Here is a 57,360-nt window from a genome sequence, read left to right as displayed (position 1 = left end):
TTTATGGCCGATCATGTTGCCCGCTTGCTCCAAACGGCCGCCCGGCAGTTACCATCCAGCAGTGACAGCGTTTCCAAATTTTGGAAAAAGCTGGAAACCCCCATGCCGTCTTCGCGGATTTCGCCCGATCAAACGTCATCGGGTCTTGAGTTTTTCAACGGACTGGGCGGGTTCGACAAGGATGGCACGGAATATGTCACAATCCTTGAAGCCGGGGCCATGACACCGGCCCCATGGATCAATGTCATTGCCAATGCCGGTTTCGGGTTTCAGGTGGCGGTAGAAGGCAGCGGTTATAGCTGGTCTGAAAGCAGTCGTGAAAACCAGTTGACCCCGTGGTCAAACGATCCGGTTGCCGATCCGTCCGGCGAGGCGTTTTATCTGCGCGATGAAACCAGTGGCGATCTTTGGAGCCCGACCGCACAGCCAATCCGGGGGGACGGAACCTATGTGGCGCGGCATGGCCGTGGTTACAGCCGGTTTGAATATCAGGCGCATGGTATCGCCAGTGAATTGTTGCAATATGTCCCGGTTTCCGATCCGGTGAAAATTTCACGTCTGACCTTGCGCAACCTGTCCGGGCGGCCGCGCCGCATTTCGGTAACATCCTATGCGGAATGGGTATTGGGGCGTTTGCGCAGTGCGTCCGGGCCTTTCATCATCACGGAAAAAGACGATGTTACCGGGGCCATTCTGGCGCGCAATCCCTGGAGTACGGTTTTCGCGGATCGTGTGGCATTTTCGGATATGGCCGGGCAGCAAACGGGCTGGACGGCAAACCGCACTGAATTTCTTGGACGCAATGGCAGTGTGGGGGCCCCGGCGGCGTTAACCGGTGGGGCGGTTCTGTCGGGGATACATGGCGCGGGGATGGATCCGTGTGCCGCATTGCAAACAGTTGTTGAACTGGCGGCGGGTGAGACAATTGAAATTGTCAGTTTTCTGGGGCAATGCGAATCCGCCGCGGCGGCGCAGGCTTTAATTGTCCGCTATCGCGCAATTGATCTGGATGAAGTTCTGAAAGCGGTGACGGATCAATGGGATGATATTCTGGGCGCGGTTCAGGTCAAAACGCCGGACCGGGCGATGGACATCATGCTCAATGGCTGGTTTTTGTATCAGACAATTTCCTGCCGAATTCGCGCTCGGTCCGCCTTTTATCAGGCCAGTGGAGCCTATGGTTTTCGGGATCAGCTTCAGGATGGTATGGCGTTGACCTTTACCAGGCCCGAAGATACCCGCCACCACCTGTTGCGGGCGGCAGGGCGCCAGTTTGTTGACGGCGATGTGCAACATTGGTGGTTGCCGCATTCGGGGCAGGGGGTGCGGACCCGCATTTCCGATGACCGGGTGTGGCTGGCCTTTGCGACGGCGACCTATATTGCCTGTCTGGACGATATCGCCATTCTTGATGAAATCGTTCCGTTCCTGGAAGGGCAGGCCTTGCAGCCTGATGAACATGATGCTTTTTTCCAGCCCGATGTTGCCGATGAAACTGCAACCCTGTTTGAACATTGCGCCCGTGCTCTGGACCAGTGCATCGTCCTGACGGGTGAACATGGTCTGCCTTTGATGGGGTCGGGCGACTGGAATGATGGCATGAACCGCGTTGGCGAAGGAGGGCGGGGCGAAAGCGTTTGGCTGGGATGGTTCCTTGCGCGGACTTTGACGCTGTTTATACCCTTTGCCAAAGATCGTGATCCTGAAAGGGCAGAACGCTGGTCGTCTCATCTGCTGGCGTTGCAGATGGCCCTGAACGATGATGCATGGGATGGCGAATGGTATTGCCGCGCCACATTTGATGACGGGATGTGGCTGGGATCAAAAGATGCGGTTGAATGCCAGATTGATTCGATTGCGCAATCATGGGCTGTTTTGTCAGGAGTTGCCGATCCGGTGCGGGCGGCAACGGCAATGGCATCGCTTGAGACCCATTTGATCCGCAAGGAAGATGGTCTTGCGCTATTGTTTACGCCTCCCTTTGATAAAACAGAGCATGACCCGGGATATATCAAGGGATACCCGCCGGGATTGCGTGAAAATGGCGGGCAATACAGCCATGCCGCCATGTGGTCGATCCTTGCCTTTGCCAAATTACGGCAAGGTGATCAGGCTGCCGCTTTGTTTGCCATGCTCAATCCGGTCAATCATGCCCGCACGCCCGACGAGGTTCAGCGTTACAAGGTTGAACCCTATGTGCTGGCGGCGGATGTTTATTCGGTGGCGCCGCATGTCGGGCGCGGCGGCTGGACATGGTATACCGGGGCTGCGGCCTGGATGTATCGTGCCGGGGTTGAGGGGATTTTGGGACTGCGACGTGAAGGCTCGTTCCTTGTGCTTGTGCCCTGCATTCCTGAAACATGGCCGGGATTTGAGGTGACGGTCAAGATTGCCGCAACCCGATATGATATTTCCGTACTGGCTCCGTCTGCGCAGTCCGGCGATATTATCCGTGCCGAACTGGACGGTACAGATATGGGAATTGCCGGTGGATCGGTGCGGGTGTCACTGGATGGTGGCATCCATCATCTGTCGGTCTGGCTTGAATAAAGCCTACAGGCCAGACCACGATCCGTTATATCCCGTCAATTTCTTGCCGGTGCGCGTGCAGGCGATGGAAAATGGCATAGCGCCGGTCATGGTCGGCACGCGCCGCCGGATCGGGCATTATCACGGTTTCGGGGGCCGCCATGGCGCGGGCGGCGGATTCCAGTGCGCCATTGGCATTTTCGGGATGAAGGGCGGCGGCGGCCAGCATCGCCGATCCCAGCAGGACCGGCTCGGCGCAATCAGACATCACAACGTCGCAGTTGGTGACATCGGCATAAAGTTTCACCAGCACCGGGCTTGCGGTGTGGCCGCCGCTGAGATGGATGTGGCGGATGCTGTATCCGGCGTCATTTAGCGCATCAATGATATGGCGGGTGCCATAGGCAATGGCGCAGGCGGTGGCCCAGTAAAGATCCAGAAAACTGTCTTCGCTTTGATCCAGCGTCAGGCCGCTGATCACGCCCAGCGCCTCGGGATCGGCCAGTGGCGACCGGTTGCCATGAAAATCGGGCAACACATGCAGGCGCGGGGCGAGATCGGCCGTTTCGCGCATTCGCGGCAACAGTTTTTCGGCGGCCAGACGATGTGCCTCGCGGCCCAGATCGCGGGCAAAGGGATGCAGGGCGACAATATGGTCCAGCAACGCCCCGGTTGCCGATTGCCCGCCTTCGTTCAGCCACATGCCCGGAACAATCGCCCCGAAATACGGTCCCCAGACGCCTTTGATAAACCGTGCTTCGGCGGACAGCGCCATGTGGCAGGTGGATGTTCCGGCGATCATCGCCAGACGGTCATCCAGATTGCCCTGCAAGTGCGCGCCCAGCGTACCCAGCGCCCCGGCATGGGCGTCGATCAAACCTGTCCCGACCCGGCAATCGGAAGTCAGACCCAGTTCCGACGCCGCCTGTGCTGTCAGGTTCCCGGCATCAGCTCCGACCGACAGGGCCGGGCGGGCGATACCGGTTTTGGCAGCAAAATCATCAAGGCCGATTTGCGCCAGAAAACCGCCATCCCACGGTTGGTCCTGATGGGCAAGATGGGTCCATTTGCAGGTCAGGGTGCAGCAGGACCGGCTGTCGCGTCCGGTGGCGCGAAAGGCGAGAAAATCTGCCAGATCATAGGCGGCTCCCATTTGCGCCCAGACTTTGGGGTTATGGCGTTTCAGCCACATCAGTTTGGGAATTTCCATTTCCGGCGACATGGTGCCGCCGATATAATCCAGCACCTTTTCCCCGGTTTTGGTGCATTCTTCGGCCTCGCGCACGGCCCGGTGATCCATCCAGACAATGACATCCCAATTGGCCGATCCATCAGGGGAGACGGGCAGGGGGCGGTTATCGGTGCTGCGGATGACCAGTGAGCAGGTGGCGTCAAACCCAATCGCGGCGACCTGTTCGGGGCGAATTGCCGCTTTGCCCAAGGCCTCGTGGATCGACTGGCATACCGCTGACCAGATATTTTCTGAATCCTGTTCGACAAAATCGGCCTGCGGGCGGTTCATGGCAATCGGGCAGGCGGCGCTGGCAAGGAGGGTACCATCATCGCGGAAAATCCCGGCGCGTGCGCTGCCGGTTCCGACATCGACACCAATAAGGATGTTTTGCGGATGGGTCATGGTCGTGTGGTCTCCTGCCCGATTTTATGATTTGGTGGTCAATTGAACAAAAGATCATCATATGGTCAATTGATCATTTTCATTGACGGCGATATTGCCGCCCGTCTAGGGTTTGTGTCACCACCCTTGCGTAAAAGATACCACAAGAGAGTTCAATGACTTCTGATCAGGCAGCTGATTTTTCATCCGATCTACGGCCATTTTCCGGCGGTGCGGTGCTGTTTGATTGTGACGGGGTTCTGGTCAATAGCGAACCGATATCGCTTTCGACGCTGGGGGATGTGTTGCGACATTTTGGTGCCCCCCTGTCAGCACAGGACATTGCCACCCGTTTTACCGGCCGGTCCAGTGCCGCCCCGATCCGCCATATTCACGACACCACCGGGCAGGATGTCAGCGCCAGTTTCAAACCGGTTTTCTATGACCGGCTGTTTGCGCGTTATCAGACGGAATTGCATAAAATCAACGGGATTGATGCCGTTCTGCATACTTTGCGCGACCGTGGTACGGCTTTTTGCATTTCATCAAGCAGTTCTGTCGCCCGGCTGGAAGTCACGATGGAGGTTACCGGTCTGGGCCATTGGTTTGAAGGCCGGGTTTACAGTGCCGATTTTGTGGCCAACGGCAAACCGGCCCCTGATCTGTTTTTATTTGCCGCCGAAAAAATGGGCTTTGCACCTGATCAGTGTCTGGTGATTGAGGATTCAGTGGCCGGGGTGCAGGCGGCGGTTGCCGCCGGTATAGCCTGCTGGGGATTTGTCGGTGGCGGGCATTATGAAGATGACCGGGATCAGGCAACCGACCGGCTGATTGCAGCAGGGGCCGGGCGGGTATTTCGCACCATGGATGATATCAACGTCGCCTTTGCCGGTACCATGCTTTAGCGTTGCCGCAACAGGCTTTGATACCGGGCCTGACTTTGGCTGAGATGGTCGCGCATCGCTTGCCGGGCTTTTTCAGAATCGCGGGTGGCAATCGCATCGTAAATCCGGTGATGTTCGGTCAGGATTTTTGCCATATAGGCGGCCTGATCGGCGGCCTCGGCCGGTTTGCGGCGCAGTTGCGCACGCGGAATGGTCTTGTCGCCCAGATATTCCAGAAATTCACCATAACGGCGATTGTTGGTGGCGTCGGCGATGGCGCGGTGAAATTCGTAATCGGCCTTTTCGGCAGGACTGCCTTTTTCGACCTGATCGGTCATTTCTTGCAAGGCTTCGTAAATCTTGGCCTGTTGTGCCACCGAACTGCGGGCACAGGCCAGGCCCGCCGCCTCGATTTCCACCGCCATGCGCAGTTCAAGAATTTCCAGTACATCGGAAATCTGCGCATAATCGACGGCAAAGATCGAACCGCTGAGTTTACGGGGACTAGGGGCCAGAACAAACACCCCGGCACCCTGACGCGGTTCCAGCAGACCATCGGCCTTGAGGGCGGCAATCGCCTCGCGGATGACGGTGCGGCTGACGCCGAATTTTTCGGTCAAGGCCGGTTCGGTTGGCAATTTTGTCCCCGGCGTCAGATTGCCGCCTTCGATCTCGCTGCGCAGGCTGGCGATGACTTTTTCGGTCAGGGAAATTTTGCGTTGCGTTTTTTTGGGCGCGGTGTTGTTCATTATGGCTCTGATTTTGTTGGCGGCCTGATCCGGTAACACGACAGGGACAAAGGTCGTCATGGTGAAGTCATCATACGATTTAACCGTAAACCGGGAAGCGATACCATGCAAAAAAAATCCGACACGGAAATCCTGTGGCAGTGCGGGGATTTTCGCGTGGGCGTGCTGCCGCGGGGTGGGGCGATTACGCGGCTTGACTGGAACCGCCCGGATGGGCAGGGGTATGTGCCGTTGTTGCGTCCCGCTGACAAAAAGGCGATTTTATCGTGTAACCCGTCTGCCTTGGGATGTTTTCCGCTGGTGCCGTTTGCCAATCGTCTGGCCCACAGCCAGTTTGAATTTGATGGCCGGACGGTTACGGTTCCGGCCAATCGCGCGCCGGACCCGCATGCGATTCATGGCTTTGGCCTTTATGCCGACTGGCAGGTGATGAAACGCGATGCCACGCGGCTGCGTTTGGAGCATCGGTATGATGAATCGCCCAACGGTTTTGATTATGTCGCCTGGCAGGAAATTACGCCGGAGGGAGATGGTTTGCGCATTGAAATTGGCGTCAGTCATCTGGCCGCCCGTCCGATGCCCTATGGCATTGGCCTGCATCCGTGGTTTTATGCCACCGAAGATGCGGAAATCTGTTTTTCCGCCCTTGGCAGTTTTCGCAATGATGACGGAAAATTGCCGGTGGCCCCGGTGGTGATTGATCTGGGTCGCGATTTTTCCGACCCCAAACTGGCCCGGCGTCAGCGCGGGCTGGATGCGCATTATCATGGCTGGACGGGGATTGCCGAAATCATCTGGCCGGAAAATGGCGTGCGGTTGGTGATCGGGGCGGATGAGACATTGCGCAATTTGCAGGTTTATCTGCCGCCATCGGGCGATGCGATTTGTCTGGAACCAGTATCGCATGTGCCCAATGTGCAGAATCGCGTTGATTTCAAAGATTATGGTGATGTGCGCGTTTTGCAGCAAGGAGACAGTCTGAGCGGCGCGATGACCCTCAGACCGTCATTGGTCGCCGTGTGATTCCGGTCAGTCATGACGCCATTCGGGGTGACGTTTTTCAACAAAGGCCCCAATGCCTTCGCGGGCGTCGTTTGTTTGCATATTGTCGGTCATGACGCGCGCCGCATAATTATAGGCATCCGCCAATGGCATTTCCGCCTGCCGGTAAAAGGCGGCCTTGCCAAGGGTGATGGTTGATCCCGATTTGGCGGCAATCCGGGCGACAAGGGTATTGGTTGCAGCAATGAGGTTATCATCATCGACGACATCGGATACCAGCCCCATCTGAAAAGCCAGATCGGCGGGCACCGGATCGCCGGTCAACAACATGCGCATGGCATGTTTGCGCGGGATATTGCGCGACAATGCGACCATCGGGGTTGAACAAAACAGGCCGATATTGACCCCCGGTGTGGCAAATCGCGCCGAACGCCCGGCAACCGCCAGATCGCAACTGGCGACCAGCTGGCACCCGGCGGCGGTCGCCATGCCATGCACGCGGGCAATAACCGGTTGTGGCAAGGTGACAATCCGCATCATCAGGGCGCTGCATTGTTCAAACAGGGCCGCGTGGCGGTTGCAATCGGTAATCGCATTCATTTCACGCAAATCATGACCGGCGCAAAAGACCGGGCCATTGGCCGCCAGAATCACGGCCCGGATCGCCGGGGTTTGGGCGATATCGTCAAGGGCGGCATGCAGGGCCGCCATCATTTCGCCCGACAGGGCATTGCGCGATTGCGAACGATCCAGCGTCAGAATGGCGACGGCATCGTGATCAAGACGGGAAACAGGCCCGGAGGCCGGGTGAGAAATTTCGGACATTATCAGGCTCCCTGTGACGGATGACACTGCGAATCTTTTTTGGGTTTTGTACCCTATGGTAGCAATAATAGTTTCCTGATCACTCTGTTTTTGTGTTCGATATGGAATTGTTCGGGGCAGGACAAAATGAGCAACGATAAAGGTTCCGGACGGCCCAAAGCGCCAACGCCTTTTGTTCCGTCTTCAAAAATTGTCAAATCTGCCAAACCTGTATCGGCAAAACCCCGGGTACGGATGAATCGCTATGACCGCAAGGATGCGATTGACTGGGAATGGGAACGTAAAAAAGCCGATGTTGTTGCCCGTCTGCAAAGCCGGGGTATTATGGGGATGGCGGCGGCGGAGCATCAGATTTTAGCCCCCCGTCCTGTCATACAGCCCCACCCGGTTCATGTTGACACTGCCGGGGCCGGGCAAGGGGAGGCCGATGACGACAGGGAGCCGGAAGGCGTTTATGATTCCTATCGTGCATCGCTGGGGCAGCCTGCCGTCGATGAGGCCGATGCCCATCCGTTTCATGAGCTTGACGGCACGGTATCGGGTGCGCCGACCGAAGGCCGCATTGCCCTGCCGGAAACCGAACGAAAAGTTGTCACCAATGCGCGCCCCCGCAGGGTGCGGGACTCTGAACCGCATATTTCCGCAAAACCGGATATTTCTGCCGGTTCTGGCCGGACGACGCGGGCCAGATCCCAAAAGACCCCCGATCCGCAACAGACGATCAGCTATCAGAAATGGTTGTCGCGTATGGCGGCCTATATGATTGCGGCGGTGGCGGTTGGTTATGTGCTTGTGCTGACCATTTCTGAAATGATGCCGGTTTTGAACCAGCTTGGAAAATAGCCGATGGTGGCACCAGCCTGTCAGAAGACTTGACGTTGACGTAAACGGCATGTCTAAATTGCCTCCGGCCCCCGGAGGAAAATCATGACAGAGACCGGAATTACCCCTGCTGATTTTGATGCGATCATGCGCGACAAGGTACCGTTTGTCGGCAATATGGGCGTTGTGACCGAAAGCCTTGGCGATGGCGTGGCGCGGTTACGGCTGCCATTTCGACCTGATTTCATCCGGCCCGGCAATGTGGTGTGCGGCCCGGCGATTTTTGGTCTGGCTGATATTGCGCTGTATGCGGTGGCGTGGCTGGTGGTGCCGAGGGCCGATCTGGCGGTAACGACCGAGGCGACGGTGCATTTTCTGTCCGGGGCAAAACCCGGCGACCTGATGGCCGAAGCCCGGATTTTAAAAGCGGGCAGGCGGCTCTTGATTGCCGAATGCCATATCCGGTCACTGGTGGATGATGCGTTATGTGCGCATGTGGTTGGGACCTATGCGATGCCGCCGACGGAAAAATAATGGAAAATGATGTGGTAAAATAATACCACTTTATTTAAGTTATTGATTTATAACGATTTATTGTTGTTGCTTTCCTGTTTAATGTTGGCATACTGCGCCAACTTTCAACGAGGGGCGATTCCCTCCGTGAAAACAGGTTCAGGTATCAAATATATGAAGACCTTCTCTGCAACACCCAGCGACATCGAGCGCAAATGGTTCGTGATCGACGCCGAAGACGTCGTTCTTGGCCGTCTTGCGTCGATTGTTGCCAATCGTCTTCGTGGCAAGCACAAGGCGATGTTTACCCCGCACATGGATTGTGGCGATCATATCGTCATCGTCAATGCTGAAAAGGTAAAGCTGACCGGCCGCAAGCTTCAGGACAAAAAGTTCTATTGGCACACCGGCTATCCGGGCGGCATCAAGGAACGCACCATGGACAAGCTCCTTGGCGGTGCGCATCCGGAACGCGTGATCATCAAGGCGGTTGAACGCATGATGTCCCGTGGCCCGCTGCGCAGCCAGGTTCTTTCCAAGTTGCACGTTTATGCCGGCGCTGCGCATCCCCATGATGCACAACAGCCCGAAATTCTCGACGTTGCAGCGATGAACGACAAGAACAAGCGGAGCGCGTTGTAATGGCCGACACCAAAACTTTTGAAGATCTCAAGGATCTTAAGGATCTGGCTCAGGGCGGCACCGTTGCTGCCGAGGCAGCCTTGCCGGAAGCAAAGATCGACTCGCTGGGTCGTTCCTATGCAACCGGTCGCCGTAAAAACGCCATTGCCCGCGTCTGGATCAAACGCGGTTCGGGCAAAATCACCGTCAATGGCCGCGAATTCGAAGATTACTTCGGTCGTCCGGTTCTGCGCATGGTGATCAACCAGCCGTTCGGCGCTGCCAACCGCAAAGATCAGTATGATGTGGTTTGCACCGTCAATGGTGGTGGTTTGTCTGGTCAGGCCGGTGCCGTTCGTCACGGCATTTCCCGCGCTTTGACCCTGTTCGAGCCGGAACTGCGCAAGCCGCTTAAGGCTGGTGGCTTCCTCACCCGTGACTCGCGTGCGGTTGAACGTAAAAAATACGGTCGCGCCAAAGCCCGTCGTAGCTTCCAGTTCTCGAAGCGTTAATCGACAAGCTGTCGCGATTGCGATTTGCGAGAAGGCCCGCTGGTTTCAGCGGGCCTTTTTGTTATGCGATTTTTAGGAAAATCACGGTAAAAAGGTCGCCTCTTTGGGCGAGGATGCAGAATATGGGGCGGTGGTCGCTTCGGATTGCAACGGTAATATGGATGATGGGTGCGGCGGGGATTTCCCACGCCACCGGGCACGATCAGGTGTTGTATTATCCGGATGGCCGACCGTTGAAACTGGGTAAATTCGGGGCGGTTTCGGGGTTTCAGCAAGCCTTGTACAATGCGGCGGCGCAGTGCCGTGGCGGATCGGCCAGCCAGTATGGCAAGGCGGATGGCGTTATGGGGGAAAATACCCGGCGGGCGGTGATGGATGTTCTGACCTGTTCGCCTTTTGCGGATGAACATGCGCAAGGCCCGGCCAGCAAGGGGGCGATCACGGTCGGCATGTGGCGGTCTCTGATGCCAGATCATGTGCCGCTGCCCGATGCGATTGAACGTGCCAATCAATTGACCTTTGCCCTTGAAGGTACGGATTATGACCGGGTGATGTTCAATTTTTGCCAGTCGCGCAATCCGCGCACTGGCAAGACCTTTGCCGAGGGCGACCGGTTTTGTTATTCCAACGACCGCAAATCCTATATGACGTGGGGGCCGCGCGGGGCAACTGCCGGGCATGGGGCGGAAATTCAGCAAATCATGTTCCGCGCCGAACAACGCCATCCTGATATCCTCAAAAAAGCCTTTGGTCCGGAATTCGAGACGGTCATCCGCCTGATTCTCGGCACAGAAGACAGTGTTGCCGATATTCTGTGTGCCGCCTGGATCAATCCCGAACGGCGAGAGGCGTTGCGGGCCTCGTTTGCGCGGTTTGGCTCGATGCCCGAAGTACAGGAAGCCTACCGCGAGGTTTATGACGCTGCCAATGCCGATGGCGGCAAAATCCGGCGATTTTTCAGGCTGTATCAGGAACTCAAACCATTATTGGGCCGTGATCCGACGGAAATCGATCTGGCATTTTTCATCGACCGCGCCACCCACGGCAGCACCCCGCCTTCGGATATGTCTGATCTGATCGGGAAAATGGGCCGCTTTATCACCCGCACCCGTGTTGCACCGACGCCGGGGCAATTGCGCATGCAGCTTGCTGCGTGGTTGCCGTCGCAACATAAATTCAATGACCGGCTGGCACGCGATGCGATTTTCCTGATTGATGACCCGAAAATCACATTATCCGATGCCCATAAACGCATGTGGCAAAGCCGGTCGGGGCTGAAAGCCAGTTCGTTTGGCCTGTCCGATGATCGCTTTGTCGCCGATTACCCGGTCTTGTCATCAACCGGATATCAGGCGGTGGAACGGTTTGACAGTGCCCATCCCGCCGAAAAACAGGCCTGCCCGGCGGTGGTGAAAAAACCGCAACGCCCCTGATTATTGCGTCCATGCCGTTTTTGCATATCTCCTGTGGTTGGGCAGGGGGCAAAAATCCCGCTAATTGCTTGCATCCGGGGGCAGGGTTTGCCACCATCCGCCCGATGTTAACGGGATACCCCCGAAAAAGGAGCAAGATTTGATATGAACGACGTTAAGGTGAAAGTCGGAATTCTCGGTGCCAGTGGCTATACCGGGGCGGAACTGGTGCGTCTTTTGGCGCATCATTCGGCTGCGGACATTACCCTGTTGACCGCAGACCGACGCGCCGGGCGTCCGTTCGGCGAGGTTTTCCCGCATCTTGCCCATTTGCACCTGCCAACCATGATCCGCATCGAAGATGCCGACTGGAGCATGGTTGACATGATTTTCTGTGCCCTGCCGCATGGCACGACGCAGGAAGTGATTGCCGGTCTGCCCGAACGGGTCAAGGTTGTCGATCTGTCGGCCGATTTCCGGCTGTTTGATCCGGCAACCTACAAGGAATGGTACGGTGCCGAACATGCAGCACAGGATTTGCAAAAAAAAGTCGTCTATGGCCTGACCGAATTGCACCGCGAACAGATTGCCAAGGCACGGGTTGTTGCCAATCCGGGCTGTTATCCAACCCCGGTGCAATTGGCCCTGATTCCGCTTTTGGAACGCAAGATGGTGCTGGCCGATGACATCATCATCGATGCCAAATCCGGGGTGACCGGGGCCGGTCGGGCGCCCAAGGAAGGCATTTTGTATGCCGAGGTGACCGAAGGCATTCACGCCTATGGCACCGGCGGGCATCGCCATGCCCCGGAAATCGAACAGGGGCTGTCCTGGGCGGCAGGGCGTGATGTGGTGGTCAATTTTTCGCCGCATCTGATGCCGATGAGCCGCGGCATCCTTGAAAGCATTTATGTGAAACTGGCCGATGGCGTACAGGCAGAGCAGATCAGCGATGCCCTTGCCAAACGCTATGAAAACGAACCGTTTGTGCGGGTTCTGCCATTTGGCACCACTCCGCAAACCCGTCATGTGCGCGGATCGAATTATGTTCTGATCGGCGTGGTGAAGGACCGGGTGCCGGGCCGGGTGATTATCGTTGCGGTCGAGGATAATCTGGTCAAGGGCGCATCGGGACAGGCGGTGCAGAACATGAATGTGATGTTCGGCCTGCCGGAAACCATGGGGCTTGAGATCGAACCGTTGTTCCCGTAAGCAAGACTGAACCGATTCAAAGGGGCGCATCTGCATTGGCCGATGCGCCCTTTTTCATTCCGGTATGGTGCGGATCAGAAAATCAAACAACCGTGGATCTTCGCATTGCGCGACGTTAAACCGCATATGGTGGCGGGCATTTTGTGACAGGCTGAATACATTGCCCGGCGCCAGAACAATGCCTTCGGCCAGTGCCTTGCGTGCCAGATCGGCGGCATCAATCTGATCGGGTAATGTGCACCATAAAAACAGACCGGCCCCCGGTTCGATCATCGGATGGATGCCGATTGATTTCAGGCGGATGGCGGTTTGCGACATTGTCCGGGCAAGGCGGTCGCGCAGGGCGACCATATGTTTGCGGTATGATCCGTCTTTGAGCAGGGCAAGAACAAGTTCGGCGGATAACCGGTTGCTGCCGAAGGTGGTGGCGATTTTCAGGTCGATCAACCCCTCGATCCAGTCGGGCCGGGTGACGATATAACCGCACCGTACCGACGCCGACAGGGTTTTGGAAAAACTGCCGATATGGATCACGCGGTTCAGCCCGTCAAAGGCGGCAAGATGCGGTGACGGGGTGTTTTCAAAATCATCGAAAATTGCATCTTCGATAATGATCAGGTCATGCTGTTCGGCGGTTTTCAATATCCTGTGCGTGGTTGCCGCCGAAAGAGAGGCACCGGTCGGATTATGCAGGCCGGAATTGGTGATATAAAGCCGGGGGTGGTGAATGCCGACAAGGGCGGCGAACTGTTCGGGATCGGGGCCGGAGGATGTAAAGGGCACCCCGATGATATCGGCGCGATGGGCGCGCAGCAGGGCCTGAAAATTGAAATAACACGGATCATCAACCAGAACCTTGTCGCCCGGTTCGATCAAAAACCGGCATAAAAGATCAATGGCTTCTGTGCCGCAATCGGTCAGCATGATGTGTTCTGGCGGGGCCTCGAGGCCAAATTCCGCCATACGCCGCGCCAAAAGATGACGCAGGGGCAATAACCCCTGTGGCGTTCCGTAATCGGCAAGGATGGTGTCACTGGCGCGTGACAGGCTGCGCAAGGCCCGGCGGATGGCCTGTTCGGGCATCCAGCTTGCAGGTAACCAGCCACAACCGGGTTTGATCATATCCGTCCCGGCATCCAGCGATTGCCGCGAAATCCAGAACGGATCAACCGCACGATCCAGTTTCGGGCCGATTTCCGCCAACGACAATGGGACCATATGGCCGGTCACATAAAACCCCGACCCCGGTCGCGACGCAATTGTTCCTTCGGCAACCAGCCGGTCATAGGCCCCGACAACGGTGGAGTTCGACACGCCAAGCAAGGCCGCACAGCGCCGGATCGAGGGCAGCTTTGCACCGGGCAACAGGGATCTGGCCGCAATCCGGTCTCGGATTGTTGTGGCAACATGTTCCGTGCGGCTTGTGCCGTGGCCGATCGTGATACTGGTCATCTGTAATGCTTTTTGTTTCAATACAGTTTGATATAATTGTACTGTATTGTGTCTGGGATTATCCGCATATGCAATCCATAACAAACCTTTGGTTTTCGGAGGTTGTGAATGGATAAAGTGACGGGTGGCTGGATCAACGGGTTTATCGGCATTCTGATTTTTAGCGGATCGTTACCGGCAACGCGGGTGGCGGTGGCGGATTTTGATCCGGTATTTCTGACGCTGGCGCGGGCGGCGATTGCCGGATTGATGGCGGCGGTCCTGTTATGGCTCTGGCGGCAGAAACGCCCACAAAAACAGGACTGGATGCCGTTATGCGGGGTGGTGCTGGGCGTTGTGATCGGCTTTCCGCTTTTGACCGCCCTGGCCCTGCAATATATCACATCAGCCCATTCGATTATCTTTGTCGGCCTGTTGCCGCTGGTCACTGCGATATTTGGCGTGATGCGGGCGGGGGAACGCCCGCGTCTTGCCTTTTGGCTGTTTTCGGGGCTCGGCAGTTTGCTGGTGGCCGGGTTTGCCGCCTTTCAGGGTGGGGCGGGGTTATGGCAGGGCGATCTTTTGATGATCGGGGCGATTATTGTCTGCGGTTTTGGCTACGCCGAAGGGGCGAAACTGTCACGGCATCTGGGCGGATGGCAGGTGATTTGCTGGGCGCTGGTGGTGTCCCTGCCGGTGATGGTGGCGGGCAGTATCATCACCCGGCCGGATTCTTTTGCCACCATTGGCCCCCGGGCATGGGCCGGGCTGGCCTATGTGTCGGTGTTCAGCATGTTGATCGGATTTTTCTTCTGGTATCGCGGGCTGGCACAGGGCGGGATTGCCGCCGTCGGCCAATTGCAATTGTTACAGCCGTTTTTCGGATTGATGTTGGCAGCGGCCCTGTTGTCGGAAACCATCAGCGCGATGATGGTGGCGGTTGCCGCAGGGGTGGTGATGTGCGTTGCTGGGGCCAAACGGTTTGCGCGATAGGGGATGTTGCCGTTTCCGGGTGGCGGGGGCGCGGTCGATCCTGTAAATAAGGATTTGCCGCAAGGTCACGCCACCCTGTTTCAAGGAACATCGCCATGCTTTTCCCGTATCGCGGGGTTATGCCCACATTATCGCCCACTGCCTTTATTGCCCCCAATGCGACGATCATTGGCGATGTGGAAATCGGCGCGGATAGCGGAATCTGGTTTGGCTGTGTCATTCGCGGCGATGTGCATGAAATCCGCATTGGCGCACGTACCAATATACAGGATTTGACGATGGTGCATGTCGCCAAGGGCAAGTTTGGCACCTATATCGGCGATGATGTGACGATTGGACATGCGGCGGTTATTCATGCCTGCACCCTTGGCAATCTCAGCTTTGTCGGGATGAGTGCCACCGTGATGGATGGTTGCGTGATTGAAGACGGGGCGATGCTGGGCGCGGGGGCATTGCTGGCACCGGGCAAACGCATTCCGTCCGGGGAATTGTGGGCGGGGGTTCCGGCGCGCAAGGTTCGGGATTTACGGCCCGATGAAATCGAGGCTTTCCGGGTTTCGGCGGAACGTTATGCCGAATTGGCGGCGGAATACCGCATCGATCTTGGCAAAATTCAGGACTGATTGCCGGGATTGCGGTTGGCCCGTGATCCGGCGTGTGGACCTTGTCTAATTGCGGCATCAGACCGCATTTTCTGGATGGAAACGATGACCCGCTGGCAGGCTAATGGCCTTATCCTGTTTGTTGCCCTGATCTGGGGGACGACCTTTGTCGTTCAGCAGACCAGCATGGAAAGTATCGGGCCGTTTTATTTTACCGGCATCCGGTTTTTGCTGGGCACCGTGGTTGTGCTGCCCTTTGCCCTGCGCGAGGTGGTGCGTTTGCATGCCGGGGGATATCGGTTTGCCCGGCGCGACAAGATCGGGTTGGCGGTGACCGGGTTGTCGATGTTTCTGGCATCAATCCTGCAACAAATCGGCATCATGGATACCACGGTTACCAATGCCGCGTTTTTCACCGCGTTTTATGTGCCGCTGGTGCCGATTCTGGCGCTTGTGGTGTTTCGCATTGTGCCGCACTGGGCGGTGTGGCCGGGCGGGGTGATGTGCGTTGTAGGGACCTATTTGCTAAGCGGTGGCAACCTTGGTGCCCTGCGCGAGGGTGATTTCTGGGTCATTGGCTGTGCCTTTTTCTGGGCCTGTCAGGTGGTGCTGGTCGGGATTATGGCCAAACGCACCCGTGCGCCCCTGACGGTGGCAGTTGTGCAGTTTTTCATCACCGGTGTCCTTGGCATGATGATGGGCATCGGGTTTGAAGAGGTCAGTTTTGCCGCAGTTTTTGGGGCCGGGTTTGAAATCCTGTATGCCGGGATTATGTCGGCGGGGCTGGCCTTTACCCTGCAATGTGTGGCGCAAAACCATACCGAAGCCGCCGATGCAGCGATTATCATGAGTGCCGAGGCGGTTTTTGCCGCAATGGCCGGGGCGCTGTTTTTGGGCGAACGTCTGGCATTGATCGAGTATGCCGGGTGCGGGTTGATCCTGCTGGCGATTGTTGCCGTTCAATTGATGCCGTTGCTGCGATGGCGCAGGGCGCATGTTTTACGGCCCTGAAATTAAGGGGGTGGGCTTGACGTTGATCAATGGATGGCGCAAATAGGGGTGCTATATGGCAAGTCAGAATGATTTGCATCCAGTCAGCCCGGACATGTCACCATGAAGCATCCTGTATCTGCCCTGTTTTCCACCGTGTTGCGGCGTCCTGCATTGTGGGGTGTTTTACTCTGTGTAACGGGACCGGGCGGGGTGATGGCAGCGGAACCGCTGGCATTTTCCAGTCTGCCGGATTTGGGGGCGGCCCTTTATTTCGATCCCAACCTGTCGCAAAATCGCACCCAGTCCTGTGCCAGTTGCCATGACCCGGCAACGGCGTTTCGTGACCCGCGTAGCGATATTGCCGGTGGTGCGTATTCGTTGGGCGATGATGGTGCATCGCTGGGGGATCGCAATGCGCCATCGGCGGCCTATGCGATGTTTTCGCCCGACTTTCACATTACCGCAGAAGGCGTTGCGGTTGGCGGGCAATTCTGGGACGGGCGGGCGCGGGACCTTGCCGAACAGGCCGGGGGTCCGCCATTGAATCCGATTGAAATGGGCATGGCCAGCAAGGCCGATATCACTGCCCGTTTGCAGGAAAATGACGATTATATCGCGGCATTTGACGCGCTGTTTGGCAAGAATATCTGGGACGATCCTGATCATGCCTATGACGCGATGACACAGGCGATTGCCGCCTTCGAGAAAACCGATGAATTTGCGCCGTTTTCATCGAAATATGACCGGTCGCTGCGTGGTGAATACAAAATGACGCCCGAGGAAGAACTGGGACAGGTTTTGTTTTTCTCGCAGCAATTTACCAACTGCAACACCTGCCATCAGTTAAAACCGACACCGGGATCGGAAGGCGAAATGTTTTCCAATTACGAACATCACAATATTGGCGTGCCGCGCAATGTGGCGATGCGGGTTACGTTGGGCAAGGACCCGGATTTTACCGATAATGGCCTTTTGGATCATCCGGCGATTGACGACCCGGCAATGCGCGGCAAATACAAAACGCCGTCCTTGCGCAATGTCGCGGTGACCGGGCCTTATATGCATAACGGCGTCTTTGCCGATCTGCGCACCGTGATCAAATTTTACAACAAATTCAACAGCCGCGCCAAATCGGCCCAGATCAACCCTGAAACCGGTGAACCTTGGGGCGATGCCGAAATACCTGAAACGGTTTCCCTGACCGAACTGGAACAGGGGGATGCCCTTGATAACAAGCGCATTGATGCCCTGGTGGCATTTCTGAAAACCCTGACGGATGAACGGTATGAACCGCTTTTGGCGGAACAGGAAACCGCCGCACAGAAACAGAAATAGCCTATCTGTCTTTCAAAATGTCAATCACCGCACTTTGTGCCAGATCACCAAGGCCTGCTTTGGTGGCACGGTCAAATATTCCGGTTGCGGCCGTACCAACCGGCAAGGCAATGCCAAATTCATCGGCGAGCCGCAGGGCATAATTGGCATCCTTGGCGCGCAGGGCCGTGGTGAAATGGATGTTTTCGTGATGATTGCCGCTGATCATGCCGGGAATGGTCATCATGCCGGAAGCACTGACATTTGCCCCTTTGGCAAAGGTGTCGGCAACCATGTCGCCGTCCAGCCCGGCCTTTTGCGCCACGGCGACCAGTTCGGCCACGGCCGCAATATGCACCGCGCCCAAAAGATTATGCATCAGCTTGTAAACTGTGCCCGATCCAATCGGCCCGAAATGAACGATCCGGTCACCGGCCTTTGCCATGACGGGGCGGGCACGTTCAAGGGATTCTGGCGTGGCACCGATCAGAAACACCGTTTTGCCCGCCGCGACATCGGCCGGAACGCCGGTGACCGGCGCATCGATATAAGTGTGTCCGGCGGCTTCGATCTGTTGTGATAAGTCCAGAACAAAACCGTGCGACAGGGTGGAACATTCAATCGCCAGCGTGCCGGGTTGCAGGGCGGCAAGCGCCCCATCCGGGCCCAGCCAGACGGCACGGGCGGCATCGTCATCAGCCATGAAGGAGATAACAGTGTTAACACCCTTCGCCGCATCCGCCGGTGTTGCACAGGCAACAGCCCCCTTTGCAACCAGCGGGGCGATTTTATCCGGGCTTCTGTTCCAGACCTTGACCGCAAAACCCTGTTCCAAAAGATGGGTGATCATGGCTGATGCCATGCGACCTGCGCCCAGAAAGCTGATTGTCTGCGACATGGGATGAATGTCCGTTTTGTTGTGTTCTGCGATTCAACAAAGGCATAATTGGATCGATAATTCAATATATTGAACCAGATTAACGCTGCTGTTAGGGTTTGCGCCGTATTCCAGCCGATTGTCGGATAAACCAAAAAATGCATGTTTTCAGCCGCCCCCGCCTTGTTTCCGTTTTGCCGGGTATCCTTGCCTTGCTTGTGATGTTCGGGCAGGCAAAGGCGGCATCGCCGGTTTATGTTCTGGAAGAACTTATGGTCGGCGCAACGGAGCAACAGCTTTGCACGAAAGACGGGCAGTGGTGCGTTGGTATGATTTCGGGCGGGGAAGGTGACGTCGGGCTGATCGTTACAAATGGTGGTGAAACCGTTGGCGAGATGGCGTTGTCCACCAATGAAGGTGACCCGTGGTACGATGAATCCTTTGAAATCTGGCCCGGTATAATCCGTCCTGAAAGCGGAGAGGGAATTACCGAGGGGCCGGTTCTGATCGGGATTGAGCGCGGCGAAAGGGCATCCTATTCCGGTGGCGGGGCCAGTGTGACGATACTGGAGATGATCCGCATTTCCCCGATGGGGACCGAAGCCGCCAAAACCGTTCTTTCCGTGCCCGCATCAACTTACAAAATGATCCGGGCCTGTTTTAACGAACAGGATATGGGTCATCGCCGGGGGGCTTGTCATGACGAATATGTTCTGGAGGGGACGATCACACCGGATCGCCAAACGGTGAATGGATTGCCGGTGTTGCGTTATGATGCCGAAGCCTCGTCCTTTCCGCGCGGGGTTTCGTTGCACACAGATTCAACGACAATGCCGCCGCTAAAGGAATCCGATCTGGCCTATGAAGCGGACCCTGCATGCACATACAGCCGACTATTTCACTTTGACCGGGAAGCGGGCATCTATCAGCCCGATGCGCCGCTCCCCGATTGCAGTGATTATACCATTCCGTAAATCAGGCCCGCACCTTGACATATTCGCCCGGTGCCGGGCCCAGCACCTTCATCTTGCCATCGCCCGGTTTGCGGGCCGGAATTTCACCCCCGGCGCGGCGACTGATCCAGTTTTGCCAGTCGGTCCACCATGATCCGTCATGCTGGGTTGCTTTCGCCAGCCACTGATCGGGACTGGCCGGATTGCGGTTATAGGTCCAGTGGCAATATTTGTTCGCCGCAGGCGGATTGACCACCCCGGCAATATGACCCGACGCCGACAGAACGAATTTCACCTGCCCGGACATCAATTGCGTTCCGGCATAGGTTGCCTGCCACGGCGCAATGTGGTCTTCGCGGGTGGACAGGAAATAAACCGGGATTTTGATATCGCGCAGGTCGATTTTCTCGCCCATTATGCTGATGCCGCCCGGTTCACGCAGCAGGTTTTGATGATACATGTTGCGCAGATAAAAACTGTGCATCGCCTTGGGCATGCGGGTGGAATCGGAATTCCAGTACAGCAGGTCGAACGGGAACGGATCCTTGCCGAGCATGTAATTATTGACGACAAAGGACCAGATCAGATCATTGGCGCGCAACATGTTGAACGACATCGCCATGTCGCGCCCGTCCAGAAACCCGTCCTTTTCCATGCGGTGTTCCAGCGATTCAATCTGTTCTTCATCGACAAAAACAGACAATTCGCCCGGTTTTTCAAAATCGGTCAGGGTGGTCAGGAAGGTTGCCGATTTGATCCGTTCATCTCCCTTTTTTGCCATATAAGCAAGGGTAGAGGCCAGCAGGGTGCCGCCCAGGCAATAGCCGATGGCGTTGACATCATCTTCGCCCGTGGCTTTTTTGATCATCTCAAGGGCGGCCAGAATGCCGTCGCGGGCATAATCCTCGAACGATTTTTCGGCCAGTTCGCCGTCCGGATTGACCCATGACAGGACAAAAACCGTGTGGCCCTGATCAACCGCCCATTTGATAAAGGAATTTTCCGGGCGTAAATCCAGAATGTAATATTTGTTGATCCATGGCGGCACGATCATCAAAGGGCGTTTGGCGACCTTGTCGGTCGAAGGGGTATATTGCAGCAATTCCATCAGCGGCGTTTTGCCAATCACAGCGCCGGGCGTGGTAGCAACATTTTCGCCGACCTTAAAGGCATCAAGATCGGTCATGCTGATTTGCAGTTTGCCCTTGCCGCGTTCAAGGTCGGATAACAGGTTCTGCAAGCCTTTGACGAGGTTCTCGCCGCCACTTTCAAGGGTGGTGCGCAGGACCTCGGGATTGGTTATCAGGAAATTGGTCGGTGAAATGGCATCAACAAATTGGCGGGTATAAAAATCAACCTTCTGGGCGGTTTTTTCGTCCAGCCCATCCACGTCGTGGACGGTGTTTTGCATCCATTGCGACGACAGCAGATAGGATTGCTTGATGTAATCAAACAGTTCGTTTTGTTCCCATGCCGAATCCCGAAACCGCCGGTCGCCTTTGGGTGGGGTCACCACCGGTTCGGATTCCTGCCCCATCATCCGCATGGTGGTATTGTGCCAAAGCTGAAAATAATCCTGCCACAGGTCGATTTGCGCTTCGACCATTTTGGTTGGATTCTTCATCATGTTGCTGGTCAGTTCCATAAAGGCGGAACCGATATTTAACGGATCAGGATCGGCAATTTCCCCGTCTTTTCCCTGTTTTGCAAGGAATTCAGCAACAAGTCTTTGACTTCTTTCGGCTATTTCCGCCATTGTTGCGGAAAGTTCTTCGGGGGTTGGTTGATGGATTGCGGTGTCGCTGCCCTGTTGATCGGTCATGGCGCATTCCTTATGATATCGTCCGTCATATCGGCTTGTTAAATGAACAACACGGATTGATATTCGGACCTGACAGTGTATCTACAGTCTTAACGTGCCGTCAGGGGATGATACAAGAGATATAAGGGTGACGTTTTTATCGTAACAGGTGATAACAACGTTTCAGCAAGGCATTTTTTTGGAGCGGCGAATAAATATGAGCGTCCTGAAACCGACCTCGGACCACCGGCAGCAGCAGCCGATCACCCGGCGATTCCTGAAATGCGGGTCGGCACTGGCAATCATATTGATGCTGGGGGCTTGTTCCTCGGTGCCAGACGCCCTTAATCCGGTCGAATGGGGCAAAAGCATCGGCGATGCTTTTGACGGCGGGGACGCCAATGGCGGAAAATCCGACGAACCGATTCCCGGTGAAGATGGCGATTATCCGCGTCTTGCCGATACCCCGGCCAAACCGGTTGTCACCGGCGATGCCGAACGCGATGCCTTGGTTCAGGGGCTGGCGGCGGATCGCGCCAATGCCCGCTATGATCAGGGCGGTCGTCGTCAAAGCACCCCGCCGGTCAATCCATTGCAGCCCGCCCCGGCGGCCAGAACGGCAGCCGCCCCGGCACCGACACCCGCTCCTGCGCCAGTGCCAGCACCAGCACCTGTTGCCGAAGTGATTCCGACGCCGGCCCCGGCCGCGCCTGCACCTGTTGCACCGGCCCCTGCGGCGCAAACCGCCGAAAGCACAACAACCCAGACAACGGCCAGCGGATCGCGCATTGCCGATGAATGGAATGCCAAGGCATCGGGCAGTGCTGCGCCAGCACCAGTTCCGGCACCAGCACCGGTGCCGGATCGCGCCGAAGCCCTTGCCGAACCATCATCAGCACCGGTCCCGACGACGGTTATCGCGCCGTCTGGCGACGCCGTGCAGGATCAATATCAGCGCCGCCTTGCCGAGGGGGAAGGTGTGTTTGCCAATGAGCCACCACGCTATACCCCGGTTGACAGCGGCCAGAATTTTGATCCGTCCGTTTATAATGACGGCAATGTGATTGTCGATGAAAGCCAGCTTGGCTCCAGCACCATCGAAGGCCGCAATGTCGGTTATATCGGGGCGTCTACCTATGGCGATATCGGTGCGATCAACAGCGATTCCGACAATGCCGTTCTGGCCGCCCGTCTGGGCGTGCGGTCGCTGGACAGTCTTGATAGCGCCTATAATTCAACGCAAATCGCCCAGATCCAGTTTGGCTATGGTGCAGCAGCATTGTCTGCCAATGACGAGTCTGTGTTGCGACAGGTCGCGCAAAGCTGGCAACAGAATGGCGGTATCCTGCGCGTGATCGGCCATGCTTCGATGCGGACCGGCAATATGGACCGCGACCGGCATATCGAGGTCAACCGTCAGGTTTCCGAACGCCGGGCATCTGTGGTGGTGGATCGTCTGATTGCGCTCGGGGTTAATACCGATGCAATTTTTGTCGGGGCGCTCGGATCGATGGAGCCGCGCTATTATGAAGGGGTTCCGGCCGGTGAAGCTGGAAACCGTCGCGTCGAAATCTTTATGGATTATTGATCCCAAAAAAGGTACATCCTTCGAATTGTATGGCGTGCCGCTGGGTTTTAGCCGGGCGGCACGCAATTTTTTTCAATTCGAGGTCGGATTTTTCGCATAAAGTTGCGTTACCCGTCCATCACAAGGGAAATGGATGATGTCCCAGGACTTTCACCGCATTAAACGCCTGCCGCCTTATGTCTTTGCTGAAGTCAATGCAATGAAGGCGGCGGCGCGGCGAGCGGGTGAGGACATTATCGATTTCGGCATGGGTAATCCCGACCCGGCCACCCCGCAGCATATTGTCGATAAACTGGTCGAAACCGTCCAGAATCCCAGCACGCATGGTTATTCCCAGTCGCGCGGCATTCCCGGTTTGCGCAAGGCGCTGGCGGCGTATTACGGGCGGCGTTTTGGTGTCGATATCGACCCGGAAACCGAAACCGTGGTCACACTGGGATCAAAAGAAGGTCTTGCCAATCTGGCTGCGGCCATCACCAGCCCCGGTGATATCATTCTGGTCCCCAATCCCAGCTATCCGATTCATGCCTTTGGTTTCATCATTGCCGGGGCGGCGTTGCGCCACATCCCGATTGCCCATGATGAACAGGGTCTGTTCAATGCCGAAAGTTTCATGGATCAGTTGCATCGTGCGGTGAAACATTCAGTGCCGAAACCCAGTGCGGTGGTGTTGAATTTTCCGGCCAATCCGACGGCCCTGACGGTTGATCTGGCGTTTTACAAAGAAGCCGTCGATTTCTGCCGTCAGCATGAAATCTATATCCTGTCCGATATCGCCTATTCGGAGATTTATTTTGACGGCAATCCGCCGCCCTCGATCCTGCAAGTGCCGGGGGCCAAGGAAATCGCCGTTGAATTTTATTCGCTGTCGAAAACCTATTCGATGGCGGGTTGGCGGATCGGGTTTGCCACTGGCAACAAAAAACTGATCAATGCCCTGACGCGGATCAAATCCTATCTGGATTACGGTGCCTTTACCCCGATTCAGGTGGCGGCAACGGCGGCGCTGAACGGGCCGCAGGATTGTGTCGAAGGGTTCCGCAATCTGTATCGCGAACGGCGCGATATCTTTATCGACGGGATGCAGGCAGCGGGATGGAACATCCCGTCACCGCAGGCGACGATGTTTGCGTGGGCACCGATTCCCGATGCCTTTGCCGAACTGGGGTCGCTTGAATTTTCCAAACTGCTGTTGCAGGAAGCCGGGGTTGCAGTGGCACCCGGTCTTGGCTTTGGCGAATATGGTGACCGGCATGTCCGGATTGCGCTGGTGGAAAACAAACATCGCATCCGGCAGGCCAATCGCAACATCAGGCAATTCTTCCAGAAATGTCCGGATATAAATTCTGCACGTGAACTGTTGAAGAAATCGCGCTGATATTCGATAACACTGCATCGGGCGTATTCGGGGATTCCCGGATACGCCTGCCGGTGCAAAAAAAGGAGCTATCGTGAACGAGGTTGTCAAAATCGGAGTGGCGGGTCTCGGCACAGTCGGGGCCGGAACGGTAAAGCTGTTAAGCGAACATCGCGACATGGTGACCGATCGTTGTGGTCGTCAGATCGTGGTGACGGCGGTATCGGCGCGGGATCGTACCCGTGACCGTGGCTTTGCGACCGATGGCCTGACCTGGTACGAAGATGCCCGCGATATTTCCCGGGATGACAATGTTGATGTTGTGGTTGAACTGATCGGCGGATCGAACGGGATTGCCTGGGATGTTTGCAAAATTGCCCTTGAAAACGGCAAGCATGTCGTCACCGCCAACAAGGCCCTGATGGCAACGCGCGGGGCCGAACTGGCGCGCATCGCCGAGGCCAACAATGTCACCATCGCCTACGAAGCCGCCGTTGCCGGGGGTATTCCGGCGATCAAGGCGCTGCGCGAAGGATTGGCGGGCAATGCGGTATCGCGTGTGACCGGCATTCTGAACGGCACCTGCAACTATATCCTGACCACCATGCGCGAACAGGGCCGCGATTTTGCCGATGTTCTGGCCGAAGCCCAGAAACTGGGTTATGCCGAAGCCGATCCGACCTTTGATGTGGATGGCATTGATGCCGCGCACAAACTGGCGATTTTGGCCAGTCTGGCCTTCGGGATCGAGGTGGATTTTGATGCGGTCGCGGTCGAGGGCATTCGCAAGGTATCGGCCCTTGATATCGAATATGCCGAAGAACTGGGCTATCGCATCAAATTGCTGGGCATTGCCAAACAAACCGCCGAAGGAATCGAACAGCGTGTATCGCCGGTGATGGTCGATAAATCTACCGCGATTTCCAAGGTCGAAGGCGTTTTTAATGCCGTGGCCATCGAAGGTGATTATATCGGATCACTGGTACTGGAAGGTCGCGGGGCGGGGGAACGTCCGACCGCATCGGCCGTGGTTGCCGATATTATCGATATTGCCGCAGGCCGCATTGCGCCGGTTTTTGGCGTTCCGGCCAAACGCCTGCGCAAAAATGTGCGGGCCTCGCTCGAAAAACATAGCGGGCCTTATTATTTGCGCCTGATGGTTTGGGATCGTCCAGGTGTCATGGCCGGTGTTACGGCGGCCCTTGCGAAACATGGCGTGTCGGTGGCCTCGATGTTGCAGCATGGCCGTGCAGAAACCGACGGCGGCGTTGTGCCGGTGGTTTTTGTCACCCACGAAACCGGCGAAGGGGCGATGACGGCGGCACTGGCAGAAATTTCAGCCTTTGAAAGCAATTCCCAGCCGCCGGTGCTGATTCGTATCGAAAGTTTTACAGCGTAACAAAACAAAAAAAAGACATAAGCGCCCCGCAAGGTTAAACCTGCGGGGCGCAAAGTTCCGGGCAACCGGAACCCCGCCGGGAAAACAGAAAACAAGGACCTTACAGATGGATCGTAACCTCGCGCTTGAAACTGTCCGTGTCACCGAAGCTGCTGCGCTTGCCTGTTCGGTGCAGATGGGCCGTGGCGATGAGAAGGCCGCCGATCAGGCCGCCGTTGACGCCATGCGCAATGCGCTGAACAGCATGGATATCCGCGGCACTGTCGTCATTGGCGAAGGCGAACGCGACGAAGCGCCGATGCTTTACATTGGTGAAGAAGTCGGCACCGGCAATGGCCCGGAAATCGACATCGCCCTTGATCCGCTGGAAGGCACGACCATCTGTGCGACCGGTGGCCCAAATTCGCTGGCCGTGGTTGCGATGGCCGAAAAGGGTGGGTTTTTGAATGCGCCCGATACCTATATGGAAAAAATAGCGGTCGGTGGCGGCCTGCCCGAAGACGTCGTTAATCTGGACGCCAGCCCGGGTGAGAATCTGCGCAATCTGGCATCGGCACGCGGCTGTGCCGTTTCCGATCTGGTGGCCTGTATTCTTAATCGTCCGCGCCACGAAGAACTGATTGCCAAAACCCGCGAAGCCGGGGCGCGCATCATGATGATTGATGATGGCGATGTGGCCGGTGTGATTGCAACATCTGAAAAAATCAGCGGCGTCGATATTTATATGGGAACCGGTGGCGCGCCCGAAGGTGTGCTTGCCGCCGCCGCCCTGCGCTGCATCGGCGGTCAGTTTCAGGGCCGTCTGGTGTTTCGCAATGACGATGAAATTGCCCGTGCGAAAAAATGGGGCATCGAAGATTTGACCCGCATTTACAAGCTGACCGATCTGGCACGCGGCAATGTGATGTTTGCCGCCACCGGTGTCACCGATGGCGCGATGTTGCGCGGTGTGCGCCGTTTTGCCAATGGGGCCGAAACCGACAGCATCGTGATGCGCAGCCAAAGCGGCACCGTGCGCTATGTCCGTGCCGTGCATGATTTCAGCCGCAAGATCTGGTACAAGTAAAAACCACAGACCCGATGTGATAACGGGGGCGCTTTGGCGTCCCCGTTGTGTTTTTTGATCTCTTTTTATGGCGGGGTGCCTCAATGTCCGAAATTATTGCCCTTGATTTTGGCACCACCAATTCGGTCCTGGCGGTTGCCGATACGGACGGGAATGTGCGGTCTGCTGTTTATAATGTCGGCGATAGTCATTTCGACACCTACCGCACCATCCTGTATTTGTGGGAAGAACAACATCTGACCGAACGCGGGGCGCGCTCGGACCTCAGAAGCTGTTCGGGGCCGTTCGCCATTGCCGAATATCAGCGTGAAAGCCAGGATTGCCGCCTGATCCAGTCGATCAAATCCTATCTGGCGGCACAGGATTTCAAGGGGACTGAAATTTTTGGCCGGGCCTTTGCGCTCGAAGAACTGATTGCACTGTTTTTGCGTCAGATCCACCACCATGCCGAAAACAGTTTGGGCCGGTTGGGGCATCGGGTGATTTCCGGTCGACCGGTTTCCTTTGCCGGGGCGGCCCCGGACAATGATTTTGCCGAAAATCGCCTGCGCAATGCCTATGAACTGGCGGATTTTGATGTGGTTCGCATGGTGTATGAGCCACTGGCCGCGTCCTATTATTATGGCCGGACCTTGCAAAAACCCGAAACCTTTCTGGTCGCCGATTTTGGCGGCGGCACCAGCGACTTTTCCGTTATCCGCTTTACGCCCGATATGGGCACTGCCGGGGTGACGGCACTGGCCCATACCGGCCTTGGCATTGCGGGCGACAGTTTTGATTACCGCATCATTCAAAATGCGGTGTGGCAACGTCTGGGTTTTGGCAGCACCTATAAATGGATGGGCAGCACCTTGCCGGTCCCCCGGCAATATTTCACCGCCTTTTCTCGCTGGCATAATCTGTCGATGATGCGCGATCCGCGCACCCTTAATGACATCCGGGCGATTATCCGAACGGCCGACAAGGCCGATGATATCGAAGATTTACTGACGATCATCGAAGAAGAAATGGGGTTCTTTCTGTATCAGGCGGTGGCAAAGGCCAAGGCGGAACTGTCGGAACATGACAGCACGATTCTGGCCTTCAAACATGGCGGGGTCGAGATCGAAGAAAAACTGACCCGTCAGGATTTTGAAAGCTGGATCAGTCCCGACATTACCGAGATCGAAAAAGCCGCACACAATTGCCTGACACAGGCACGGGTCAGGCCCGGCGACATTTCAAAGGTGTTTATGACCGGCGGCACATCCTATGTGCCTGCGGTGCGCAAGCTGTTCGAGGATACCTTTGGCAAGGACCGCCTTGAAATCGGCCAGCCGTTTTTGTCCGTCGCACATGGTCTGGCGATGATCGCTGCGGATGAGGGGATTGTGTGAGGTCTGTACTGTCATGACGGGCGAACCTTTTACATATCGCAGGAAAAATCACCGCCGCATTGCGTTTCCATCAGCACCATCATCAGTATGAACAGGGCAAAGCCAAATACCGGCAGGGTGTAAAACCAGATGGCCTTTTGCCAACGTTTGAAAATCCACGGCAGGATCGCCCCGGCAATGGCCAGGACCGGAAACAGCAGCACCGAATAAAACAGCAAATGGGTATAGGGATTGTCACCCGATCCGGGGGCGGCAAACATCATCGGGGAAAACATCACAAACGGGAACGACATCAGGGCGGCGAGAACGCACAGGATGCTATAGCTGATACGGGCCGGTTTGCCGGTCATGTCGGGGTTCCTGATGTTATTTTTCTGCAATCACCGGATGTATTTTGCACGAAATGGCCGGGCGGACAAGCCATGCTGATTTTGGGGTTTGAGCCGGGGCTGCTTTGCGATATCCAGAAGGCATGATGCAAAAATCCGACGACAGAACTTTCATGGGGATCGAGCGATCCGTAACCGGCAAATGGTGGCGGGAACGCGATATTGACGACCGGCTGGGCGCGACATTGGCACAACGGTTTGGCGTGCCGGAAATTGTCGGGCGGGTGATGGCGGCGCGTGGCATTGGCCTTGACGATGCCGAAAGTTTTCTGAACCCGACCCTGCGCGATCTGATGCCAGATCCCTTTGTGTTGCGCGATATGGAAAAAGCGGCGAAACGGATTGCGGGTGCCGTACAGGCCGGGGAAAAAATTGCGGTTTTTGGCGATTACGATGTCGATGGCGCCACCAGCACGGCCTTGCTGAAACGGTTTTTCCGGGCGGTGGGCAGTGATGTTGTTGTCCATATTCCCGACCGCCTGAAAGAAGGATACGGCCCCAACAGTGCTGCCCTGCTGGATTTGCAGCGGCGCGGGGCGACGCTGGTTCTGACGGTTGATTGCGGGGTGACGGCCTATGCCCCGTTGCAGGATGCCCATGATGCCGGGCTGGAAATCATTGTCGTCGATCATCATGCGGCCGAGCCGGAATTGCCCCCGGCGATTGCGGTGGTCAATCCCAACCGGCTGGATGATGACAGCGGCCTTGGGCATTTATGCGCCGTCGGGGTGGCGTTTTTGCTGTCGGTGGCGGTTTTGCGCGAATTAAAGGCGGCGGGCTGGTTTGAGAAAAGCGGCCATGTCGCACCCGATTTGCGAAACTGGCTGGATCTGGTGGCGTTGGGGACGGTGTGTGATGTGGTGCCGTTGCGCGGCCTGAACCGCGCCTTTGTCACCCAGGGCCTGAAAATTTTGCGCCATCGTCATAATGTCGGCATGGCCGCCCTTGCCGATATTGCCGGGGTCAATGAAACGCCGGGGGCCTATCATCTGGGCTTTATCCTGGGGCCACGGGTCAATGCCGGGGGCCGGGTGGGCGAGGCATCATCGGGTACCATCCTGTTATCGGACGACGATCCGGCGCAGGCACAGGAAATTGCAAAGCGGCTGGATGAGTATAACCGCGAACGCAAAAGCATTGAGGATTTCGTGCTGGATCAGGCGATCCGTCAGGTCGAGGAAAAACAGCGGGTCGGCGCGCTGGTGCTGGTCGGGGCGGAAGGATGGCATCCCGGCGTGATCGGCATTGTTGCCAGCAGGCTGAAGGATCGTTATCACGTTCCCGCCCTGGTGATGGGGCAGGTTGATGGCGTGTTCAAGGGATCGGCGCGGTCGGTGCGCGGCATTGATCTGGGGGCGGCGATCATTGCGGCCCGGCAATCCGGGCTTTTGATCAATGGCGGCGGGCATGGCATGGCGGCCGGTTTTTCGATTGAACCGGAAAAAGTCCCGGCCTTTGAAGAATTCCTTGAAGAACGCTTTGCCCGTCTGATGGCCGAACATGATATTCGTCCAACATTCAGTGTCGATGGTGCGCTGCATGCGATGGGGGCGACGCTGGATCTGGTGGCGGCCCTTGAGAAACTGGGGCCGTTTGGGGCGGGTAATGGCGAACCGCGTTTTGTTTTTACCGATTGCCGGGTGATCAAGGCCGATGTCGTCGGGGCCGATCATGTGCGATGCATCCTGTCAGGGCGCAACGGGCAGGGCCGGCTCAAGGCGATTGCCTTTCGCTGTCTTGATAATGATATGGGGCAGGCCTTGCTGAAACATGGCGGGCGACCGCTGCATATTCTGGGGCATTTGCGCCGTGACAGCTGGCAGGGGCGCGACGGGGTGCAATTGCTGATTGACGATATCGCCGCCCCGGCAGGATGACCCCGATTGGTTTCAGATCCCTGTCCGGGCGCGATACCGGTCGATGATTGCAACAATCAGATGGGAAATCAGCGTACCATAATCGCCTGTGGGTTGTCGGTCTGGCAAGGTGCTGAGAATTTCATCATGGGCGGCGACAATATCCGATACCACCGCCGGGGCATTTTGGATGCCTTCGGCCGCCAAAAAGCCACTGATGATCGCCATCAGGACATCGCGTTCCATATGGGCGGCGGGTTGCCCGCCGGTATGGGGGGCATAAAGTGCAGAATCGGTGGTATGGATCGGACCATCACCGGTTGCGATCCAGTCAAGCCGGACATCATGCTGTACCGCCATGCGCGAGATTCCGACAAATCGTGGTTCTGACTGGGCCTGACACCAGCGATTGAGCTGTTCCGGAATCACGCCTGCGGTTTGGGCGGCATCTTTTTTTCGTGCAAAAAGATCAACGACATGGCGGATGCGATTCCCCATCTCGTGATCCAGAACAGGCAGGTTTTCTGCGCTTTTTGCTGTTTTGTTATGTGCGGTCATGCGCCGGGCAGCAGTGTAATGTCAAAACAGCAGTGACGCACTCATACGGCGAAAGGTGCGAATACCGAAAATTTATAGTTGAATGCCGAATTTTTTCGATGTAACTGTTATTCATGCGCAACCGTTAATGGTTCTTTTTGTTGATGTAAGCCGGGCGAACCGGCGTTGCCTGAAAAATATAATATGACTTGTAAGCACTTGGGGTAACTGGTCGGGGATTGTGTGGAGTTGACGGAATGCCTGCGATCAGACAGGCAGGGTTACGGTTCGGATGTTTGCCGTGGCCTCCCATCCGTGCTTCTACGCACGCTAGAAAAACTATTGTGCGTCAGAAATGTCTGACGCAACATAAAGTTCTTTGTCAGTGACTTTCGCCCGGATCACGAAAATATGTTTCGTGAGTCTAATTGCGTTGAGCCTTGCTGGCAATGAACATATCAGCAGTTGCATCGCGCTGCTGTGATGCTGCAAAACAGTTCACCCCCCGCATAACATATTATTTTTCAAGTGCTTTTACGACAACCGGTTTGATCCCTGTGTCTGGATATGGGGATCATTTGCCGAAATACGATATCGAATATTGTATACGTTGAAAAAGAACGGTTTTTGCAAGGCCTATTTCCGAAAGCATGGCGGGTAGGATTGAGGATGGCGGGCATACAGATATCAAGGCAGGGAATGCACCGGATTGTTGTCTGCCTTTTGACGGCCATGGGCCTGTTGATCTGTGAGGCCGACATGGTGCAGGCCGCCAGCGATGATGGTGTCGGCGATCTTGCCGGGGCACGGACTGTCCGGCTGTATACCGAAGATTTCCCGCCCTTTAATTTCTGGGCGGGGGAACGGTTAAAAGGGGTCGGGGCCGACATTATTCATGAAATGGCCCGGCTGCTGGACCATGATGGTGCCGTTGAAATCCTGCCGTGGAAGCGGGTGATGATGGCGGTCCGGGAAAACCCATATACTGCGGCCTTTTCAACGGTACGGATTCCGGAACGCGAGGAAGAATTTAAGTGGGTCGGGCCGATTGCCACGGTTCAGACTTGGCTTTATCAGTCCTATGACAGCCCGTTTCATCTTGTGACCATTGAAGATGCCCGCAAGGTCAATGCCCTTGGCGTACAGGCTGGCGGGGCGGCGGAACGATCCCTGACACAGATGGGATTTGACAATCTATCGGCCTTGCATAATCCGGACAATGCCCTGCGTTTGCTGCTGGCCGGGCGTATTGATGCGTGGGAAGCCGCCGATGCCGTTTTCAAATATCAGCTTGATGAACTGGGCGTGGATGCAAAGCAGGTCCGGCCCACGGTCAATCTTGGCAAATACGAGCTTTATCTGGCCTTTTCTCCCCAAACCCCGGATGAAGCTATCCTGCCGTGGCAACATGCTCTTGAACAATTGCATGCCAGTGGCATGTTTGGCGCCATTCAACGGCGCTATGGCCTGACGCCGGTTATGTCGCATCTGGAAATAACCGACTGAAATTCCCGTTATTGTGGGACAAAGGCAAAACCGGCAAGGGTGGTATGCCCTTTTGCATCACCGGAAGACTTGCCGCCATGCGCAGATCGTCATATGCCATAAGGCATGAATAACAACCCGCTATCCTCATCCGGACACAAAAAGATCGGCACCTTTCTTTTGGTACTGGTCCCGCTTTTGTTGTCTTTTTCGCTCAGCCAGTTTTATCGATCCGCTCAGGCGATACTGGCCGAACCGCTGCGGCTTGAACTGGGTGCAACGCCCGAACAGCTTGGCCTGATATCGGGCAGTTTCCATTTTGCCTTTGCCCTGATGCAAATTCCGGTCGGGGTGATGCTGGACCGTTATGGCGCACGCAAGACCAATGGCGTGATGATGATGATCACGGTGATTGGCGTGGTGATTTTTGCCAGCGCGCATAGTGTGACCGGCCTGATGATCGGGCAGGGGATCATTGGCGTTGGCTGTTCGGCGGCGTTTATGGCGACATTGGTGGTGGCCTCGCGCTGGGTGGCACCGGAAAAATTCGCCGCGACCTCGGGGATTATTGTGGCGTGCAGTTTGCTGGGCGTGCTGGCGTCGGCAACGCCGTTGGCCGCCCTGATCGAATTGCAGGGCTGGCGCGGGGTGTATTTCTGGCTGGCGGGGCTAAGCCTTGTGGGCGCGGTGCTCAGCCTTGTCATGGTGCGCGATGCGCCGGTTGGCCATGCCTATAACCAGCGGCGCGGCGAAACCGTGATCGAGGCGTTGCAGGGCATGGTCTCGGTCTGGAAAAACCGACAGGTCTGGTTGCTGGTCGCGGTGGCATTTTTCTCCTATCCCACCATTTTGACGGTGCGCGGTCTTTGGGGCGGGCCCTATTTGCAGGATGCGTTTGGGCTGTCATCCATCGGGGCGGGCAATATCTTGCTGGGCATGACGATTGGCATGATCATCGGTCCACCGGCCTATGGTATGGCGTCCCGTGCCCTTGGCGGGCGGGCGCGGCCCCTGATCCTGTTTTCCGTGTTCACGGCGGCCTGTTTGCTGTTGCTACAGGCGGTATGGGGGGTAACGGCGGTGGGTGTTGCTGCCGGGCTGATGATTGCGCAAGGGCTTCTGGGAAGCTGTGCGACGCTGAATTATGCGGCAACCCGGTCGGCGGTGCCCGAACATCTGGTCGGGCGGGCCTTAACCACGGTTAATCTGGCGACATTCGGCGGGCTGTTTGTCTTGCAGGGGCTTGCCGGGGTGATCATTGGATATTATCCGGCCGGGGCGGTGACCGGGTATCAGGTGATGTTCGGGTTTTTGGGGATCGGGCTGGGTCTGGCCGGGGTGGCGTTTTTCCTTGGTGGGCGCAGGCGGGCGAAATAACACCTGAAATTCCCCCCAAAATCAGGGCGTTTGCCGCAAAACCGCCAAGACTTCAAAAAAAACAGGGCCAGAGGGAAAAACCCGCTTGACCTTGCCCTGTCCACTCGGTAAAACCCGGCCTCGTTAACGGATTGCGTCCCCTTCGTCTAGAGGCCTAGGACACTGCCCTTTCACGGCGGCAACAGGGGTTCGAATCCCCTAGGGGACGCCACCGTTAACCGGACTGCATTTTGGTGCGCTGTGTCCCCTTCGTCTAGAGGCCTAGGACACTGCCCTTTCACGGCGGCAACAGGGGTTCGAATCCCCTAGGGGACGCCACCAGAACCGCAGCCCATATAAGATCGCATCGCGATTTGCGTCCCCTTCGTCTAGAGGCCTAGGACACTGCCCTTTCACGGCGGCAACAGGGGTTCGAATCCCCTAGGGGACGCCATTTTTTTAAAGTACCACATTACGAAATCCCGCCAAATTTTTGATTTGCGGGTATTTTTTTGTTTGCTGCATCAAAATTCAAAGTGATGTTGCCGGGGCTGGCGCAGGCGCAGACGATAGGGTCGTGTCAGGCTTTCGCGTAATTGTTCCATCGTTGGTCGTGGCAGTTTGACTGGCGAGGAATGGGAAATTTCCGCCGCTGAAATCTCGCCCTGTATGTCTTCGTCCGCTGCAAACAAATCATGCGGATCGGCTTCATCGGCCGTTGATAATTCCGAAACCCCGACACCCAACAACCGGTATTTCGTACCGTCAATTTCCTTTTTCAAAAGCGTCATCGCACTTTCGGTAATCACATCCTGCCGCAATGACGGGTAAGTCAGCCGCATATTGCGGGTGCGGGTTTTGAAATCGGCGGTTTTCAGTTTCAGAACAACCGTATGCCCGGCGATGTTTTTCCGCGCCAGATCGCGGGCAACGCGGGCCGCCATGTTGGTCAGAATGGCGGCAAGTTCGGGCAGGGTGGCGACATCGGTGTCGAATGTTGTTTCCGCCGACAGGCTTTTGCGTTCGGAATGGGGTTCCACCCGCCGGTTATCCTCGCCGCGCGAAAAATAATAAAACCGTTTGCCGATGGTGCCATAGCGGCCCTGAAGGGTATGGATGTCCATTTCCTGCAACTGGCCGATGGTGGTGATGGCATCCTGATGCAGTTTGCGTTCCATTGCCGCCCCCACGCCCCACATCATCCGCACCGGCTTTGGCGCCAGGAAACCCGGTGCTTCGGCACGGCCAATCATTGAAAACCCAAAGGGTTTGTTGAGGTCCGAGGCGATCTTGGCGAGAAATTTGTTATAGGACAGACCAATCGACACCGTAATGCCGATTTCGGCCCGGATGCGGGCTTGCAGGGTGGCAAGGCATTCCGCCGGGCTTTGGCCCAACCGTTCGCTGCAATCGGTCAAATCCAGAAAGGCTTCGTCAATCGATAACGGTTCGATAATCGGGGTCAGGGCGCGCATCATATCGCGAATTTTCAAACCTTCGCGTTGATATTTTGCCATGTCGGGCGGCAGAAAAACACCATCGGGGCACAAGGCACGGGCCTTGAAGGCGGGCATGGCAGACCGCACGCCATATTTGCGTGCCACATAACAACAGGTCGATACCACCCCGCGATGGCCGCCACCTATAATCACCGGCATATCGGCCAGTTCGGGGCGGTCGCGTTTTTCAATCGACGCATAAAACGCATCACAATCAAGATGCCCGATGGTCAGATCGGGTAATTCGGCATGGGCAAGCACATCCGTCGCCCCGCAATGCGGGCAGGCAGGGAATTTTGCCGCCGCATCCTTGCCGGGCGGGGCGCGCCATTTATGATGACATGTCGGGCACAGGGCATATAACATACCCTTTTGTACCCTGTTTGTTCTGGTCTTGCCAGCATTTTGCATCGGTCTTGCCCTGTCTGCTGACAAATACGGGCAGGGGCCTTGCCGGTGGCTCAGACGGGGCGCTTGGCCGCCCGTTTGGCGGCGCGTTGGCGGGCGATCATATTGTCGATATAGCGGCCCTGAAACAGGGTAATGCCCAGCGACTGGCCAAATTTGATGGCCGTTGCACTGTCGCAGCGGCACAGGATCACCCGTTCCCGGCCAGAACTTTGCACCAGCGTATCGAGTTCCTTGTATTTCTTGCGGATGACATTGTCGGTCATTTCCTGGCTCCAGGCGACCTTGATAAAATCCGCCTTGAGGCTTTTGCGATCGACAAAGGACAGGGCCTCGACCGTCAGATTGTCAATCAGGATGCGATAACCGCGTGCCTGAAAATCATCCCGGACATTCAGATAGGTCTCAAGATTTGAAAACAGATCGACCTGGTTCAGTTCGATAATCACATTGCCCGGCCATTTCTGGCGGACAATTTCGTCAAACCGTTCAAAATCCTTGCTGGTCAGGGTGGCAAGATTGAGGTTGAGCGAGAAGGACGAGGCATGGGTGCGGAATGTCCGTTTGCACAGATAATTCAGCATCCGTTTGTCCAGAACCTCGGTCATATGCTGAAACAGCCAGCGATTGGACGCCAGATCGATGCTGGGCATGATGGCATTGCGCAGATCGGCAATCGAGACAAAAAATTCATCAAAAACCGGGTGCAGTTCCCGGCCTTCGCCCTTGCCAAACACGCAAACCGGCTGTTGGCGGATATGTTCGGACAGGTCGGCGGAATGAATGGTGTCTTCAAGTTGCGCAAGGTTATCGGCATTGATCGGCTGCAAAAGATCGCTGCTGTCTTGCGCCATTGCCGATTGTTGAATCTTGCGCGCCCGTTCATTCATGTGCTGGCACAGCAGCAGGAATTCCTGAAATTCGGTATTCAGATTGTACCAGGTGCAAAAACCGGTTTCCTCGCTTTGATCCTGGGCCAATGGATCATCGCGGAACAGATACCGCAGGGTATCGACCGCCGGTTCAACATCGGCAATCGATTTGTCTTTCCAGATGAACAGCAAATCATTGTTGGTCAGGACAAAAATGCGCCCGACATAAAGTTTGACATAGCTTTCAAAGGTGTTGGTCGCCACCCGGATATGGTAATCGCGCCGGTGAAAGGGTTTTAACCGCGACAAATGGATATGCACGGCACGATGCCCGAATTTGCGCGTTTCCAGACGCTGGACATAATCCAGCAGCAGATATTCCTGCAACGCCTGCTGTCCATATTGTCTGGGTTCGATCACAAGAACATCCCCTGAGCGTGTGCTGCTGCTACGTAACATTTTTTACACTTACCGGCTTTATATCAACATATGGCGCGTCAAAGACAGATTAACATCCCGAGGGATCAGATTTCGAGCTTTGTATAATTGTTATTGTTCTGATGGATAAACCAACTGCACGAAGATAACAAAGGCCTTTTAACGAATTATTGGTTGCCTGCACGGCAAACTGTGATCTTGGACATTTTCGGCCCTGGACGGGCTGTCTTGACAGGTGAAGATGCACATGCTTCCTTCATTTTCATGATGTTATAGGGGATTGGCACAATGATCGCAGCCCGTAAGGAAACCGGGGCCTTATGGCAAAAGGGGGCCAGAGGACTCGCCGTTCTGGGCATTGCCACACTGGTTTCGGCCTGTGCGCCATTGCTTGATCAGGATTTCTGGGATCAGGCAACCTCCTTTGCCGATGCCAACCATACGGCACTGGGCCTCGAACAGCTTGCATCGGGTAATTACCTGAATGCCGAACAACATTTCGACGAGGCACTGCGTAAAAATCCGCAAGACGGTCATGCCCTGTTATGGCGGTCTGTGGTCTATCAGAATACCAATCGCCCGGATCGCGCACAGGCCGGTTACGAGGCGGTTGTATCGCTGAATCCGCCCGGCACCGTCCTGATGAGTTCCGCCACCAGCACCGAACCAAGGCCGTTGCGCGATGCCGCCCAGTTTAATCTGGCCCGCTTGCAGCGCGGCCTGCCGGGCACGCTTAGCCTGAACGGCACAAATCCGGGGACCACGACCGGCGGTTTTGACGCCGCGACAACCAGCCGCCCAGCGACGCGCACCGCAACATCCCCGGTCGGATCATCGATGACATCGGGTGACGAGGCGATTGCGAAACGGTTTTCAACCTTGCGCGACTTGCAGGCGACAGGACTGGTAACACCCGAAGAATATTCAGTACGCCGCAGCGCCAATCTGGGGGCGCTGTTGCCAATGAGCCAACCCGCACCGGCGGCTTTTCTCGATGCACCGCCGCCCGATGCCACCCAGCTTCAGCAACGCCTTGAACAATTGAACCGGTCCCTGCAATTGGGCGCGATTACGGTTCAGGAACATGTCAATGAACGCACCGGGATTCTGAATGCCCTGTTGCCGGCCCAACCGCGTGAACGCGCTAGCCCACCCCCGGCACCGCAGGGCCTGATGGATGCGGCGCGCCAGATTTCCCGGCTGGAAGATCTGGCCCAGATGAAACTGATTACCTCGGATGAATTCCAGAAAGAACGCAGTGCCGTCGAAGCCGCGATTGTCGAACCCGCACGGGCGACCATGGTGCCGTCATCGACCGATGCCGTGCGCCCGGTGCGACCGGTGGCAACCGAAAACGGGGCTGTGCCGCGCCGTGTGGTTGGCGGGACCGAAGGAGGGACTGTGCAGGCCGCACCGGCAAGCAGCGGCGGGGCAAGCATCCATCTGGCATCCTATCGCAGTGCCGCCGAGGCCGAGCGCGGCTGGCGGGTGCTGACCGGGCGGTATGGCAATGATCTGGGCGGGTTGTCCCATGATGTGCAACGCGCCGATATTCCGGGCAAGGGCACCTATTACCGCCTGCTGGCGACGGGTATGAGCGGTGAAAACGCCCGGTCGGTCTGTGCGTCGTTGAAACGCAGCGGCCAGTATTGCGATGTCAAGGGCTAGGCCCGTCAAAGGAATGGCAATAACGGCCCTGCGATGGCAGCCGGGCCGGGGCGGGGAACCGCGCAGATGATCCTGATTTACAGCGATTTTGGCACCACCGGCCCCTATGGCGGGGCGATGAAGGCCGCAATCTTGCGGCAGGCACCGCATGCGCCAGTGATTGACCTGATGGTGGATGCACCGGACCGCAACCCGCGTGCGGCGGCGTTTTTGCTGGCGGCCTTGCGTGGGGAATTCAGACCGGGCGATATCGGCCTGTGCGTTGTCGATCCGGGTGTTGGCGGGACGCGCAAGGGGCTGATGGTGCGCTGTGATGATGTATGGTTTGTCGGGCCGGATAATGGCCTGTTTGAAATTCTGATCCGCCGGGCGCAACGGGCGAAAATCTGGCAGATTGACTGGCTGCCCGATACAGTATCGCCCAGTTTTCACGGGCGCGACATTTTCGGGCCGGTGGCCGCCATGCTTCATGACGGTCTGGATGTCGGACGGCACGAAATGGCACTGTCAGGCCGGGATGCCGGGCCGCAAGGCTGGCCCGACGATCTGACCGAAATCATTTACATCGATGCCTATGGCAATGCGATGACCGGCCTGCGCGCCGCAACCCATGATGGGGCGGTGACGGCAGGCGGGCGGGCTTTGCCACATGTCAGGACCTTTGGCGATGTCGCGCTGGGGCAGGGACTTGTGTATCAAAATTCATTTGGTTTGCTGGAAATTGCGGTCAATGGCGACCGGGCCGACAGGATGTTTGGTCTGAGTATCGGAAGCCCGGTTCATATCGCGCCGAAAAACGTGCAAACGTGACGTCCGACACAGCTGGGGCTGGTTATATCCTATAATGTGACACAATAACAAAACAGAGACGGGAAACGGCATAGATGGCGATTGAGGTCAAATTCTGGGGGGTCCGTGGCAGCATCGCCTGTCCATCGCCCGACCATGTTGTCTATGGCGGCAATACCGCCTGTGTCGAAATGCGGGTGGGTGGGCATGTCCTGATTTTTGATGCCGGAACCGGCATTCGCAATCTGGGCCGGGATTTGATCCGCCGGAATGTTTCTGCGGCGACGATTTTCCTGACCCACACCCATTGGGACCATATCAACGGTTTTCCGTTTTTTGTTCCGGCCTATAACCCGGCCAATCGGTTTCGTATTCTGGCCGGACATCTGACGGAACTGGGCGGGGTCGAACGGGTTTTTTCCTCCCAGATGGCCAATCCGACCTTTCCTGTCCCGTTATCGGCGATGCAATCAAAATTGTCGTTCGAGGATTTTACCGCCGGGCAGGTGATTGACGATCTGGGTGATGGCATTGTCGTGCGGACCGCCCCCCTGAACCATCCGAACGGGGCAACGGCATACCGTGTTGAGTATGGCGGGAAATCGGCCTGTTATGTCACCGATACCGAACATGTACCCGGTACCCCCGATCAGGCGATCCTTGATTTGATCGCCGGGGCTGATCTGGTGATTTATGATTGCGCCTATACCGATGCGGAATTCCCCGCCAAGGTCGGCTGGGGCCATTCAACATGGCAGGAAGGCATTCGTTTGTGTCAGTCGGCAGGCGTGCGTCAGATGGCGTTGTTTCATCATGACCCGGACCATGATGATGCAGTGATGGCCGACATCGAACGACAGGCGCACTCCGTCTGGCCCGGTGCCTTTGCGGCCCGCGATGAAATGGTGCTGAAAATCGGTTAGGAGCAGGGCCTCTAAAACACCCTTGAATATTGTGGGAAAACGCGGATTTCGATGCGTCGGTTTTCCGCCCGGTTTTCCGGGATCGGATCGCCGTCGTCATTGAGGTTGGGCAATTTGGGTTGTGTGTCGCCATAGGAAATGGCGCGCATGCGTTTCTGGTTCGGATCAACGCCAACCGCCCCGAAAAACCGCACCACGGCAATCGCCCGCCCGGCGGCCAGTTCCCAGTTGGACGGGAAACGCGGGGTGTTGATCGGGCTGTCATCGGTGTGGCCCATCACTTCGATCTGAAAACCCAGATAACGCGGTTCTTTCAGAAGATCACCGACATCCTTGAGGAACAACACCCCGTCATTGGTCAGATTGGCCGAACCGGGATGAAAAAATGCCCCGTCTGCCAGTTCGATCAGGATGCCTTCGTCATCGGTCGAAATGCTGACCTCGCTGTCCATTTGCAGATTGAACACGACATCCTGAAGATCGGTTTCCAGAACCTGGGTCGGGCGCACCACATCGCGTTTGCCGATCTGATCGGCAATACCGGCCTGAACCTTTTCAAACAGCGGAATTTCGATTTTGGAAAAACTGACCAGCAACACAAAAAACGCCATCAGCAAGGTAATGGCATCGGCATAGGTTGCCAGCCAGTCTTCGTTGACTTCCTCGTTTTTGCGTCGGGTTAAGGGTTTCCTGCGTGCCATGAACGGTGTGCTTTCTGCCTGTCTTACTTGGCCGATTTGTCGATGTTAAAATGAATTGCCGGGTCAAGGAAGGAATTCATCCGGTCCTGAATGGCGCGCGGGCCTTTGCGGTCTGCCAGCATGATCAGGCCTTCGGCAATCAGATAATTTCGAAACCGCATGATTTCTTCGCGTTGCTGGATTTTGCTGGCCGCAGGCATGAAAAAGAACCGTGCGGCGACAATGCCATATAATGTCGTGATCAGCGCAATCGCCAACCCGGCGCCCAACTGCGTCGGATCATCGGCCATTTTATCCAGCATGATCACCAGACCGACCAGTGTCCCGACCATGCCAAAAGCCGGGGCCGCGCCCGCCATGCTTTTGAGGATATCCACCGGCACCAGATTGCGGCTAAAGGCGTTTTCAATGGCGTTGTGCAGCATTTCAGCCGTTTCATCACCGTTATAGCCGGTAATGACAATTTCCATCGCCCAGCCCAGAAACGGTTCTTCCTTGCCGACCCGGCTGGCTTCCTGCTCAAGGGCATTGATGCCCTTTTTTTGCAGCAAATAACCCCATTTGACCACGCGCCCGACTTCGCCGGTCAACTGGCCGCGGGCCATGCGCGGGGCGCGAAAAATCTTGAAAATCAGTTTGATTGCCAGCCACACATACCGGGTTTCATAGGCAATGAAAGTGGCCGCAAAAGTCCCGCCAAGCACCATTAATGCGCTGGAAAGACTTAAAAATACCCAATAATTGTCGGTCGAGATAAAAATGGAGCCGATAAACAGCCCCAGACCGAACACAATCCCCAAGATCGTCGTAAACGACATTGCTTTTTATATTCCCCAAGCGCCTGCACGCCCGTTAGTGTCCCCAAGCAAGCCAAAACGCGGTATCCGCCCCGTTTCAAGCCATTCCAAAGATAACCTCGCTTGTTGTCATTGTTAAGTAAATAGCTTTGTTGCGGAAATCGCATAAAAGAAACAGGCCCGCCATCAAAAGCGGGCCTGCATTGTAACAGACGGAAAAGGGGCAGGATCAGGCGCTGCGAATGCCGCTCAGGAACTGATCGACCTCGTGGCGCAAACTGGCTGAAAGTTGCCCCAGTTCTTCGGCCACTTTCAACACGGAATGGGCCGATTTGTCGGTTTCGCCAACGGTGTGGTTGACCCGTTCGATATTGCTGCTGACTTCCTGGGTGCCGATGGCGGCCTGTTCGACATTGCGGGCGATTTCGCTTGTCGCCTCGGCCTGTTCGCCCACCGCATCGGAAATCGTATTGGTGATGTCGGTGATGCGGGTGATGACATTGGAAATATCGCTGATCGATTGCACGGTTTTGCCGGTTTCGGCCTGAATGGCGGCAATCTGCTCTGAAATATCCTCGGTCGCACGGGCGGTCTGATTGGCAAGGTTTTTGACCTCGGCGGCGACCACGGCAAATCCCTTGCCGGCTTCGCCCGCACGGGCGGCCTCGATGGTCGCATTCAGCGCCAAAAGATTGGTTTGCCCGGCAATATCGTTGATCAGGCTGACAATCTCGCCAATTTTGGCAGCGGCTTCGGACAGGCCTTCGACCGTGTGGCTGGAAACATCGGCTTCGCGCGATGCTTCGGCGGTGATTTCGGTCGATTGCCGGGCTTTTTCACCGATTTGTTCAATCGATTGCGACAGATGTTCGGCGGCCTCTGCCACCGTTCTGACATTGACCGTGGCTTCTTCGGAGGCGGCGGCAACTGTAGTGGCATTTTTGCTGGCCTGATCAGCCGCACCAACCAGATGACGGGCCGTGTTTTGCATATTGTCTGCCGATGTGGAAACGGCGGCGACAATCCCGGCAATCACGCTTTCAAAACCGGCAATCAGGGTTTCAAGTTTTTTCATGCGGGTTTCGCGTTGCTGCACGGCAATCTGTTGTTCTTCTTCCATACGCTGTTTGGCTATTGCATTGGTTTTGAAAATCTCGACCGACCGGGCCATATGGCCGATTTCATCGGTGCGTTCCGTACCCTTGATTGTCATGTCGGTGCGGCCATCGGCCAGGACATTCATCACATTGCGCAAATCCGACAGGGGATTGACGACAATCTGCGACAGCAGGGCACGAATGCCCAGAACGGTCAGAATGGCAATGACAACACCGCCCATGATGATGCCAAATAATAACTTGTTGGTTTTGGCTTCTTCCGGGGCAACCGACAGGCTGGAGGACAAAACAGCAATCACGTCGCCATCCTGTGCTTCCATCGCACCGTGACAGGAATGGCAGACCTCCAGATCGGCGCCTTTGGTGACGCCAAGGACAATCGGCATCGACAGGCGATAAGTGCCCTGATCGGTATAGCGCCCGACCATTTCCTTGCTGTCGATGGCTTCCTGATCAATTGCGTCGCGGGGCAGTTTCAATTCCTTGCTGCCGTCTTCTTTCATATAGGCCAGTGTGGTTGGCCCCCAGACGGACCAGAGTTCACCGGGGTAATCCTGATTGCGGCTGTTGAACCAGTCGTTAAAAACGCGAATGCCGATATCGTCCCCGTCATCGGGGCGGGCGGCCATGACATTGACGATCAGGGCATGCAGCGAGGTCAGTTCATTTTCGCTGAGCTGATGAAGCTTGGAATCCATGGCGTGTTTTTCGGTGACCGCCATCATGGTCAGTGCAACCAGAATAACCAGCGTCACGCCAATGGCGGATGCCAGCATAAACCGTTTCCTGATCCCCATATTTTTCCAGCTTGATATGATCGCCATTATCTACCCTCAATCCAAGAAATGAATGCGGAAAGGCACGGGCAATGAAGTGCCTGTTTCCGTTCTGCCCCGTGGGGCTACCATCTCCGGTTTTGAAGGGGGGGTCCTTGATTTGCCTCAAGTGCAAGCGCGAATGAGAAATTTTCTAAATGAAAACGGCGATCAATTCCGCTTTTTTGTCATCAGGACGATATTGCGCGCCGGGAAATCGCAAATCCAGCCGCGGATGCGGGCAAGATGATCAAAAGTTGTGCTGCGGTAAAAGACAACATGGGTGGGATCGCGGCGGTAATGCCAGTTGGCAAAACGGGCATCGTCATTTTGAAAACAGGTCATGACCGCCAGAATGCCGCCCGGTCGCAACATCTGATCCAGCCTGTCAAATTCAACAGCAGGCCGGTGAAAATGTTCGGCAACTTCGGTGCAGGTGATAAAATCAAATGTCTGATCAAAGGGCGGGGGATGAGCAAAAAAGCAAGGGTCGTAATGGATCATATCATGGCCTGCCTTGCGCAGGATATCGGCAAGAACCGGGCCGGGACCACAACCATAATCAAGCCCCTTTTGACCGGCAGGCAGGCGTTTTAGCAAGGGTATGGCCAGTTTTGACAGAAAACCCCGGTAACCGGCATCACCGTTCCCGTTTTCATGCAGGCCATATTGCGCCCGTTCATCCCTTTGTGACAGCCAGCACGACGGATCCAGAAACGTCGCCTCGCACGGGATGCAGCGCCAGTAATCCTGATCTTCGATCTGCATAAACGGCCGGATCTGTGATGACAGGCATACCGGGCAGATGTCAGGAAGGCTCACCCCTGATCCTTCAGGCGGGCGACATAGACGGTATTGGTGTCTTCGCGGTCCAGAACCGGATGGGAAAACCGCACGATATGCGCCTCGGACGTGGCAAAGACAGCATCAAGCGTCTTTTGAAACACGGGATCGGGCAAATCATTGGACCACAAGGCAAAAACACCCCCCGGTAACAAGTGTCCTGCCAGTTTTTCAAGTCCGTCGCGGCTGTAAAAGGCGGCATGGGTCGGATGCAGGACATTGGTGGGTGAATGATCGACATCCAGCAAAATCGCATGATGTTTGCGGCCCGGATGATCCGGATTCATGCCTTGGGTCGGGGCAAGGGCGCGGGCGAAAAAATCACCCTGTTGCAAGCTGCACCGCGCATCCGATGTCAGACCTTCACCCAGTGGCAACAGGCCGTTTTGATGCCATTCAATGACCTCGGGCAGATTGTCAATCACCAGCAAGGACGCAACATCGGGATTTTCCAGCACGGTTTGCGCGGTATAACCCAGACCAAGCCCGCCAACCACCACGTCAAGGCCCGGGGATGACAATGTGTCGGATGACAGCGCCGCCAGTCCCAGTCGTGTCAGTTCAATTTCGGCAAATGTAAACAGGCTCGACATCAAATATTCATCGTCAAGCTTGATTTCATAAACATCAATATCAAGCGACAATTCGCGCCTGCGCCGCAGACTTAAAACACCCATCGGCGTTTCGCGATAATCCAGTTCTTTAAACAGCAGGCTCATATTTTTTCGGTCCGGGTTGGAAACCAGCCACAGTGACCGGGATTATTTTAAAGACGGGACAATTGGTCTTGTTTCTATTTTATCGGGGGACAGTGGCAAAGAATGACCGGGATTGCAAGGGCGGTGGCTTGTTTTCTGGTTCGGCAACATGCATAACGCCAGTGGATATCAAGCCCCAACAGACAGGATTTTGCGATGGATATTTCATTTTCGGATGCACAAAAGAAACTGGATCAGGTTACCGCCGAAATGATTGAACTGATCCGCAAATATGATCTGGATGCGGCAACCCCCTTTGATGTGATCGCCGTGGCCCGCGCCAAAATCAGCGACCGGGATGATTATATCCGGTTTCTGGAATTGTCGCTGGAAGGCCGGATTTACGGCGAATATGCCGATGCCCTGAACCGGAAAATGGCGGAACAAACGGCGGGTGATGCCGGTTCCGGTACAACACACTGATTTTTGCGGGGGTATGGCCCTGATTTCAAAGACAATCTGCCAATTGGGGCAGGCCGTCACAAAAACTTCCCGATGATGTCACCGTCTTGACGTTGTCTGGCACCTTTGACAGGCTTATATCGCTGCCATCGACAGGCTGGAAAAACCGGCTGTTGATGCCGGGTGGTGTTTCCAGCCGGTGCAGGCAACCAAAAGCAGGATGGGTGACATGAACAAAAGTTATGTCCAGACCTTGATGGAAGTCGAAAAAGTATTTGGTCAGATCAATGATCATGATTACCGGCTGTATCGCGCCGTCTGGGGCAACCGACAGGCCGCCGGAACCGGCATGTCGCGCGGCAGTCGTGCCGAAATCAGCAAAAAACTGGCCAATGATTTTGTCGTTGCGGCCAATGAACAACAATCATCCGCCCGCAACACCACGATTGTCGGCGGGCGCAAAATGGTCTGGGATGCTGTGGCCTGATCATCGGCCTTTGCACAATCGGTCTTGCATTGCGCACCAGAACGCTTGATTTTTAACCGCCATCCGGTGTTAAAGATGGCGGTTTTATTTTTGGGCAATTCCCCGTTTCTGGTGGCCGGAGGCCAAACAATGTCGATTAAATCGCTGATTCGCACCATCCCGGATTATCCGAAAAAGGGCATCATGTTTCGCGATATCACCACCCTGTTTGGCGATGCCGACGGGCTGCGCGAAGTGATTGACGCCATGGCAGGCGAATTTCAGGATCAAAAGATTGATGTGATTGCCGGGATTGAGGCACGCGGCTTTATTATCGGTCCGGCGGTGGCGATGGCGCTGGGCGTTGGATTTGTGCCGATCCGCAAACGCGGAAAATTGCCCGCCGAAACCATCGAAATCGAATATGATCTGGAATATGGTTCCGACATTATTGAAATGCACCGCGACGCCATCATACCGGGACAGCGGGTTTTGGTGATGGATGACCTGATCGCGACCGGCGGCACCGCCCTTGCGGCGATTGATCTGGTGCAAAAGGCCGGTGGGGATGTTGCCGGATGCGCCTTTATCATTGATTTGCCCGATCTTGGGGGCCGGAAACGCATTCTGGAACGCGGGGTTCCGGTTTTTCATCTGGTGGATTTCGACGGCGAATAAATCCGGAACGGTTCCGTAATATTTTTGTCCTGTTTCTGCCACAAAGCATGGTATAATCCATGGTTGAAGATACCTGTACTTGTGGCAGTAAGGTGATTTAAATGCTTGCCCCCGTTCTGAACCAGCAAAATGTCGGCTATACCGGGCAGACCGCCCGGTTGATGGCGGCTGGTGCGCGCGGGATTTCAACGGTTAACCGCGATACCGAAATCGAGGCCTCCGGCCCGTATTTCGGTCATGATCCCGATACGGACGGTATTGTCTTTAATGCCTATGTCGGGGACGAGGAAGAACGCGGTGCCCGCCAGAACAAGGGCGGGCAGGATTCGTCGCCTGATCGTGGTCGTTCCGGTCTGCGCCGTATGTCGGCCAGCACCGGTGACGGCATGACGATTCCCGGCAAGGATTTTGCCAATTTTCTGGATGCCAGTATCCCGCGTGATTTAAACGCACCGATGAGTGGATCCTCCTTTTATGCCCTGATCAATGCTGTGACCCAGGGGATGATGGTGCGCGGTCAAAGTCTGGATTTTCAAATCTGATATCTTGTTGCCTGCCTCGCGGATGTCTATCATGGATGGGCTGTTGATATATGCGCAGTCGCCAAAGCCAGACAGGGCAGGAATGAAACAAAAGCCGGTTCTATATTCAGTGTTTGATGCCGCATTCCGGCTGATTGACCTTGCCCTGAACGATAACGAATATTTGCAACCGCAAAAGCTGCACCGTCTTTTGTATCTGGCGCAGGCCTATCATGGGGCGACCTATCATGGCCGGATGTTGATGCCCGCTGTGTTCGTGGCCGAAGAAGCCGGGCCGATGGAACCCAATGTCTATGCGGTGATGGAAGAAAGCCGCCCGGATGTGCGGTTAAGGGCAATCGATGAAAAAACCGTGCATTTCATCGCCAGCATCTGGAGCCAGTTTGGCCATCATTCAGTGGACCATCTCAGCCAGTCCGTGCGCAATCATCAACCCTATCAGGAAGCCTTCAAGGCCGCCCCCGGCACGGTGATTTCCTATGCCAGCATGGTGAAATTCTATGCCGCCGTGAAGAAAAATGCGACCACGGCCGAGGCGGGCGAGATTGTCCGCCCCCGGGTCATGCGATCCCACAAGGGCAAGCCGGTCGCCACCACCGACTGGTTGCCGCGCCGCATCAAATGATGCTGTGTCGGGTTATTCGGCGGGTTTGGTTTTAAAGGCATCGCACGGATCATCGCGTTTGATCGCGCTGGTAAACCAGATGAAATCAACGGCATTGCGCCCGCCCAGCCGGGCCAGATAATCGTCGGGGCGCAGTTCGGTGCCATCATTGCCGGTTTCCATCATGGCAATCACGGCCCGCGATCCTTCGGGATCATATCGTTCCAGATGAAAAGGCACGGCAACACCAGACCGCACATGCATTGACCCGGCAATCAAAAACGCGCCGTCCTGTCCGGGGACACTGGCGGCATCAAACATCGCCCGCGCCAGCGACGCATCGCGGACATACTGGATCAGGCCAAACGGGGCAGCTTTTTCCGGGGGTAACATGCCGCAATGCGATGACACAATTTCAACCTTGAACTGGTCGGCAATCGGGCCGGGCATGTCGGGCACATTCAAAAGGTCGCGCAGATCATCGGGCAGGGCATCCAGCCCCTCGGTCGCCATCGGTTGCAACACATTGCGCGGCAGATTTCCGGCACTGATTTCCAGATTATGTTTGGCCGCCGCACTGGCAATCGGTTGATAATCATACCAGGAAGGCCAGCCGCTATTCTCCCAATCCAGTGCAGGTCCAAGATTTTCGGGGTCGCGGGCGACCCATGCGGCATCCAGATCGGCCTGCTGGTCGCGATTGAACATTTCCCAGACAATTGTGCGTTTCAACCCGTCCTGTGACAGCGCATCGACCAGTTCGGCCTGCCGGTGATGATGCAGTGGATTATCGTGGGTTTCCCCCAGCAACACATAACGGACATTGGTAACCGCCCGGTGCAGTTCGCCAATTTTGATATAACGGTTGCTGGCAACATCATAAATCAGGCCCGGTGCCGGGGGTGCCAACGGGCTTTGGGCTTGGGCGGCCTGTTGACCGGCCACCGCCAGCACGGTAAAAATGCACAATGTCGCAAAAAGCAAATCCGGCAGGGACCGTTCTTTTATTTTGAAATCAGGCATTGTCGTCCGGCTGGTTGTGGATCGGTTCGGTTATGATTTTTACGTCGGTTCTATTTACTGGATGCCAGCGCAGATTCAAGATCGGATATCAGATCGTCAATATCTTCGATCCCGACGGACAGGCGCAACAAATCATCGGGCACCGGGCTGTCGGGGCCTTCGACCGATGCGCGATGTTCGATCAATCCTTCTACCCCGCCAAGCGACGTGGCGCGTTTGAACAGATTGCAGGCATTGTGAAACGCCACGGCGCGATCCCGCCCGCCCTTGACGCGCAAGGATAACATGCCGCCAAAACCGCCCGTCATCTGACGTTTGGCGATGTCATGGCCGACATGGCTTGCAAGGCCGGGATATTGCACCTGAACGATGTCGGGATGATGTTCAAAATGCTGCGCAATTGCCATCGCATTGGTGCAGCATTTTTCAACGCGGATCGACAAGGTGCGCATCCCGCGCAGCAACAACCATGTTTCAAACACGCCAAGAACAGCACCGCCGCCTTTATGCTGCACGCACACCCGGTCCCAGAACGGGTCTTTACGGGCGGTGGTCAGGCTACCTGCCAGAACGTCGCTATGCCCGTTCAGATATTTGGTTGCCGAATGCATCACAATATCGGCCCCCAATTCAATCGGGCGGGTCAAAAGCGGGGTGGCCACCGTATTATCGACGGCGACAATCGCCCCGGCCTGATGGGCGGCATCGGCCACGGCGGCGATATCGGTAATTTGCCAGTCGGGGTTGGACGGGGTTTCGATCCAGACCAGTCTGGTCTTGCCCGGTTTCAGGGCGCTGATCCAGCTTTGACAATCGCCATTATCGACAAAATCAAATGTCAGCCCGGCGCGCACCCCGCTATCAAGCATAAAACCGCGCAAGGACCAATACATCACCTTGGGCGCAATCACATGATCGCCGGGTTCAAGGGATCGCAACACCGCAACGGCGGCGGCCATGCCCGATGCAAACAGGCGGGTGTCCTCGCCGCCTTCCAGCGCGTTCAGAACCGCACAGGCCTGATCATAGGTCGGGTTGTCGGCCCGGCTATAACAGCGCCCGTCGTGATAGCTAAGGTCGGCATTGCGTTCAAACGTGGTGGAGGGATAAATCGGCGGCGTGACCGAACGGGTGGCCTCATCAACCCAACCCAGTGCCTGGGCGGTGAAGGTGGCGGGGCGATATGTTTTGGGCTGTTCAGACATGATCAAACCTGAATGTTATTCAATTGTCATGTACCGTAATCGTCTCTAGAACATTGGGAAACACAAATTTTGTCTATTTCACACGAGGCAGCAGACATGACCGGCACCACCAGCACACCCGGCACTCCGATCCCCGATCACGCTGATGTCGTCGTTATTGGCGGCGGTATTCAGGGCGCGGCCAGTGCCTATTATCTGGCAAAGGCGGGCATGTCGGTGGTGTTGCTGGAAAAAGACACCATTGCCTCGCACCAGTCGGGCCGGGCATGGGGGTTTGTCCGGCAACAGGGCCGCGATCCGGTTGAGCTGGCCCTGATGAAGGCGTGTAACGCCATCTGGCCGACTTTGGAACAGGAACTGGGTGCCGATCTGGAATGGCGGCAGGGCGGGGTTCTGTTTGTGGCCCGCGATGACCGGGAAATGGCATCCTATGAAAAATGGGTGGTGGATGCCGCCCCTTATGACATTGAAACGCTGATTCTGGATCGGGCCGGGGTTGAACGCATTGCGCCGCACATCACCAAACCGGGCATTGGCGGTATATTCACCCCGTCCGACGGACAGGCAGAACCCAAAAAGGCCGCCCCGGCACTGGCGAAAAAAGCCCGTGAACTGGGGGCGGTGATTGTCGAAGGATGTGGGGCGCTGGGCATTGAAACCGAAGCCGGACAGGTCAGCAGCGTGATTTGCGAACAGGGTGAAATCCGCACCCGTCATGTGATCTGCGCCGCCGGGGCCATGACCCATAAATTTGTCGCAAAACTGGGCCGCCGCCTGCCGCAACAAACCACACGCGGCACTGTGGTGCGCACCACGCCGGTTGCGCCGATTACGGCGGCGGCAACTCTGGCCGAAGGATTGGGCCTGCGGCAACGCGCCGACGGGTCGTTGAACATTGCCGATGAATTTGTCACCGACATTGACCTGACTTTGTCGCGGTTTCGCTATGCCCGCGATTTCATGCCGGGGCTTGCTGCCAACTGGCGCAATTTCCGGTTCCATCTGGGCCGTCCATTGATCAATGAACTGGTCGATGGCCTGCCGGGATCGGACATGAAAGGCCGCGAACTGATGGGACGACGCCATAATCAGGCCGTGGTCAATCCGGTGCGGGTACGCAATGCGATGGCGCAACTCAAAACCCTGTTTCCCCATATCGGCCCGGTTGCGATTGCCGATTCATGGGCGGGCGATATTGACGTCACCCCCGATGCGGTGCCGGTGATCGACCAACTGGAAAACCCCAAGGGATTCTTTATCGCAACCGGCTTTTCCGGCCACGGATTTGCCATGGGGCCGATTGTCGGCAAGGTGCTGGCGGAATGGATCACCACGGGGGCACCGTCCATCCCCCTGACCGGGCTTGAATTGTCGCGGTTTGAAGACGGATCGGTGCGCAAACCCTATGCGATCTAACGCACAAACCGCAACAGGGCCGCACCAAACAAGGTGACCATCGCCGAAAATACTTTGACCAGATTCAGTTTTTCGCGCAGGAAAAACACCCCGATCAACAGGGCAAAGACGATGCTGGTTTCGCGCAAGGCCGTGACCAGCGGGATCGGGGCCTGTGTGAAGGCCCACATCACCATGGCATAGGCGACAAAGGATGCACTGCCGCCAATGATGAAAACCCGTTTGCCCTTTTTGGGCAAATCGCGCAGCAATCCGGGGCGGCTGAGGCGGATATACAGCGTAAAGGCAATGGTATTGCCCAGCGTATGCCACGCATAATAACCCAGCGACGTCCCTGCCAGCCGCGCACCATAACCATCAACCAGCGAATAACCGCAAATAAAACAGCCGGTCATCAACGCCAGAAAGGCGGCATTGACATTGCGCAGCCCGTCACTGCGCCGCGCCAGACTGAGGCTCATGATGCCGGTGCCGATAATGCAAATCGCCAGCAATTCAAGCGATTGCAGGGTTACCCCCAAAAACAGCGTCGAAATTGCCGCCACCATCAGGGGGGCCGATCCACGGGCAATCGGATAAACCTGTGTCAGATCGCCCAGACGATAGGATTGCAGCAGAAAAACCTGATAGCCAAAATGCAACGCAATCGACGCCACCATATAGGGCCAGCTTTCGGCGGCGGGCAGGGGAATGAACGGCAACAGGACAAGGGCAATCGGCGTATGGCCCAGAACCACGGCGGCCATGCCCAGATGTTTGTCCACACCGCCCTTGACCAGGGCATTCCACACAGCATGCAACAAAGCCGCCGCAATCACGGCCAGAAAAACGGTGGTGGTCAATTGCGGTCCCGCCCCTGAAAGAAATCAATATCAGGTGGTTAAAGCATATTTCCAGACCGTTTGGCAAATGGCATGGCAGGCGATCAGGGGCCGGGGTCACGGCTAAAAATGCGGGTGGCACCAATCGGCACGGCCTGAAATTCATCTGCGGCAATGCCTGCCTCATGCAAGGCATGGCGCAATTTTTGCGGCGGTTCATCAACCGGTTCGGATGTCAGGACAAAGGTTCCCCAATGAATGGCAATCGCCTGTTTGACACCCATCGCCTGTTTAAGCTGCACGGCCTCATACGGATTGACATGGGCACGTTCCATAAAATCACGCGGTTCATAGGCCCCAATCGGGATCAGACCCAAATCAAACGGCCCGTATTGCGCCCCCATTTCGGAAAATAATTTTTCGTTCCAGCCGCTATCGCCCGCGAAATAAAATTTGAACCCGTCGGCAAATTCAAATCCATAACCGCCCCATAACATCTGTTTGCGGTCACTCAGTTTGCGGCTGGACCAGTGATAGGATGGCAATAATGTGACCGTCACCCCGTCCAGGGTAAGGGATTGGTCCCAATCAAGTTCATGACAGGTATCAATCCCGGCTTGTTGCAAAAGGGCACCATTGCGCAGCGGCACAATATGGCGCGGCCCGGTGCCGATTTCCCGCAAGCTATGCAGGTCGAAATGGTCATAATGATTGTGCGACAGCACCACCATGTCGATTTTCGGCAATTGATCAATGCGCAGGCCGGGCGGGCTGTAGCGCCGTGGCCCGGCAAAACGCAATGGTGACGCCCGGTGCGAAAACACCGGATCGGTCAGGATATTTATCCCGCCATATTGCACCAGCGCCGAGGCATGGCCGATCCAGGTGATCTGGGCCTGGGTCGGGTCGGGGGCGTGAATGGCCTCAAGATTTGGCAATTCCTGCGGGGTTTTGCCGTGCTGATGTTTGGCCTTGGGCCAGTTCTCATCGCCGAAATAGCGTCGTTTCAAAAACGTAAAAAAGGTTTTCTTGCCATCGGGTAATGGATAGCGGTTCTCAAAACCGGTATCCGTATGATGGGGCGGGCGGGCGTCATCGGTCACGGGCGGGTATCCCTGTTGTTATTGCACCTGTTTATCATTCCAGAATGTGGCAGGCGGTGCGTTATGCGCAAGTGAACAGGATTACGGTCCATGAAAAAGACCGGATCGGCATCCCGCCCATCCGGCCCGGTTCCGGTTATTCGATAACGGTTACATAGCTTTCAAGTTCCGGCGTGGTGTCGATAATGCCCTGTTCTTTCAGATAATCGGCAAAGCGGGCATAGCGTTTCATGTCCACCGCCGCCGGACGCAGGGCAAATCGTGGCAAGGTATCGGCCCAGGCGCGACTGTTCAATGCGTCGTCCAGATTGGGATAGGCGGCAATAAAGGCCTGCCAGCTGTCATCAGGATGGTTGATCAGATATTGCACCCCTTCTTCCAGCGCATCCATCATTCGCGCCATGCGCGGGTCATCCACTTTATCGCGATGGATGGTCAGGATCAGTTCGTCATAGGGCGGCACCCCTTCTTCCTCGACAAAAAAGGCCCGGCCCGGCTTGCCTTCGATTGCCATCTGGTTCAGTTCAAAATTGCGATATCCGCCAATAATCGCATCGACCTGCCCGGAATACAGCGATGGCGACAGCGAAAAATTGACATTGACCATTTCAATGTCGCTCATCGCGACCCCGTGCCGTGCCAGCATAGTGCCCAGAATGGCATCTTCAAACCCGGCAACCGAAAAGCCGATTTTCTTGCCTTTCAAATCGGATAATTCCTTGATCGGCCCGTCTTCCAGCACAATCAGGGAATTTAACGGCGTTGCGACCAAAGTGCCAATGCGTGTCAGCGGCAATCCCTGTGCCGCCTGCACATGCAATTGCGGCTGGTAATTGACGGCAACATCGCCCTGACCGGCCGCGACCAGACGTGGCGGGGCGGATGGATCGGACGGTTCAATCAGTTCAACATCCAGCCCGTGGGCGGCAAAAAAGCCCTTTTCCTTTGCAACAATCAGCGGTGCATGATCGGGGTTCACAAACCAGTCCAGCAGGATCACCAGCCTGTCATTGGCATGGGCGGGATTGGTGGCGAAAACCCCCGCGCCAAGGGCGGCGGCGGTCAGGATGGATTTCAGGCGTGACATCGGAATTGCTCCTGTCTTGGGATGAAAAAACAAATCGGGAAAAAAGGTTTAGCGATGCGGGGCAAGGCTGTCGGGTTGCCACGGCAGGGCTGCCCGCAAACCGCGATCCACCAGAAAATAAAGCGTGATCGAAAAGGCGCACAGCACCAGCAAACAGGCAAAAACCATATCGATCTGCACCCGCGCATTGGCATGAAGCATCAAATAGCCAAGGCCGTGGCTGGACCCGACCCATTCGCCAATGATCGCGCCAATCGGTGCAACGGCGGTGGCAACGCGAAAGCCCGAGGCAAAGGCGGGCAGGGCGGCAGGCAGTCGCACATGTGCCAGCAACCGCCAACGATTGGCCCCCATCGTACGGCCCAGATCAAGCCAGCCCGGCTCGGTCCGTGACAGCCCGTCAAAAAATGCCACGGTGACCGGAAAGAAAATGATCAATGCTGCCATGGCGATTTTTGACGCCATGCCAAAACCCAGCCACAACACCAGTAACGGCGCAATCGCAAAAAACGGCACGGCCTGGGACACCAGCAACATCGGCATCAGCCAAAACCGCACCGGTGCAAACAAGGCCATCGGCAAGGCGGCCAACGCGCCAAGCATCGACCCGGCAAACAGCCCGATGATGATTTCGGCAATGGTATAGCGGGCATGATCAAACAACACATCGCTGCGTTTGATCAGGGTCTGCAAGACTTCCATCGGGGCCGGCAGCATATATTTCGGGGCACCCGTCAGGATCACAAACAACTGCCATGCCGCAATCAGGACGGCGATGATGATAAAGGGGCGCATCAGGGTCAAAAGGCGATTGTTCATGATGCAATACCCGTTTGATCATACGCGCCAAGAAGCCGCAGCAACTCCCCCTGCAAATGCAATATATCCGGGTCGGTCACATCCCGCGGAATGTCACCATCGGGGATGATGGCATCTTGCAAACGCGCGGGCGATCCGCGCAAAACCAACACCCGGTCGCCCAGACGCAGGGCTTCCAGCGGATCATGGGTCACGAGCAACACGGTCTTGCCGCGCAACACCCTTGCGGCCAGATCCTGAAGCCGCAGACGATTAAGCGGGTCAAGGGCCGAAAACGGCTCGTCCATCAGGACGACAGGACGATCTTCCATCAGGGTACGGGCAAGGGCGGCGCGTTGCCGCATGCCGCCCGACAGGGCCGTCGGGCGCACATGGGCGGCATCGCTTAATCCCGTCTCGGCAATCAGGGCATCCGCACGGGCAAAATCGGGCCTGTTCCCGCGCAAAACAGCCCCCAGAACGACATTTTCCCGCACACTGCGCCACGGCAACAGCAAATCCTGCTGCGCCATATAGGCAACCCGGCCCTGCAAATTCAGGCTATCCGAACAGGTAATCTCGCCGCTGGCCGCATCATCGACCAACCCGGCCAGATAACGCAACAAGGTGCTTTTGCCGACCCCGGACGGGCCCAGCAAACAGGTGAAACTGTTGGCCGGAAGATCAAGATCAAGGTCGTGGAAAATATCCTGCCCGTCAAAGGCAACGCAGGCGCGCCGCAGGCAAACGTCAAATCCGGTGTGCGGGACAGGGGCCGGATCAACCGGCAAGGCTTTGTTGCGCATGACTACCTTCCTACGCCGGTCTTAACCGGTTCAGGTTCAAAGGGTCGTCCGGCAACACCGAACCTCTCAGCCAATTCACGATTGGCCCCCCTGGAGATGCGGGGACTATGCGCAGTCAGGGCGGTGACGTCAAGAACTGTTCGCGATCATTGAAAAATTGCGATAGGCTATTTTACCATTGCAGCAGATGACGCCGCAGCTTTCCCGCCCGATGATCCCGGTGATGGGGGACCTGTTCGATATGAACAGGAAAGGCAACGCACCGTTCCGCATGGTCACCTTCCTGCACCATAAGCTTTTCAGGGTTTAGTGATCTGCTTGCAGGTAAATTGCCCCACTTGTCGCTCCCGCTTCAAGATCGGCATGTGCCTGTGGTGCGTTTGTAAAACTGTATGAATGGGCAGCAGGGAAGTGTGACTGGCGCAGAATATCGAACCATGCGGCGGCTGCGCGGTGATAATCCTGTATGTTGTTGGCAAAGGCCAAAACACTGGCACGTATTAAAAACCGGTTCGACAGGGTGCGAACATCGATCAGGGGCAGGGCGCCGCCAACCTCGCCAATATTGACAGTCGTACCAAACGGTTTTGTGGTGCGAATGGTTTTGACCAATGCTTCACCCCCTATCCCGTCAATGGCAAAATCAACACCCCGTCCCGCCGTCAGGTCGTCTATCGCTGTTTCAAAATCCTGTTCTTTGTAGAATATGGC

At 56.2% G+C, this 57,360-nt stretch carries 54 protein-coding genes, 3 tRNA genes and 1 riboswitch (2 of these 58 running past the window's edge); of the genes, 34 read left to right on the top strand and 23 right to left on the bottom strand.

All coding sequences use genetic code 11. From position 1 onward, the window contains the following. Window positions 1-2,550 carry the 3' end of a GH36-type glycosyl hydrolase domain-containing protein gene (locus tag Q8O73_RS09175; protein WP_305557777.1) on the top strand. It extends 6,021 nt beyond the left edge of the window, so only the last 2,550 of its 8,571 coding nucleotides appear in the window; its start codon lies off the left edge, out of view; its stop codon occupies window positions 2,548-2,550. Between the two features lie 25 nt (window positions 2,551-2,575). Here the strand turns inward: Q8O73_RS09175 and Q8O73_RS09170 are convergent, their stop codons facing one another. After that, complete coding sequence (locus Q8O73_RS09170) at window positions 2,576-4,165, bottom strand: FGGY-family carbohydrate kinase (RefSeq protein ID WP_305557775.1); 1,590 nt, start codon at window positions 4,163-4,165, stop codon at window positions 2,576-2,578. Window positions 4,166-4,320: 155 nt separating this feature from the next. Here Q8O73_RS09170 and Q8O73_RS09165 point away from each other — a divergent pair, with 155 nt between their 5' ends. Next, window positions 4,321-5,049: an HAD family phosphatase gene (locus Q8O73_RS09165; RefSeq protein ID WP_305557773.1), complete on the top strand. Its 729-nt coding sequence runs from the start codon at window positions 4,321-4,323 to the stop codon at window positions 5,047-5,049. Here the strand turns inward: Q8O73_RS09165 and Q8O73_RS09160 are convergent. Then, window positions 5,046-5,777: a FadR/GntR family transcriptional regulator gene (locus Q8O73_RS09160; protein WP_305557772.1), complete on the bottom strand. Its 732-nt coding sequence runs from the start codon at window positions 5,775-5,777 to the stop codon at window positions 5,046-5,048. The two genes, Q8O73_RS09165 and Q8O73_RS09160, sit on opposite strands and share 4 nt — an antisense overlap. 105 nt (window positions 5,778-5,882) lie before the next feature. On the opposite strand from Q8O73_RS09160, the gene Q8O73_RS09155 reads away from it, so the two are divergent. After that, window positions 5,883-6,800: an aldose 1-epimerase gene (locus Q8O73_RS09155; protein WP_305557770.1), complete on the top strand. Its 918-nt coding sequence runs from the start codon at window positions 5,883-5,885 to the stop codon at window positions 6,798-6,800. 6 nt (window positions 6,801-6,806) lie between these two features. Here Q8O73_RS09155 and Q8O73_RS09150 read toward each other — a convergent pair whose 3' ends face one another. Further along, entirely contained in the window at window positions 6,807-7,604 is a 798-nt protein-coding gene (locus Q8O73_RS09150; RefSeq protein ID WP_305557768.1) for an enoyl-CoA hydratase, read from the bottom strand. A gap of 234 nt (window positions 7,605-7,838) precedes the next feature. On the opposite strand from Q8O73_RS09150, the gene Q8O73_RS09145 reads away from it, so the two are divergent. The 6 genes from Q8O73_RS09145 (at window position 7,839) to argC (ending at window position 12,696) form a co-directional block, all read left to right on the top strand. Continuing rightward, window positions 7,839-8,447 carry a hypothetical protein gene (locus Q8O73_RS09145; protein WP_305557766.1) on the top strand — a complete coding sequence of 203 codons (609 nt, stop codon included), beginning with the start codon at window positions 7,839-7,841 and terminating at the stop codon, window positions 8,445-8,447. Window positions 8,448-8,531: 84 nt separating this feature from the next. Beyond that, a complete protein-coding gene (locus tag Q8O73_RS09140) occupies window positions 8,532-8,960 on the top strand; it encodes a PaaI family thioesterase (protein ID WP_305557764.1) in 429 nt (142 codons plus the stop codon). A 153-nt stretch (window positions 8,961-9,113) separates the two neighbouring features. Then, entirely contained in the window at window positions 9,114-9,581 is a 468-nt protein-coding gene (gene rplM / locus Q8O73_RS09135) for a 50S ribosomal protein L13 (RefSeq protein ID WP_305557928.1), read from the top strand. Then, complete coding sequence (gene rpsI / locus Q8O73_RS09130; protein ID WP_305557762.1) at window positions 9,581-10,072, top strand: 30S ribosomal protein S9; 492 nt, start codon at window positions 9,581-9,583, stop codon at window positions 10,070-10,072. Before rplM ends, rpsI begins: the two co-directional genes overlap by 1 nt. A 161-nt stretch (window positions 10,073-10,233) precedes the next feature. Beyond that, the gene (locus Q8O73_RS09125; RefSeq protein WP_305557760.1) at window positions 10,234-11,505 is read left to right on the top strand and encodes a hypothetical protein; all 1,272 of its coding nucleotides are present in this window, start codon (window positions 10,234-10,236) and stop codon (window positions 11,503-11,505) included. A gap of 144 nt (window positions 11,506-11,649) precedes the next feature. After that, window positions 11,650-12,696, top strand: a complete 1,047-nt coding sequence (gene argC, locus Q8O73_RS09120) for an N-acetyl-gamma-glutamyl-phosphate reductase (RefSeq protein ID WP_305557758.1) — start codon at window positions 11,650-11,652, stop codon at window positions 12,694-12,696. A gap of 54 nt (window positions 12,697-12,750) precedes the next feature. Here the strand turns inward: argC and Q8O73_RS09115 are convergent, their stop codons facing one another. Continuing rightward, entirely contained in the window at window positions 12,751-14,148 is a 1,398-nt protein-coding gene (locus tag Q8O73_RS09115) for a PLP-dependent aminotransferase family protein (RefSeq protein ID WP_305557756.1), read from the bottom strand. A gap of 108 nt (window positions 14,149-14,256) precedes the next feature. Here Q8O73_RS09115 and Q8O73_RS09110 point away from each other — a divergent pair, with 108 nt between their 5' ends. The 4 genes from Q8O73_RS09110 (at window position 14,257) to Q8O73_RS09095 (ending at window position 18,050) form a co-directional block, all read left to right on the top strand. After that, window positions 14,257-15,120: a DMT family transporter gene (locus Q8O73_RS09110; RefSeq protein WP_305557754.1), complete on the top strand. Its 864-nt coding sequence runs from the start codon at window positions 14,257-14,259 to the stop codon at window positions 15,118-15,120. Between the two features lie 95 nt (window positions 15,121-15,215). Next, window positions 15,216-15,743: a gamma carbonic anhydrase family protein gene (locus tag Q8O73_RS09105; RefSeq protein ID WP_305557752.1), complete on the top strand. Its 528-nt coding sequence runs from the start codon at window positions 15,216-15,218 to the stop codon at window positions 15,741-15,743. An 84-nt stretch (window positions 15,744-15,827) separates the two neighbouring features. Further along, entirely contained in the window at window positions 15,828-16,733 is a 906-nt protein-coding gene (locus Q8O73_RS09100) for a DMT family transporter (RefSeq protein ID WP_305557750.1), read from the top strand. Between the two features lie 102 nt (window positions 16,734-16,835). Then, a complete protein-coding gene (locus Q8O73_RS09095; protein WP_305557748.1) occupies window positions 16,836-18,050 on the top strand; it encodes a cytochrome-c peroxidase in 1,215 nt (404 codons plus the stop codon). A 1-nt stretch (window position 18,051) separates the two neighbouring features. On the opposite strand, the gene Q8O73_RS09090 is transcribed toward Q8O73_RS09095, so the two are convergent. Next, entirely contained in the window at window positions 18,052-18,927 is an 876-nt protein-coding gene (locus Q8O73_RS09090; protein WP_305557746.1) for an NAD(P)-dependent oxidoreductase, read from the bottom strand. A 137-nt stretch (window positions 18,928-19,064) separates the two neighbouring features. On the opposite strand from Q8O73_RS09090, the gene Q8O73_RS09085 reads away from it, so the two are divergent. Continuing rightward, window positions 19,065-19,880, top strand: a complete 816-nt coding sequence (locus Q8O73_RS09085) for a hypothetical protein (RefSeq protein ID WP_305557744.1) — start codon at window positions 19,065-19,067, stop codon at window positions 19,878-19,880. 1 nt (window position 19,881) lies between these two features. Here Q8O73_RS09085 and Q8O73_RS09080 read toward each other — a convergent pair whose 3' ends face one another. Further along, the gene (locus Q8O73_RS09080) at window positions 19,882-21,681 is read right to left on the bottom strand and encodes an alpha/beta hydrolase (protein WP_305557743.1); all 1,800 of its coding nucleotides are present in this window, start codon (window positions 21,679-21,681) and stop codon (window positions 19,882-19,884) included. Between the two features lie 196 nt (window positions 21,682-21,877). Here Q8O73_RS09080 and Q8O73_RS09075 point away from each other — a divergent pair, with 196 nt between their 5' ends. From Q8O73_RS09075 to Q8O73_RS09055, 5 genes are all read left to right on the top strand, one after another. After that, the gene (locus tag Q8O73_RS09075; RefSeq protein WP_305557741.1) at window positions 21,878-23,248 is read left to right on the top strand and encodes an OmpA family protein; all 1,371 of its coding nucleotides are present in this window, start codon (window positions 21,878-21,880) and stop codon (window positions 23,246-23,248) included. A 133-nt stretch (window positions 23,249-23,381) separates the two neighbouring features. Continuing rightward, a complete protein-coding gene (locus Q8O73_RS09070) occupies window positions 23,382-24,626 on the top strand; it encodes an LL-diaminopimelate aminotransferase (protein ID WP_305557739.1) in 1,245 nt (414 codons plus the stop codon). 73 nt (window positions 24,627-24,699) lie between these two features. Further along, window positions 24,700-26,004, top strand: a complete 1,305-nt coding sequence (locus tag Q8O73_RS09065; protein ID WP_305557737.1) for a homoserine dehydrogenase — start codon at window positions 24,700-24,702, stop codon at window positions 26,002-26,004. Between the two features lie 106 nt (window positions 26,005-26,110). Next, window positions 26,111-27,070, top strand: a complete 960-nt coding sequence (gene glpX, locus Q8O73_RS09060; RefSeq protein WP_305557735.1) for a class II fructose-bisphosphatase — start codon at window positions 26,111-26,113, stop codon at window positions 27,068-27,070. An 83-nt stretch (window positions 27,071-27,153) separates the two neighbouring features. After that, entirely contained in the window at window positions 27,154-28,446 is a 1,293-nt protein-coding gene (locus Q8O73_RS09055; protein WP_305557733.1) for an Hsp70 family protein, read from the top strand. A 29-nt stretch (window positions 28,447-28,475) separates the two neighbouring features. On the opposite strand, the gene Q8O73_RS09050 is transcribed toward Q8O73_RS09055, so the two are convergent. Then, window positions 28,476-28,796 (bottom strand): hypothetical protein, encoded by a 321-nt coding sequence (locus Q8O73_RS09050; RefSeq protein WP_305557731.1) that lies wholly within the window; start codon window positions 28,794-28,796, stop codon window positions 28,476-28,478. A gap of 122 nt (window positions 28,797-28,918) precedes the next feature. Between Q8O73_RS09050 and recJ the strand changes: the two genes are divergently transcribed. Then, window positions 28,919-30,712 carry a single-stranded-DNA-specific exonuclease RecJ gene (gene recJ / locus Q8O73_RS09045; protein WP_305557730.1) on the top strand — a complete coding sequence of 598 codons (1,794 nt, stop codon included), beginning with the start codon at window positions 28,919-28,921 and terminating at the stop codon, window positions 30,710-30,712. A 12-nt stretch (window positions 30,713-30,724) separates the two neighbouring features. Here recJ and Q8O73_RS09040 read toward each other — a convergent pair whose 3' ends face one another. Next, window positions 30,725-31,189: a hypothetical protein gene (locus Q8O73_RS09040; protein WP_305557728.1), complete on the bottom strand. Its 465-nt coding sequence runs from the start codon at window positions 31,187-31,189 to the stop codon at window positions 30,725-30,727. Window positions 31,190-31,897: 708 nt separating this feature from the next. Between Q8O73_RS09040 and Q8O73_RS09035 the strand changes: the two genes are divergently transcribed. From Q8O73_RS09035 to Q8O73_RS09015, 5 genes are all read left to right on the top strand, one after another. Then, on the top strand, window positions 31,898-32,734 hold the full coding sequence (locus Q8O73_RS09035; RefSeq protein ID WP_305557726.1) for an ABC transporter substrate-binding protein: 837 nt from the start codon (window positions 31,898-31,900) through the stop codon (window positions 32,732-32,734). A 105-nt stretch (window positions 32,735-32,839) separates the two neighbouring features. Beyond that, window positions 32,840-34,090 (top strand): MFS transporter, encoded by a 1,251-nt coding sequence (locus Q8O73_RS09030; protein WP_305557724.1) that lies wholly within the window; start codon window positions 32,840-32,842, stop codon window positions 34,088-34,090. 135 nt (window positions 34,091-34,225) lie between these two features. Then, window positions 34,226-34,301 (top strand) — tRNA-Glu (locus Q8O73_RS09025). A gap of 31 nt (window positions 34,302-34,332) precedes the next feature. After that, window positions 34,333-34,408 (top strand) — tRNA-Glu (locus Q8O73_RS09020). Window positions 34,409-34,447: 39 nt separating this feature from the next. Further along, a tRNA-Glu gene (locus Q8O73_RS09015) sits at window positions 34,448-34,523 on the top strand. A gap of 70 nt (window positions 34,524-34,593) precedes the next feature. On the opposite strand, the gene Q8O73_RS09010 is transcribed toward Q8O73_RS09015, so the two are convergent. Both Q8O73_RS09010 and Q8O73_RS09005 read right to left on the bottom strand, forming a co-directional pair. Continuing rightward, the gene (locus Q8O73_RS09010; RefSeq protein ID WP_305557722.1) at window positions 34,594-35,934 is read right to left on the bottom strand and encodes a DNA polymerase IV; all 1,341 of its coding nucleotides are present in this window, start codon (window positions 35,932-35,934) and stop codon (window positions 34,594-34,596) included. A gap of 95 nt (window positions 35,935-36,029) precedes the next feature. After that, a complete protein-coding gene (locus tag Q8O73_RS09005; protein WP_305557720.1) occupies window positions 36,030-37,268 on the bottom strand; it encodes an EAL domain-containing protein in 1,239 nt (412 codons plus the stop codon). 306 nt (window positions 37,269-37,574) lie between these two features. Here Q8O73_RS09005 and Q8O73_RS09000 point away from each other — a divergent pair, with 306 nt between their 5' ends. The 3 genes from Q8O73_RS09000 to Q8O73_RS08990 all read left to right on the top strand — a co-directional run bounded on the left by Q8O73_RS09000 (window position 37,575) and on the right by Q8O73_RS08990 (window position 40,666). Beyond that, window positions 37,575-38,954, top strand: a complete 1,380-nt coding sequence (locus Q8O73_RS09000; protein ID WP_305557718.1) for an SPOR domain-containing protein — start codon at window positions 37,575-37,577, stop codon at window positions 38,952-38,954. A gap of 66 nt (window positions 38,955-39,020) precedes the next feature. Then, the gene (locus Q8O73_RS08995; RefSeq protein WP_305557716.1) at window positions 39,021-39,764 is read left to right on the top strand and encodes an S-adenosyl-l-methionine hydroxide adenosyltransferase family protein; all 744 of its coding nucleotides are present in this window, start codon (window positions 39,021-39,023) and stop codon (window positions 39,762-39,764) included. Window positions 39,765-39,838: 74 nt separating this feature from the next. Further along, window positions 39,839-40,666 carry an MBL fold metallo-hydrolase gene (locus tag Q8O73_RS08990; protein WP_305557715.1) on the top strand — a complete coding sequence of 276 codons (828 nt, stop codon included), beginning with the start codon at window positions 39,839-39,841 and terminating at the stop codon, window positions 40,664-40,666. An 11-nt stretch (window positions 40,667-40,677) separates the two neighbouring features. Here the strand turns inward: Q8O73_RS08990 and Q8O73_RS08985 are convergent, their stop codons facing one another. The 5 genes from Q8O73_RS08985 to Q8O73_RS08965 form a co-directional block, all read right to left on the bottom strand. Further along, window positions 40,678-41,367, bottom strand: a complete 690-nt coding sequence (locus Q8O73_RS08985) for a flagellar motor protein MotB (protein WP_305557713.1) — start codon at window positions 41,365-41,367, stop codon at window positions 40,678-40,680. Window positions 41,368-41,390: 23 nt separating this feature from the next. Further along, complete coding sequence (locus Q8O73_RS08980) at window positions 41,391-42,185, bottom strand: motility protein A (RefSeq protein WP_305557711.1); 795 nt, start codon at window positions 42,183-42,185, stop codon at window positions 41,391-41,393. A gap of 208 nt (window positions 42,186-42,393) precedes the next feature. Continuing rightward, on the bottom strand, window positions 42,394-44,106 hold the full coding sequence (locus Q8O73_RS08975; RefSeq protein WP_305557709.1) for a methyl-accepting chemotaxis protein: 1,713 nt from the start codon (window positions 44,104-44,106) through the stop codon (window positions 42,394-42,396). A gap of 162 nt (window positions 44,107-44,268) precedes the next feature. Continuing rightward, on the bottom strand, window positions 44,269-44,919 hold the full coding sequence (locus tag Q8O73_RS08970) for a class I SAM-dependent methyltransferase (protein WP_305557707.1): 651 nt from the start codon (window positions 44,917-44,919) through the stop codon (window positions 44,269-44,271). Beyond that, window positions 44,916-45,659 carry a spermidine synthase gene (locus tag Q8O73_RS08965; protein ID WP_305557705.1) on the bottom strand — a complete coding sequence of 248 codons (744 nt, stop codon included), beginning with the start codon at window positions 45,657-45,659 and terminating at the stop codon, window positions 44,916-44,918. The genes Q8O73_RS08970 and Q8O73_RS08965 overlap by 4 nt, the downstream gene beginning before the upstream one ends. Window positions 45,660-45,854: 195 nt before the next feature. Between Q8O73_RS08965 and Q8O73_RS08960 the strand changes: the two genes are divergently transcribed. From Q8O73_RS08960 to Q8O73_RS08940, 5 genes are all read left to right on the top strand, one after another. Further along, on the top strand, window positions 45,855-46,121 hold the full coding sequence (locus Q8O73_RS08960) for a hypothetical protein (RefSeq protein WP_305557703.1): 267 nt from the start codon (window positions 45,855-45,857) through the stop codon (window positions 46,119-46,121). 208 nt (window positions 46,122-46,329) lie between these two features. Further along, window positions 46,330-46,587, top strand: coding sequence for a hypothetical protein (locus Q8O73_RS08955; protein WP_305557702.1), 258 nt, complete (start codon window positions 46,330-46,332; stop codon window positions 46,585-46,587). A 129-nt stretch (window positions 46,588-46,716) separates the two neighbouring features. Then, the gene (locus Q8O73_RS08950; RefSeq protein ID WP_305557700.1) at window positions 46,717-47,244 is read left to right on the top strand and encodes an adenine phosphoribosyltransferase; all 528 of its coding nucleotides are present in this window, start codon (window positions 46,717-46,719) and stop codon (window positions 47,242-47,244) included. Window positions 47,245-47,345: 101 nt separating this feature from the next. Next, the gene (locus Q8O73_RS08945) at window positions 47,346-47,786 is read left to right on the top strand and encodes a hypothetical protein (RefSeq protein ID WP_305557698.1); all 441 of its coding nucleotides are present in this window, start codon (window positions 47,346-47,348) and stop codon (window positions 47,784-47,786) included. A gap of 82 nt (window positions 47,787-47,868) precedes the next feature. Then, complete coding sequence (locus Q8O73_RS08940; RefSeq protein WP_305557696.1) at window positions 47,869-48,411, top strand: Panacea domain-containing protein; 543 nt, start codon at window positions 47,869-47,871, stop codon at window positions 48,409-48,411. Window positions 48,412-48,423: 12 nt separating this feature from the next. Here Q8O73_RS08940 and Q8O73_RS08935 read toward each other — a convergent pair whose 3' ends face one another. Both Q8O73_RS08935 and Q8O73_RS08930 read right to left on the bottom strand, forming a co-directional pair. Next, window positions 48,424-49,413, bottom strand: coding sequence for a ChaN family lipoprotein (locus Q8O73_RS08935; protein WP_305557694.1), 990 nt, complete (start codon window positions 49,411-49,413; stop codon window positions 48,424-48,426). A 50-nt stretch (window positions 49,414-49,463) separates the two neighbouring features. Further along, on the bottom strand, window positions 49,464-50,618 hold the full coding sequence (locus Q8O73_RS08930; protein ID WP_305557692.1) for a PLP-dependent aspartate aminotransferase family protein: 1,155 nt from the start codon (window positions 50,616-50,618) through the stop codon (window positions 49,464-49,466). 69 nt (window positions 50,619-50,687) lie between these two features. Between Q8O73_RS08930 and Q8O73_RS08925 the strand changes: the two genes are divergently transcribed. Then, window positions 50,688-52,034 (top strand): FAD-binding oxidoreductase, encoded by a 1,347-nt coding sequence (locus Q8O73_RS08925; RefSeq protein ID WP_305557690.1) that lies wholly within the window; start codon window positions 50,688-50,690, stop codon window positions 52,032-52,034. On the opposite strand, the gene Q8O73_RS08920 is transcribed toward Q8O73_RS08925, so the two are convergent. The 6 genes from Q8O73_RS08920 to Q8O73_RS08895 form a co-directional block, all read right to left on the bottom strand. After that, window positions 52,031-52,876, bottom strand: coding sequence for a DMT family transporter (locus tag Q8O73_RS08920; protein ID WP_305557689.1), 846 nt, complete (start codon window positions 52,874-52,876; stop codon window positions 52,031-52,033). The genes Q8O73_RS08925 and Q8O73_RS08920 overlap by 4 nt on opposite strands. Window positions 52,877-52,959: 83 nt before the next feature. After that, window positions 52,960-53,958 carry an MBL fold metallo-hydrolase gene (locus Q8O73_RS08915; RefSeq protein ID WP_305557688.1) on the bottom strand — a complete coding sequence of 333 codons (999 nt, stop codon included), beginning with the start codon at window positions 53,956-53,958 and terminating at the stop codon, window positions 52,960-52,962. Between the two features lie 136 nt (window positions 53,959-54,094). Further along, complete coding sequence (locus tag Q8O73_RS08910) at window positions 54,095-55,045, bottom strand: ABC transporter substrate-binding protein (protein WP_305557686.1); 951 nt, start codon at window positions 55,043-55,045, stop codon at window positions 54,095-54,097. Window positions 55,046-55,093: 48 nt separating this feature from the next. Continuing rightward, a complete protein-coding gene (locus tag Q8O73_RS08905) occupies window positions 55,094-55,864 on the bottom strand; it encodes an ABC transporter permease (RefSeq protein WP_305557684.1) in 771 nt (256 codons plus the stop codon). Continuing rightward, window positions 55,861-56,649: an ABC transporter ATP-binding protein gene (locus tag Q8O73_RS08900; protein ID WP_305557682.1), complete on the bottom strand. Its 789-nt coding sequence runs from the start codon at window positions 56,647-56,649 to the stop codon at window positions 55,861-55,863. The genes Q8O73_RS08905 and Q8O73_RS08900 overlap by 4 nt, the downstream gene beginning before the upstream one ends. Next, a riboswitch (TPP riboswitch) is annotated at window positions 56,640-56,751 on the bottom strand. (Overlaps the previous gene by 10 nt.) Before the next feature lie 204 nt (window positions 56,752-56,955). Continuing rightward, on the bottom strand, window positions 56,956-57,360 hold the end of the coding sequence (locus Q8O73_RS08895; protein WP_305557680.1) for a quinone oxidoreductase. 564 nt of this gene lie beyond the right edge of the window; the window shows 405 of its 969 coding nt (coding positions 565-969); its start codon lies off the right edge, out of view; its stop codon occupies window positions 56,956-56,958.

The sequence above is a fragment of the Thalassospira sp. genome, assembly GCF_030690045.1.
Taxonomy (GTDB): domain Bacteria; phylum Pseudomonadota; class Alphaproteobacteria; order Rhodospirillales; family Thalassospiraceae; genus Thalassospira.
Note: the sequence above shows the minus strand (reverse complement) of the source record. Positions and strands in the feature narration are given on the sequence as shown.

Bases quoted from the DNA above. Each gene is read 5' to 3' on its own strand.
- Q8O73_RS09170 (WP_305557775.1), bottom strand. From the start codon at position 4,165: ATGACCCATCCGCAAAACATCCTTATTGGTGTCGATGTCGGAACCGGC.
- Q8O73_RS09165 (WP_305557773.1), top strand. From the start codon at position 4,321: ATGACTTCTGATCAGGCAGCTGATTTTTCATCCGATCTACGGCCATTT.
- Q8O73_RS09160 (WP_305557772.1), bottom strand. From the start codon at position 5,777: ATGAACAACACCGCGCCCAAAAAAACGCAACGCAAAATTTCCCTGACC.
- Q8O73_RS09155 (WP_305557770.1), top strand. From the start codon at position 5,883: ATGCAAAAAAAATCCGACACGGAAATCCTGTGGCAGTGCGGGGATTTT.
- Q8O73_RS09150 (WP_305557768.1), bottom strand. From the start codon at position 7,604: ATGTCCGAAATTTCTCACCCGGCCTCCGGGCCTGTTTCCCGTCTTGAT.
- Q8O73_RS09145 (WP_305557766.1), top strand. From the start codon at position 7,839: ATGAATCGCTATGACCGCAAGGATGCGATTGACTGGGAATGGGAACGT.
- Q8O73_RS09140 (WP_305557764.1), top strand. From the start codon at position 8,532: ATGACAGAGACCGGAATTACCCCTGCTGATTTTGATGCGATCATGCGC.
- rplM (WP_305557928.1), top strand. From the start codon at position 9,114: ATGAAGACCTTCTCTGCAACACCCAGCGACATCGAGCGCAAATGGTTC.
- rpsI (WP_305557762.1), top strand. From the start codon at position 9,581: ATGGCCGACACCAAAACTTTTGAAGATCTCAAGGATCTTAAGGATCTG.
- Q8O73_RS09125 (WP_305557760.1), top strand. From the start codon at position 10,234: ATGATGGGTGCGGCGGGGATTTCCCACGCCACCGGGCACGATCAGGTG.
- argC (WP_305557758.1), top strand. From the start codon at position 11,650: ATGAACGACGTTAAGGTGAAAGTCGGAATTCTCGGTGCCAGTGGCTAT.
- Q8O73_RS09115 (WP_305557756.1), bottom strand. From the start codon at position 14,148: ATGACCAGTATCACGATCGGCCACGGCACAAGCCGCACGGAACATGTT.
- Q8O73_RS09110 (WP_305557754.1), top strand. From the start codon at position 14,257: ATGGATAAAGTGACGGGTGGCTGGATCAACGGGTTTATCGGCATTCTG.
- Q8O73_RS09105 (WP_305557752.1), top strand. From the start codon at position 15,216: ATGCTTTTCCCGTATCGCGGGGTTATGCCCACATTATCGCCCACTGCC.
- Q8O73_RS09100 (WP_305557750.1), top strand. From the start codon at position 15,828: ATGACCCGCTGGCAGGCTAATGGCCTTATCCTGTTTGTTGCCCTGATC.
- Q8O73_RS09095 (WP_305557748.1), top strand. From the start codon at position 16,836: ATGAAGCATCCTGTATCTGCCCTGTTTTCCACCGTGTTGCGGCGTCCT.
- Q8O73_RS09090 (WP_305557746.1), bottom strand. From the start codon at position 18,927: ATGTCGCAGACAATCAGCTTTCTGGGCGCAGGTCGCATGGCATCAGCC.
- Q8O73_RS09085 (WP_305557744.1), top strand. From the start codon at position 19,065: ATGCATGTTTTCAGCCGCCCCCGCCTTGTTTCCGTTTTGCCGGGTATC.
- Q8O73_RS09080 (WP_305557743.1), bottom strand. From the start codon at position 21,681: ATGACCGATCAACAGGGCAGCGACACCGCAATCCATCAACCAACCCCC.
- Q8O73_RS09075 (WP_305557741.1), top strand. From the start codon at position 21,878: ATGAGCGTCCTGAAACCGACCTCGGACCACCGGCAGCAGCAGCCGATC.
- Q8O73_RS09070 (WP_305557739.1), top strand. From the start codon at position 23,382: ATGATGTCCCAGGACTTTCACCGCATTAAACGCCTGCCGCCTTATGTC.
- glpX (WP_305557735.1), top strand. From the start codon at position 26,111: ATGGATCGTAACCTCGCGCTTGAAACTGTCCGTGTCACCGAAGCTGCT.
- Q8O73_RS09055 (WP_305557733.1), top strand. From the start codon at position 27,154: ATGTCCGAAATTATTGCCCTTGATTTTGGCACCACCAATTCGGTCCTG.
- Q8O73_RS09050 (WP_305557731.1), bottom strand. From the start codon at position 28,796: ATGACCGGCAAACCGGCCCGTATCAGCTATAGCATCCTGTGCGTTCTC.
- recJ (WP_305557730.1), top strand. From the start codon at position 28,919: ATGATGCAAAAATCCGACGACAGAACTTTCATGGGGATCGAGCGATCC.
- Q8O73_RS09040 (WP_305557728.1), bottom strand. From the start codon at position 31,189: ATGGGGAATCGCATCCGCCATGTCGTTGATCTTTTTGCACGAAAAAAA.
- Q8O73_RS09035 (WP_305557726.1), top strand. From the start codon at position 31,898: ATGGCGGGCATACAGATATCAAGGCAGGGAATGCACCGGATTGTTGTC.
- Q8O73_RS09030 (WP_305557724.1), top strand. From the start codon at position 32,840: ATGAATAACAACCCGCTATCCTCATCCGGACACAAAAAGATCGGCACC.
- Q8O73_RS09010 (WP_305557722.1), bottom strand. From the start codon at position 35,934: ATGTTATATGCCCTGTGCCCGACATGTCATCATAAATGGCGCGCCCCG.
- Q8O73_RS09000 (WP_305557718.1), top strand. From the start codon at position 37,575: ATGATCGCAGCCCGTAAGGAAACCGGGGCCTTATGGCAAAAGGGGGCC.
- Q8O73_RS08995 (WP_305557716.1), top strand. From the start codon at position 39,021: ATGATCCTGATTTACAGCGATTTTGGCACCACCGGCCCCTATGGCGGG.
- Q8O73_RS08990 (WP_305557715.1), top strand. From the start codon at position 39,839: ATGGCGATTGAGGTCAAATTCTGGGGGGTCCGTGGCAGCATCGCCTGT.
- Q8O73_RS08985 (WP_305557713.1), bottom strand. From the start codon at position 41,367: ATGGCACGCAGGAAACCCTTAACCCGACGCAAAAACGAGGAAGTCAAC.
- Q8O73_RS08980 (WP_305557711.1), bottom strand. From the start codon at position 42,185: ATGTCGTTTACGACGATCTTGGGGATTGTGTTCGGTCTGGGGCTGTTT.
- Q8O73_RS08975 (WP_305557709.1), bottom strand. From the start codon at position 44,106: ATGGCGATCATATCAAGCTGGAAAAATATGGGGATCAGGAAACGGTTT.
- Q8O73_RS08965 (WP_305557705.1), bottom strand. From the start codon at position 45,659: ATGAGCCTGCTGTTTAAAGAACTGGATTATCGCGAAACGCCGATGGGT.
- Q8O73_RS08960 (WP_305557703.1), top strand. From the start codon at position 45,855: ATGGATATTTCATTTTCGGATGCACAAAAGAAACTGGATCAGGTTACC.
- Q8O73_RS08955 (WP_305557702.1), top strand. From the start codon at position 46,330: ATGAACAAAAGTTATGTCCAGACCTTGATGGAAGTCGAAAAAGTATTT.
- Q8O73_RS08950 (WP_305557700.1), top strand. From the start codon at position 46,717: ATGTCGATTAAATCGCTGATTCGCACCATCCCGGATTATCCGAAAAAG.
- Q8O73_RS08945 (WP_305557698.1), top strand. From the start codon at position 47,346: ATGCTTGCCCCCGTTCTGAACCAGCAAAATGTCGGCTATACCGGGCAG.
- Q8O73_RS08940 (WP_305557696.1), top strand. From the start codon at position 47,869: ATGAAACAAAAGCCGGTTCTATATTCAGTGTTTGATGCCGCATTCCGG.
- Q8O73_RS08935 (WP_305557694.1), bottom strand. From the start codon at position 49,413: ATGCCTGATTTCAAAATAAAAGAACGGTCCCTGCCGGATTTGCTTTTT.
- Q8O73_RS08930 (WP_305557692.1), bottom strand. From the start codon at position 50,618: ATGTCTGAACAGCCCAAAACATATCGCCCCGCCACCTTCACCGCCCAG.
- Q8O73_RS08910 (WP_305557686.1), bottom strand. From the start codon at position 55,045: ATGTCACGCCTGAAATCCATCCTGACCGCCGCCGCCCTTGGCGCGGGG.
- Q8O73_RS08905 (WP_305557684.1), bottom strand. From the start codon at position 55,864: ATGAACAATCGCCTTTTGACCCTGATGCGCCCCTTTATCATCATCGCC.
- Q8O73_RS08900 (WP_305557682.1), bottom strand. From the start codon at position 56,649: ATGCGCAACAAAGCCTTGCCGGTTGATCCGGCCCCTGTCCCGCACACC.